Source organism: Corynebacterium sp. S5S1, assembly GCF_001913985.1.
Taxonomy (GTDB): Bacteria; Actinomycetota; Actinomycetes; order Mycobacteriales; family Mycobacteriaceae; genus Corynebacterium; species Corynebacterium marquesiae.
Genome location: NZ_MKXT01000007.1, coordinates 1 through 57,671, shown reverse-complemented (window position 1 = coordinate 57,671; position 57,671 = coordinate 1). Strand labels below are relative to the sequence as shown.

Below are 57,671 nucleotides of genomic sequence, written 5' to 3'. Positions count from 1 at the left end.
GGCTTCCTCGGTGGGAATGGATAAGGAATTTACCAAGAAGGTGCTGGCGGCCGCAGACCTACCAGTAGCGCCCGAGGTCATCCTCAAAGGCCGTACCGAGCTAAGCGAGGACGAAAAGCAACGATTAGGCCTGCCCGTCTTTGTAAAACCCGCACGCGGTGGATCCTCCATTGGCGTTTCCAAGGTCTCTACTTGGGAGGAGTTCCCCGCAGCCGTCGACCTGGCGTTAGAAGATGACGAAAAGATCCTGGTGGAGCCTGAAATCGTTGGCCAAGAGGTAGAAATCGGTGTACTCCACTATGCCGATGGCACCTTGCTGGCCTCCGTCCCAGCGCTGCTCGCCGGCATCGATGATTCCGACGAGGGCTTTTATGGCTTCGACACCAAGTACCTCGATAATGTGGTCACCGCCGAAATCCCTGCGCCTTTCGCACCTGAGCTGACTGAGAAACTACGAGGCATGGCAATCCGCGCCTTCGAGGCCCTCAACTGTGAGGGCCTGTCCCGAGTCGACTTCTTCGTCACCGAGGACTCCGTGTACATCAACGAGATCAATACCCTGCCGGGCTTTACCCCGATCTCCATGTACCCGCAGGTGCTCGCGGCTTCCGGGGTGGAATACCCGGCGCTACTTGAGGCGCTTATCGAGCAGGCCCTAGCCAAGTAGGCCTAAGCGCTGCCTACTTTTCGGTCGTGTGCTCTGCGAGCACGTCGCCGATTTCCACCAGTGCCGCCTGCGCGGCATCTTGTGGGGCGTGTAGCGCAAGGTAGTCCTCGCGGCCGAGGGCAAACCACGTGCCTGCGGTCGTGCCATGAGCCAAGGTAGTGTCCTCGAACCACGGAATATCGTTAACCTGCTGGAGCTTAACTCCGGCGCGATAGTTCTCCGGCTTGGCTACGCCGCATCGCGCAACGATGTCTTCGCGGCCATCGGCGCTCCACACATAGGTATTCTTTTCCTCTACCTTGCGGCGGTTGTATCCCTCAGCCACCGAATCAGGCAGGGCCTTGTCCACCTCGGCGCACATCTGGTCATTGCCCGCCTTGAGCGCCTTGAGTGGCGCGTCGTGCGCGGTGGCTGGCTTTTCTTCGAGGGAAGAGAGGGCGTCGTTAAGCTCGCCCGGCTCTGCATCAGTGGAGGCAGTGACCGCGACAATGGGGAAGCGTTGTGCCGCATACCAGGTGGTGAGGTTGGAGCCAGGGGTGGCATCACGCACCTGGAACCACTGTTCGCCCTCTACGTCCTGGGTCTGGGAGTACTCGGTGTACTGGAAAGGCATATCCACGCCACAGCGCACGGTGAGCTTATCGTCTGAGGTAGCGGCCCAAGCCGCGACACCAGAAGGCACGGGATCGGCAATGTCTGCCCGCGGTTTATCCATCACCTTGTCCGGCAGGGCGTCGATAAAGCTGCGGCAGGCTTGCGAGTCTGCCTCCTTAGACTCCACGGGGGAGACCGCCACGGGTGCTTTGGCGACGTTATTGAATACGTATTTTGCGCCGAAAAGGACCGCTAGAACCATCACTATGGACAACCCAAGTGAAATGAAGATCGCGGTGCGGTTAAATTGGGATGTCATAAGGGCTCATAGTATCGAAAGGAAGCTGGTGAACTTAACTCAGACTCTCGCAGATGTGGGAGAACGCGCCGCCATCCGGGAAATTACCTCCGTGGCCTCCAGTGGGCTCAATGGAGACGATGCCGCGGTTCTGCCCAGTGCGCCGCCGAATTCCCGCACTGTGACGGCCACTGATTTGATGGTGGAGGGGCGTCATTTCCTGCGCGAGTGGTCTACCCCGCGCGAGATTGGCAAGAAGGCCATCTTGCGCAATTTTGCCGATGTGGAAGCTATGGGTGCTCGCCCGGTGGCCGCCCTCCTTGCTATCGCCGCGCCAGGTGATACCCCGGTGCCCTTCGTGCGCGGCATTGCCGAGGGAATTGCGGAGCATAGCTCTTTCTATAACGCCGAGTTGGTAGGCGGTGACCTTACGAAGTCCGATCTTTTGGTCATTAATATCACGGCCGTAGGCTTCCTGGGCGGCAGCCTTCCCGCCTTGACTTTGGACGGGGCGCGGGCAGGTCAGCAGGTGGTAGCGCACGGCAAGATCGGCCACTCGGCCGCCGGCTTGGCCTTGTTGGAGCGCTTCGGCCGGAACCTGCCTGCAGGGCATGAGCACCTGCAGCCGCTTATCGACGCCCACTGTGCCCCCTGGCTCAACCCCGGCCGCGGCGTCATTGCCCGTGCCGCGGGGGTCACCGCGATGACCGATAACTCAGACGGGCTGATTCAAGACTGCACTACGATGGCCGAGCACTCCTGTGTGCACATGGACTTGGATCCGCAGGCCTTGCAACCGGAAGAATTGCTGTGCCAAGCCGCGGATTTACTCGACTGCGATCCGTGGGAATGGGTACTCAGCGGCGGCGAAGACCACACCCTCATCGGCACAACCGCAAAGGAAGCACCCTCGGGATTCCGAAAGATTGGAACCGTAACCCGCGGCTGCGGGGTTACGCTGGGAGGCACCACACCGAGCTATCAGAAAGGCTGGCTGAGCTTTTAACCATGCACCCCACCTACCACCCTTCCTGGGAACCGGTGCTGGCGCCGGTAGTAGAAGAGCAATGGCCACAGATCTCTCACGCTCTTGAGGGCCAAGACTATCTGCCCCCGGCCGAGGACGTCTGCCGCGCGTTGCGCATGCCGCTGGATAAGGTCCGCGTGCTCATCGTGGGCCAAGACCCTTATCCCACCCCAGGACACGCCATGGGTATGGCCTTTTCCACCCGCCCAGGTGTGAAACCGCCGCGTTCCTTGGTTAATATTTACCGCGAGCTGCACGATGATCTGGGCATCAACGGCCGAGCGGACGGCGACCTGAGCGCCTGGGCGGATCAAGGAGTGTTGTTGCTCAACAGAGTGCTTACGGTAGCGCCAGGCCAGGCTGGATCGCACCGCCGCATCGGCTGGGAAGAGATTACCGAGGCTGCCATTCGCGCGCTCAACCGCAGCCCCATGGTCGCGATCCTCTGGGGCCGGGATGCGCAAGCGTGTGAGCGCTTTCTTCCAGACGTCCCTTGTATCAAGTCCCCACATCCCTCGCCGCTATCTGCCAGCCGCGGTTTCTTTGGTTCTCAGCCCTTTTCCCGGGCAAACGCCCTTTTGCGGGACCAAGGCGCACAGGAAATAGACTGGCGCTTGTAAACTATTGCGCATGTCCTACCCCAGCACGCTGGATTCCCACGGAATGCGCAATTGGGCCACCCGCGCCGTGGGGGAATTAGCCCATCGCCGCGATGAGATCAACGCGCTCAATGTCTTTCCTGTACCGGATTCCGATACGGGCTCGAATATGGCGCACACCATGGAAGCAGCGGTTGCGGAGCTGGACAATGGCGGCGATGTCGCCGACTCCCTTGCGCTCGGGGCGGTGCGTGGTGCCCGCGGAAACTCGGGAATGGTGCTGTCCCAGGTTCTGCGCGGCGTTGCTGAGTCAACTGTGGACTCAGTTATCGACGGCGACGTTTTTGCCCGCTCCCTGCAGCAGGCCGTGGAGCTGGTGGACCGAGCCATTGCCCAGCCGGTGGAAGGCACAGTTATTACGGTTCTGAAGGCAGCCGCCGAGGCCGCCGAGGACGCTGAAGCGCAGTCAGGCGCAACCTTGCACAGTATTGTGAGCGCCGCAATCGCTGCCGCGGAAACGGCCCTCGAGCACACTCCTTCGCAATTGCCAGCCCTGCGCGAGGCAGGAGTGGTGGATGCCGGCGGCGCCGGCCTCGTTATCCTTTTAGAGTCTCTTCTCGCAGAAATTGAAGGCTCGACCGGGCACACAGGCCTGCCCGAACCGGAGCCGGAAACTGAACTGGAAGTGGTCTTTTTCTTCGAGGGAGATATAGACGCGCTGCAGGTAGCAATTGAACCGTTGGGAGACAGCCTGGTCATCGCTCGGGCCACCGAGGACAGCGCTAATGTACATATCCACTCCCGCCAGGCAGGCAAGGTCATTGAAACCGCCTTTGGTACCGGAGAGGTAACCAACCTGCACCTGGAGGTGTTGCCCCCTCACGCCGAACCTGCCTCCGAAGAGCCTATTGCTCGCCGAGTATTTGCTGCCGCACCATCCGGGCCTATCAGCGATCTTCTGGCATCTGCGGGGGTTAGCGTGGTGTCTCCGGATGATCCCATTGCGGCTAAGGACGAGGACATCGTTCTGGCCACCGGCGTGAGTTCGCAGACCGCTGCTGGGCGAGTAGTGCCCGCGCACTCGCTGGCTGCAGCCTTAGCCGCGATCTCCGTTTATGAACCGGATAACCCAGATACTGGTGCCGTCGTTGCTGCCATGCGTGATGCTGCCAAGTCCATGCGAGTGGCTTACCCGAGCCAGGAAACCCCGCAGTCAATCATTGCCACTTGCCGCGATCTCTTGGCAGAAGGCGGTGAGCAGGTCACAGTCCTAAGCGCCCTAGACCTAGACCAGGAGGAACTAGCTCAACAGCTTCGCGTGGATGTTATGGCACTGAAAGTACCGGAAATCGCAACCGAAATCGGAGTGGAATAGCAATGCTCGGCTGGCAGGACAACCGCCCTTTGACAGAGGTGCTTGCGGCGAAAGACGCCGCGAAGATTACCAAAGCGTTGGGGTATGAGACCTGCGGCGAGCTCTTAGCTCACTATCCGCGAGACTATATCCGCCACAACAAGGACGTCGGCCTAGGAGACGCTGCCGAGGGCGATATCGTCACGGTTACCGGAACTATTACCGGATTCACCCGCCATGACTCGGGCAAGACCACCATCATCAATGTGCAGCTCGATGGCAGCATCATTGCGACGTTTTTCAATGCCAATTACGTGATGCGGATGTTGCACCGCGGACAGCGTGTGATGATGAGTGGCAAGCTCAAGTTCTTCCGTAACCAGCCGCAGTTGCAGCAGCCGGACTTTGTAGAGATCGATGCCTTCGGTCGCCCCGACGGCGAACTGGATGATTACCGGCAGCCAGCGGCCGAATCCGGCAAGAAGCACCGTCCGAAGGCAACCGGTTCGCTGCGGAACCTGTCGCAGTTTGGCAGGCTCGACCAGCTTCTCTTGGAACGTGAATGGATACCGGTGTACCCAGCCACCTCCAAGGTGACCTCGTGGTACATCATGGGCGCCATCCACTACGTCCTATCTAAGACCCCGCCGATTGCGGAACCGCTGGATTATCAGATGATTATCAGCCTCGACAAGGCAGTGCGGGAAATCCATGAGCCAGGGGAAGCAGGCCCCTACCGTGCGATTCAGCGGCTGAAGTACAACGAGGCTCTGTCTATTGGTCTGGTGATGGCATTGCGCCAGCGAGATGCCGAAGCCCGGACCGCTTCTACCATGCCGGCAACCTTAGGCGGCTATCGCGAGGAACTGCTGAGCCATCTTCCCTTTGACCTGACCGAAGGGCAGCGTCGCGTCATAAGCGAGATCGAAGACGATCTGGCTCGTCCGCTGCCCATGATGCGCTTGTTGCAAGGCGAGGTTGGCTCGGGCAAAACCATGGTTGCTACCTGCGCTATGCTGCAGGCTGTCGACGCAGGAACGCAGGCGGCTCTATTGGCACCTACGGAAGTGCTTGCTTCCCAACACGCTGCCTCCATCGGAAACTCGGTTCCCGAAGGCGTCAAAGTGGTTCTCTTGACTGGGTCGATGCGTACGGCCGACAAGCGGCAGGCTTTATTGGATATTGTCTCCGGTGACGCGGACATCATCATTGGAACCCATGCGATTATCCAAGACACCGTGGAGTTCTTTAACCTGGGATTGGTCGTCGTAGATGAGCAACACCGGTTCGGTGTAGAGCAGCGCGATAGCCTGCGGTTAAAGGCACGTGAAGGCCTCAGCCCCCACGTGCTGGTGATGACAGCAACACCGATTCCGCGCACCATTGCGATGACCGTCTTTGGCGACCTCGCTGTATCAACGCTGACCGAGCTGCCCGGTGGTCGCAAACCTATTCAATCAGCGGTGGTGGCCGAGTGGCGGCCGACCTGGGTGCTGCGCGCACTCGAGCGGATACGCGAGGAGGTTGCCCACGGTCATCAGGCCTATATCGTTTGCCCGCGCATTGAAGGCAAAGGCGGAGTGCTAGAGCTTGCACAGCAGCTACAAAACGGACCGTTTAAGGGACTGCGCGTAGCCATCTTGCACGGAAAGATGCCCAATAAAGATGAGGTAATGACGTCATTTGCTAGGGGAGAGATCGATATCTTGGTCTCTACCACGGTCATCGAGGTAGGTGTGGATGTTCCCAATGCCACGGTGATGCTCATTCGCGAGTCCGAGCACTTCGGCGTTTCCCAGTTGCACCAGTTGCGCGGGCGCGTGGGACGAGGCGGCAATGCCTCCATTTGTCTTCTGCACACAACGGCAGCCGATAACACTCCATCCTTCCGCCGTATCACTCAGATCGCCCAAACTTCCTCGGGTTTTGAACTGGCCGAGCTCGATTTGCGCCAGCGCCAAGAGGGAGACATCTTGGGCACCATGCAGTCCGGAACGCACCGCACACTGCGGCTACTGAACTTGGCGGATGACCAAGACATTGTTGAGCGCACCCATGCGGAAGCGCGCGCCATGGTGTTGCGCAATCCCGAGTTGGCTGAGGAACTCACGCGCAATTTGAGCGAAAGCGAACAGGAATACTTGGAGAAGAACTAAGACGGGTTAACCTAGAAGCATGAAAATTTACGCCCCCTTCGCGGGCATCGTCCGCTGCCATGTGAATGTGGGAGACACTGTTGATACCGGAGTACCGCTTGCGACCGTTGAAGCCACGAAGCTTGAGGCTCCCGTAGAAAGCCCCGGCCCAGGAAAGGTCTACCGTATCGTGGTCTCTGATTTTAGTGACGTGCTGGGCGGAGACCTTTTGATGGAGATTGGAGAAGCATAAATGACGCGCATTATTGCCGGCGAAGCCCGCGGCCGCACCATTATAGTGCCTGCAGAAGGAACCCGGCCTACCGCAGACCGCGCCCGCGAAGGGCTGTTTTCATCCCTCACTGCACGGTGGGGCTTTGCTGGATCTTCGGTGCTCGATCTTTTTGCAGGCTCTGGTGCCCTAGGTCTTGAGGCAGCGAGCCGTGGGGCAGATGAAGCAGTACTGGTGGAATCTTCGCCCGATGCGGTAAAGATCATCCGGCACAACATGGGCGTCGTCAAGCATCCCGGCGTGCGCGTGCAAGAGATGAAGGTAAGCACTTACCTGGCTAGTGCCCCGCGCAAACACTTTGACCTGGTGCTGGCGGACCCGCCCTATGCTTTTGATGAAGTGGATGAACTCATTGCTGTCATCGAACCAGTGCTTACCGATCGCGCAATGGTAGTAATTGAGCGTCATGTTGATTCCGCGGTTACTGAGTGGCCTGCTGGTTTTGAGCCCACCGGCCAGAAGCTTAAGAAGCGCACCTTTGGCATCGCACGCATGGATATGGCCGTTTATACCCGCCCCGGCAGCGAGGACACCGAAGACTAAACCACTGAAAAGAAAGCGAAAGTAGCATGACTAAGGCCGTCTGCCCTGGATCCTTTGACCCTGTCACCTTAGGCCACGTCGATATCATCAACCGCGCTAACCAGATGTTTGATGAGGTCACCGTGTTAGTAACCGGTAACCCAGACAAGCCCTCCGGCCTCTTTAGCGTGGAGGAGCGCATGGAACTTATCCGTCAGAGCGTGGATTCTTCCATCCAGGTGGACTATTGCTCCGGGCTTTTGGTGGATTACACCACGGAGCATGGGGCGGACGTTTTGGTGAAGGGACTGCGAAGCTCTCTCGACTATGAGTATGAGCTGCCCATGGCGCAGATGAACCGGCGCCTTTCCGGTATCGATACCGTCTTCCTACTCACGGACGAGAAGTACGGATATATCAGTTCCTCGCTGTGTAAGCAGGTAGCAAAGTTTGGCGGCGACGTAACGGGTATGTTCCCCGAATCCGTAGGTCGTGCGGTAAAGGAGAAATACCGTCAGTGAGCCTCGCACTGGTTATTTTCCTCGTCGTTGTCGTTGGTTCGACACTGCAACGGGTATCCGGAATGGGGCTCGGTCTTATCGGCGGTCCCATCCTTATGCTGATAATGGGGCCGGTCGAAGGCATTCTAGTCATTAACGTTTTGGCTTGTGTTAATGCGATGTTGACCACCTATTCCGTGCGCGAGAATGTGAGCTGGAAGAAGTTCGGGCTAATAGCCCCAGTCATGGTGATTGGCTCCTTGGCCGCGGCGCTGCTCATTAGGCGTATGGACACGGCAGGGCTCATGATTGTGGTGGGTGCTGCGCTTCTGGCCGCACTGGCGGTGGTCACTTTTGGAAAGAAGTTTGTCCCGCCGATGGCGGGCAAAGGCCCCGCCATCTCCGCCGGTATTCTCGGCGGCTTTACCAATACCTTGGCGGGCGTTGCGGGCCCGGTTATTACCGTCTATGCGCAGGCGGCAAAGTGGCCCCAACATGTTTACGCCGCCACGCTGCAGCCGATTTTTGTCGTAGGCGGATTCTTTTCCGTGATGACCAAGACTCTCACAGGTGCGGCACACTTTGATGGCCTGCCTTGGATGATGTGGCCCGCGGGAGTATTAGGCATGTGTGTAGGAATTTGGGCCGGAACCCGGATTGCCCAGCGTGTTCCACGAGAAAAAGCCCGCGTGCTTTCGCTGAGCGTCGCCGGCTTGGGTGCGGCCAGCGCATTGATTCGGGGTCTTTTAACACTGGTGTAGAGGAATGAGTCGCGACAACGCCCGCCGGTCCTCTCTTTTAGCTGAAAGACGGCGGGCTGAAGGCACTCTGTTGAGTGCAGTGGGGGGCTACAGCAGCGAAGCCAAAAAGTCCTTAGTGCGTGCCTGTTGCGGGTTATCCAAAACCTCGGCAGGGCTGCCGGACTCGATGACAACGCCGCCGTCCATGAAGAAAACCTTATCGGCTACCTCGCGCGCAAAACCCATCTCGTGGGTGACTACGAGCATGGTCATGCCTTCGGCTGCGAGGTCCTTCATAACGCGCAGCACTTCGCCGACGAGCTCGGGGTCGAGGGCGGACGTAGGTTCGTCGAAAAGCATAAGCTTAGGATCCATGGCCACCGCACGAGCGATGGCAACGCGCTGTTGCTGGCCGCCAGAGAGCTGTACTGGGTAGTTATTGGCCTTGGACGCCAATCCAACGTCCTCCAACAGCTCCATAGCGCGGGCGCGGGCGGTTTCTTCCGGAATCTTTTTTACCTGCACCGGTGCCTCGATGATATTTTCAATCACCGTGCGGTGGGGGAAAAGGTTGAAAGACTGAAAGACCATGCCGATATCGGAGCGCTGCTCTGCGGCTTCCTTCTCGCTGATCTCATAAAGGGTGCCGTTCTTTTCGCGGTAGCCAATTAGCTCGCCGTCGACGTAGAGGCGGCCCGCCGTAGCCTTATCAAGGTGGTTGACGCAGCGCAGGAAGGTGGATTTGCCGGAGCCCGAGGGGCCCAGTAGACAGGCTACTTCGCCGGGCTGGACCTCAAGGTCAATGCCTTTGAGGACCTCGAGCTGTCCGAAGGACTTATGGACATTCTGGGCGGAAATCATGGGAGTAGCCATTAGTTTTTAGCCTCCGAAATCACGGATACGTTGCGGGGGATGGTGCCTTCAGCGTCTGCCAGCGCAGCAAGTTGGCGGCCGGTGAGTTCGCGGGTGGCACCGCGCTCAAAGCGGCGCTCCAGGAAGTACTGTCCCACCATCAGTAGGGAAGTAACCACGAGGTACCAGGACGCTGCGACCAGCAGCAACGGGATGGGCTGGAAGAGAGCGGCGGAAATATCAGTGGAGCGGCCGAAGATCTCCTCGGTATAAGGAATGGCCACCACGAGGGAAGAGGTCTTGAGCAAGGAAATGAATTCATTGCCTGTAGGCGGAATGATAATGCGCATGGCCTGCGGAAGGACGGTGCGGCGCATGGTCATCCACCAGGACATGCCGAGTGCCTTGGAAGCTTCCTTCTGCCCCTCGGGAACGGAGGTGATACCGGAGCGCACAATCTCGGCCATATAGGCGGCTTCATTGAGACCCAGGCCCATCACCGCAAGGAAGAAGGCGTTGGTGAGGATCGTCTGCAAGGATACCTCGGTAAAGCCCAGGTTGATGGATTGGTAGATAGCGGAGAGCAGGCCCCAAAACACCAGCTGCACATAGATAGGCGTTCCGCGGAAGACCCAGAGGAATACCCAGGAGACGCTGCGCAGCACCGGGTTCGGGGACATGCGCATAACCGCAAGTATTGCACCACCGACAACGCCGATGATCATGGACAAAATGGTGATGGCGATGGTGTGGAGGGAGGCAAGTGCAATGCGCTTATCAAAGAGGTACTGGAAGTAGGTGTCCCAGCCAAAAGCCTCGTTGCGGGCGGAGGCGATGATGAACCACACGCCGAGCACGATAAGCAGGCCGGCGAAGACCCAGCGCCACGGGTGGCGTAGAGGTCGCGCCTCGATCTTGGCGGGCTTTTCCTTTGGCTCTGCCGTAGCTGGCGTCGCCGTATTTTCATTAACCATTGATCGGCCTTTCATTAATCATTGCCTGGTCTATTAAGCCATCCTCGATGCCCCAACGGGACAAGATTTCTGCATACTCACCGGTTTCGATGAGGTGTTGCAGTGCCGCGGCAGAGGCCTTGCCCAAATCGGAATCCTTGGGAACGGCAAAGCCATAGGGCGATGCCTGGAACATATCGCCTACCTGCCGCATCTTTCCCTCGGAGCGATTGACAGCCCACGCCGTTACTGGGGAGTCTGCGGACAGGGCATCTGCGCGTCCCATGAGGACCGCCAACGCGGCGTTGTCACCCGTGTCATAAGACAAGACAGTGAGATCGCCGTTGCACGCATCCTTCTTGGGACGCACATCGTCGGTTTCAGATACCGTGGTGCGCTGCACCGCAACCGTCAAGCCGCAAGGATTATCCGGGTCAACCTTCTTAGGCCCATCTACTCGCTCGGCCCACTGGATGCCGGCGTAGAGGTGGTCTACAAAGTCGAACTCATTGCGGCGCTCGGGGTTATCCGTGAAGCCGGATGCACCCATATCAATCTGGCCCGATTGCACGGCGGGCAAGATCATCGAGAAGTCCTGTTCCATGGGCTGGAAATCGAGTCCCAAGACTCCGGCAACGGCGCGAGCAAGATCAAGTTCAACGCCCTGGAGCGCCCCGTGGGAATCCTTGAGCTGAAATGGGGCATAGGGTGGGTTAGTTCCGGCAGTGAGGACGCCATCGTTGTCGTCATACATGGCGGCAATTTCCGGCACCATTGCGGAATGGGGTTCTTCCCAGCCCTCCGGAGTGGAATCTTCCTCGTTGGTGACGCAGGCGCTGAGGCTCAGCGTGGGGACGAGGACCGCGGCGATAATCGCGCGGTGGGAAAACGAGCGCGGCATTACTTCTGCGCCGTCCTTTCATCTATAGCGCGGGCTTTCTTCATGTCTACGACGATGAACGCAGAGACGATGAGTGCACCGAGGATGAACATGCCGATGATGATGCCGCTAGAGGCATCTTGGTCAGCTCCCCAGGGCCACAGTGCACGCAGAGAACCGAGCATGAAACCAGCCATGGCCATCAGGGTCGGGGCGCGGTGGTGATCCAGTAGGAAGTTCAATACCTTGATAAATGCCGCAAGGCCGCACAGGGCACCCAGCGCGAAGACCGCGATAGTGCCTAGGTCACGATCTGAAACGGCGCCAATAATGGGCTGGTAGAGGCCCATGGTCAGCAGGATAAGCGAGCCGGAAATACCCGGCAGGATGAGTGCGCAGACGGCGATGGCGGCGGCGAGGAAGACCACAATGAGGCTGGGGTTCTCGTGCGGTTCGGAGGTGAAGCCGGTGATAAAGAAGATGGCAATCGCAGCGATTATAAATGCGATGATAGAGGAGGGGTGTAGTCTCTCTTGCTTAGAAAGCATGGATAGTGGCACAAAAATGGACACAGCCACCATGCCCAAAAATAGCGCTCCGGAAGCCGATACATGATTATCCACGAAGTTAGAAAGCACGGTGGACATTCCGAAAACGGCAATAAACATGCCGATAGCTACGGAGAGAAGAAAGCTCCATTCGACCTTTTTGAAGCGGCCGGAAATGAGATCGTTGGCGTTGTGGACTGCGCGTTCATAAATGCCCACGATGAGCGCCACGGTGCCACCGGAGATGCCCGGTACGAGCTCGGCCATGCCGATGAGGGCACCGCGGATAGCGTTCAAAATGTACTGCATAAAATAAAAATCTACCTGGGAGGGGACTGGTGCGGAGGGCGACTGGCCTAGCAAGGCGGCAGAAAAGTGCCGAAGGGAGACGCTAGGCGAACCGCTGTAAGGCGTAATGCATATCTTTCATTAGAGGGCGGTGATCTACCTCTCGCGGTAGGGGAGGATCTTCTCCCTAACCGTAAAGGTAAAACCGTATTCATGAATATTCTGTCAGTTTAATGCACCCCAATGCAACTATGCAGTTTGGGACAGGATATACGGAATCTCACACGGGAAAATACTTTCTTCGGTAGAAACCATAAGTTTCCCATTATTCAGTCTGATGTTTACGCGGGCTTCAACTAGCTGAAAGATTCACCCCCTAGAATCCCCCGCGTATTCCCGCCATTTCCCCTGTGCAAGCATTCCTTTCCAGTCATAAAGGACTCTCTATGAAAAATCGTTTCGTCCTGCCTGCGTTAACTGCAACCGCAGTGGTGGGAAACCTCATTGTTATACCGGCAGCAAGCGCTGCGGAGGTTGGGGCCGAGGGGGCATCGCCAAGCGAGGGCTCTCGCTTTAGCATCGGCGTCTTACCGGATACCCAGTTCTATTCGCGCTATTCCACCCCGGAGACCGGCAACTTGGCCCAAGCTCGTTACGGAAGCGAACCCTACTTGGCCCAAACCCAATGGTTGGTGGAGCACCAAGACGAGCTGAATATGGACTTTGTCACCCATCTGGGTGACGTTGTAGACCAGTGGAACGTGGAGGGCGAATGGCAGGTGGCTGATAAGGCCATGCAGGTCCTCGATGATTCGGATCTGAACTACTCCATCCTGCCCGGCAATCACGACATGGACGTGGAGGGTGCGTCGGCTCATCCTTATGACAAGTGGTTTAGTGCCGATCGTGCCAAGGCCGCTAATCTGGAGACCTTCCAAGAGCGCTACACGGCCGTCAATAATGACTCGGAGGCTCACATCTTTGAAGCCGAGGGCCAGAAGTACCTCAACCTTGCGCTGGGCTGGCGCGCCGACGATAAGGCCCTTGCGTGGGCGCAAGGCATCATCGATAAGCACCCCAACCTCCCCGTCATCGTCACGACGCACGAAGCCCTCAATATCGATGGCCAGGGTAACGTCTTCTACTCCGATGACTACGGCAAGGGCGTGTGGGATAAGTTTATCAAGCGCAACGACCAGATTTTCCTGGTGATGGGCGGCCACCACCATGGTGCGGGCTACCGCGTGGATAAAAACGATGCCGGCCATGACGTTGTCTCCATCTTGCAGGACTATCAGATGGCCTACCAGGGCGGCAACGGTCTGCTGGGAGTGCTCGAGTTCGACCTTTCCGGCAAGCAGCTGGAGATGACCGCACTCTCTCCATGGGTGGCGCAGAAGCCGCACGAGGAGCTGACGCAGTTCGACAAGCTCACCCTAGATGATAAGGGCGATAGCTACGCCATTCCGTTCGACTTTGAGCAGCGCTTTTCTTCCTTTTCCCCGGATTTCACCGTGGGCGAGGGCCACCAGCCGGACCTAGCGCAGCGTGCACGTGACATCGCCGCTGAAGGCTTTAGGCCCTATACCATTGCGGAGGATGAGCTGCCCAAGGGCGCGGATGACTTTGCCAAGAATGATCACACAGTATTCCACTGGCGCCCGGGCCAGGCCCAGGACAAGGACGGCCATGCGCTTGCCGACGGCGCCCCTGCCGACCGTGGCACCACCATCCCCGATATTGCCAGCGACTCCGGCAGCGACCTGCATCGCTCTGGCGCCATGCTAGGCGATCGAGTGACCTATAGCTCTGACCACCACCCGCTGTCCTCTGATTCCGGCTCCCTCTTCTGGTCCGACCCAGCGGGCAAGGTCGGCAATGCCGAGTTCCGCACCGACAAGGACGCGCCTGCAAATAAAGTGGATACCACCAAGGGTTATACCTTTGAATCCTTTGTAAAGATTCCAGAGGACTTCAATGGCGCACAACATGGCTGGGGAAGCGCGCTGAGCCGCGACTCTGCCATCAATAAGTTGGTCGACGGCTCTGAAGACACGGACCCCACCGTCATGTTTGGCATCTCCAACCTGCGCGAACTGCGTTGGTGGGCGGAGCCGAAGCAGGGAAGCGGTTCTACCGTATGGTCCCACGAGGTGCCCAAGGACGAGTGGATGCACATCGCCGTGGTCAACGATCCGCAGCGCGATAGCGTGGAGATGTTCATCAACGGCGCGCCTATCCTGCGCAACGCGGTAGGCGCCGAAGGCCTTCTCCCGCGCGACCTGCAGTGGGTCATGGGCGGTGGCTTTGATAATCAGCGCCCGCAGGACCCCTGGTACGGCTGGATTGGTGAAACCCGACTGACCCAAGGAGTTCTGGGCAAGGAGGAATGGCTTACCGCCCGTGCGCATGATTCCGGCAAGCCGGCCGATACCACGCAACCTGCCACGGGGAGCTCCGCATCGAGCAGCGGCGCGAGCTCCAAGCCCGCCATCTTCGGAGCAATCCTCGGCATCGCGGGCGTGGCCGGACTCATTGGTCTAGCATTACCGCAGCTGAAGGCCTCGATCCCGCAAATCAACGCAGTGCTGCGCAAGTACCATCTACCTACGTTGCCTGAACTGGGCTAAGCAAAGACCTCGGTTTCCTGACTTAGTGGAAACCGAGGTCTTTTCTAGTCGTGCCCCTGGTGAGACTCGAACTCACACTGGACGGGTTTTGAATCCGTTGCCTCTGCCAATTGGGCTACAGGGGCGCACAGTGTAAAGGCTGGCTGCCTTTGACTGTGAAAATAGTAGCGCAGGCACTAGGCGAATTCCTAATTGGGTAGTGTCAGCGGGGGAATGCCCACGTCATCCACAAAATCTGCACCGGGGTGTTCGAATGTTGGCGTGCTTCTCTAGGATGGGGCAGGTGACTACTAATCAGCCTCGACTTCTGCTCATTGACGGCCACTCTATGGCCTTTCGTGCCTTCTATGCCCTGCCGGTGGATAATTTCTCCACCTCGGGAGGTCAGCACACTAATGCCGTGTATGGCTTCTTATCGATGCTCTCTAATATCGTGGCGGAAGAGACCCCCGACGCCATTGCGGTGGCATTCGATGTGGGGCGCAAGACCTTCCGCACTGAGATGTTCCCGGACTATAAGGCCCAGCGCGAGGCCGCGCCGGAGGAATTCAAGGGTCAGGTAGACCTCATTCGCGAGGTGCTCGAGGTACTGGGCATTACCACCCTCTCTCGTGAGAACTTTGAGGCCGATGACATTCTGGCTACTCTCGCAACTGAGGCACAGGACTATGAGACTCTCATCGTTACCGGCGACCGTGACTACCTGCAGTTGGTTAATGAGTCCACGACGGTGCTCTATCCCATGAAGGGCGTATCCACGCTCCACCGCTTTACCCCTTCCGCGGTAGAAGAGAAGTACGGTCTCACCCCCGCGCAGTACCCAGACTTTGCCGCGTTGCGTGGCGATCCTTCCGATAATTTGCCAGGCATCCCAAAGGTAGGTGAGAAGACCGCCACCAAGTGGATAGTCAAGTATGGGGACTTGGCATCCTTGGTAGAGCATGCGGATGAAATTAAGGGTGTGGTAGGCAATAACTTCCGCGAGCGCATTGAACAGGTGCAGATGAATCGCAAGCTCACCCAGATGATTACGGACATGGATCTAGAGGTCGGTCCTGATGACTTGGCCTTTAAGGAAGCCAAGGTCGCCGATGTAGCGGCCAAGTTCGACGACCTGGAGTTTGGTACCAACCTGCGCGATCGCGTACTGGCTGCCATTCCCAATGATGGCGCTGAGGCGGCGGAGCAGTCCGAGGAAGTCCAAGAGCTAGAGACGGTCATCGATGACGAGCCTTTGTCCCAGTGGCTGCCCGGCCGAGAGCATGTCGCGGTGTATGTCCAAGGCGAGGGAACCCCTGGACAGGGCGATGCCTCGGCGATTGCTTTCGTGGACCAAGACCGTCACGGCCTGCAAGTGGAGCTGGGCGATCTTTCTGCCGAGGACGATAAGGCCCTAGCTCAGTGGTTGGCATCTGATGCGCCGAAGTATTTCCACGAGGCAAAGGCGGCCTTTCATATGCTTGCCGGTCGTGGGATAGAGCTGGCCGGCATTGCCCATGACACGGCCCTTGCTGCCTACCTGCTTCGCCCAGGTCAGCGCACTTACGCGCTTGCCGACGTCTACCAGCGCCACCTCCAAAAGACCCTCGGCGCCGCCAGGGAGCAGCTTTCGTTGCTGGACGATTCCTCCCTAGTGGACCAGGCCGCGGCAATTATGGAGCTGGCAGAAAGGCTCACTACGGAGCTGCAGGAGATTGACTCTTTCGAGCTCTATACCGACCTTGAGTTGCCGCTGGTAACCATCCTGGCGCGCATGGAGGTTACCGGAATTGCCGTTGACGTTGACATTCTCGAAACGCAAAAGGATGCCTTTGTAGAGCAAGTTGCCGAGCAAGAGCGTGCTGCCCGCGAGCTTGCCGGCGATGACAAACTCAACCTCAACTCACCCAAGCAGCTACAAACTGTACTCTTCGAGACCTTTGAGCTGCCCAAGACCAAGAAGACGAAGACGGGCTATTCCACCGCGGCCAAGGAGATTGAACAACTCGCGGCTAAGAATCCCCACCCGTTCTTAGACCACCTCTTGGCTCACCGTGAGTACCAGAAGATGAAGACCACCCTCGAAGGTCTAATCAAAACCGTGCAGCCGGATGGGCGCATCCACACCACGTTTAATCAGACGGTGACATCGACTGGCCGCCTGTCTTCTACCGAGCCAAATCTGCAGAATATCCCGGTGCGCACAGAAGCTGGACGACAGATTCGCTCCGCGTTTGTCGTAGGCGAGCGCTACGAAGAACTTATGACCGCGGACTACTCGCAGATTGAGATGCGTGTTATGGCGCACCTCTCCGCTGACCCGGGCCTCATCGAGGCCTACAAGGAAGGCGAAGACCTACACAACTATGTTGGCTCTCGAGTCTTTGACGTTCCCGTTGACCAAGTGACACCCGAACTGCGCCGCCGGGTTAAGGCCATGTCTTATGGGTTGGTATACGGACTTTCCGCTTTCGGTCTATCCCAGCAATTGGGCATTCCGGCGGGGGAGGCAAAGTCCATCATGGAAAGCTACTTTGAGCGCTTTGGCGGCGTGAAGAAGTACCTCGATGAAGTGGTGGTCCAAGCCCGCAAGGATGGCTACACGGCAACGCTCTTTGGCCGTCGCCGCTACTTGCCAGAGCTCAACTCTGATAACCGGCTAGCACGCGAGAACGCGGAGCGCGCAGCGCTTAATGCACCGATTCAGGGCACTGCCGCGGACATTATTAAGGTGGCGATGATTCGCGTGGACCGCGCACTGCAAGGAATGAAGTCTCGCGTGCTGCTTCAGGTGCACGATGAATTGGTAGTCGAAGTCGCCCCGGGTGAGGCCGACACGGTTCAAGAGATTCTCGAGCGAGAGATGGACTCTGCCATCGAGCTCAACGTGCCTCTAGAGGTCTCCGCCGGTGCCGGAAAGGATTGGGATGCCGCAGCCCACTAGCTCGGTTACTTTCTCCCGCCGAGAAAAGGCGCGCCTTAGGCTCGCCTCGCAAGGCCTAACCGTGCCGCGGTGGGAGAGTGCTGAGGAGGTGGTTCGCGCCTTCGGTGTAATACAAGGCCAGGACCTGCATTCTGTGCACCGGTCGCTGGCCTTGCGGGCGGAAGACCACTCAGATGCCGGAAATATTGTGCGTGGATATCCCATGCGCCATACGCTTTTTGCAGCTTCTATCAAGGACATAGGCTGGATAACAGAACTTTGTGCAAAGGGCCGCAAGGGTGATGTTGAACTACGACCGGAGGTGAACAAGCTAATTGATCGTCCACTTTCGCGCGCCGAGCTCAAAGAACGGGCTGCTACAACGTTGCCCGAGGTGCCTTTCTGGCATGTTGTGCGCGTAGCAATGGAAAGCGGTCACGCCGTCTACTGTGGAGCCGAGCAGCTCATCACACCCGTGGACCTGTCGGGGTTAGACGAAGCTTTCAATGGAGACAAGGTCGCAGCTACCGCTGACCTAATGGTCCGGTATTTCCGCACTCATGGCCCAGCGAGGCTGCGGGACTTTGCTTGGTGGACAAAGCTACCGCAAAGCCTAATAAGGCCAGCAGCTGAAAACCTTCCCCCTGATATCGTGCGGTGTGGGGAAGAATCCCAGGAACTTGCTTCGGCTGAGGTAGTGGAAATGGCCGAAGCACGAAACAAGCAATCGGTATTGCTGCTGGGGGCATTTGACGAGTACATCTTGGGTTATCAAGACCGTCTATTTGCGATGACGAAGGAAGTCCACGAGACACTCGTTCCTGGAAACCGCGGGGTATTTCGCCGCGCCATCGTTGTGGATGGACAGGTCCGCGGAACCTGGAATAAACAAGCTATTGAAGACCTGGGCATGCCCGACTATGCAGTGAGGAAGGTTCAGAAGTTATGGCGGGATGCGAACTAAGTTTTTAGGGAGCCTCTTCTGCGCAGAAAAAGTTATGAGTGTAAGCCGAAAAGCCAAGAAGGGAATTGCCGAGCAGTGACATTAGAAGACAAGACGAATAAGTGGACACTCCGCTTCTTTGAAACCCTCTGGGCCATTCAAGTAAACTTTCTTGCCATCGATATAGCTGACCTCGGCCTCGAACAGTTCCTTGCAGAGCATAAGGCCTATGCCATCGGGTACGGAATGATTGCGGTGGGGTATTTTGTGGGCGCCATGACTTTCGCCCGTGTGGCGCCTAACTCGAAAATCAGGAGACTTACGGCCGCTGCGGTGATGGTTGTAGCTACGGCACTAGCGTTCCTCTTTCCGTCCGCGTGGATGTTTGCTGCGTTGGTTATTTTCGCACTTGCTTATTACCTCTGGCCGCGAAAAGAAGGCGTGTCCATCTGAGGTCGGCGCTCCACTAGGCAATTGGCCAGCATATCGAAGGGAGTCTGGCCGAAGGCGAGGACACAGGCGCTCAAAACGCCTAGCAATAGCGGCATGATGAACGGCAATCCTGTCAGCGTGAGCAGGGAGAGTAGCAGCCAAGAATTGCGCAGGCAGGCTGCGCGCCATCCGGGGTGGGTAGCGATGATCTCCAACTTGAGCGACCACTTACCCAGCGACGTCGCCTTGGTGGCCTCCGCCCATACGCGGTAGGCATAAAAGACTAGGGCGAGGGCTATGGCATTGTAAACTTCGAGGGCTTGGCCGGTTAAGGGGGCTTCGGCAAGTGCATTGATTGCCCAGCGCGCCACAACGATAACGGCCGCTGCCAAGAAAGCGTCGATCCACCAGGCGAGGCCGCGACGCAGGAGTAGGCCAATTCGATCCAGAATCATGCCCATAGGTTAGCGGCAATTCCGGCAGACGAAAATGATCGTGCCCGGGAATATCTCGCCGCGCTCCGGCGACCATTGGCCCCACGTAGTGGTGAGATCCTTAGGCCATTCGGACTCGATGATGCGCTCGATGAGGTACGGACCTTCACCCTGTAAAGCCTGAAACCAGTCGGCGATGGTGCGATGGAACTCCGCATAGGTGAGGTTGCCATCGCGGTCTTGCTCCAGGTAAGCACGATCGAAATAACTGATATCGGCTGTCAGATCGGTGGGGTCATCAGGGAATATCCAGCGCATCGGGTGGTTGGCCGAAAGGACAAAGCGACCGGATGGTTTAAGAACGCGGGAGACTTCACTTAAGGCTAAGTCAAGGTTGGCAAGGAAGGGAAAGGCTCCGAACGCTGAAAATGCGGCGTCGAAAGAGTCCGTGGCGTAGGGGAGCGACAGTGCATCGGCCTGCGTTAAGGGGAGTCCGGGTGCAGCATGGTTGAGCATGCCGCGGGAAATATCGAAACCGGTGGCGAAGTGCGCGCGTGTCTGGAGCCAGTGGGTACATGGGGCGGAGCCGCAGCCAATTTCGAGGACGGAGGAAGCCGAGACGTCGCCTAGCAAGTGGGCTTGCTCTTCGTGGAGCATTTCTGGGCACCAGTAAAAGGAAGATAGGTAGTCGGGGTGCTCGGCGTGGTAGTTGGCGGCGTCGCTATCCCAGTAGGCCTGGTTTGCGTGCGAGGGGGAAGTCACGGTGGAAGAAATTCCTTTGCGAAGTAGTTGGTCCGTGTATTTGCCCTTTTAGCTGGACAGATGTAGTGTTAAACGGGCGTGTCTATGCCGCGGGTTGTTCTAAGCCCCTGTAGGAAGGCTTTAAGCAATCACGAGGCGGGATCGATTATTTCTCTTTTTAGCTGCATTTGCGCAGCTTAGCAAGCTTTTTTCGAGAGACGCGCAGTTGTCCAATTTCGATTTCCTACATTTATTCGGAGCATTTTTAAATATGCCATCTTCTAACACCCCGCAGGTTGCGATTAACGATATCGGAACCGCAGAGGACTTCCTCGCAGCTGTAGACGCCACCATCAAGTACTTCAACGATGGTGACATTGTCGAGGGTACTGTCGTCAAGGTTGACCACGACGAGGTACTGCTGGACATCGGATACAAGACCGAAGGTGTTATCCCTTCCCGCGAGCTGTCCATCAAGCACGACGTCAACCCGGACGAGGTTGTTGAGGTCGGCGATGAGGTTGACGCACTTGTTCTCACCAAGGAGGACAAGGAAGGTCGTCTGATCCTGTCCAAGAAGCGTGCGCAGTACGAGCGTGCATGGGGCGCCATCGAGGAGCTGCAGGCCAAGGAAGAGCCTGTTACCGGTACCGTTATCGAGGTTGTCAAGGGCGGCCTCATCCTGGATATCGGCCTGCGTGGCTTCCTGCCTGCATCCCTCGTTGAGATGCGTCGCGTCCGTGACCTGGAGCCGTACATCGGCCAGGAGCTGGAAGCTAAGATCATCGAGCTGGACAAGCAGCGCAACAACGTTGTCCTCTCCCGCCGTGCATACCTCGAGCAGACCCAGTCCGAGGTTCGCTCCGAGTTCCTGCACCAGCTGCAGAAGGGCCAGGTCCGCAAGGGCGTTGTTTCCTCCATCGTCAACTTCGGCGCCTTCGTCGATCTCGGCGGTGTCGACGGCCTGGTTCACGTTTCCGAGCTGTCTTGGAAGCACATTGACCACCCATCTGAGGTTGTCACTGTTGGTGACGAGGTAACCGTTGAGGTTCTGGACGTCGATCTGGACCGCGAGCGCGTTTCCCTGTCCCTGAAGGCTACCCAGGAAGATCCGTGGCGCGTATTCGCCCGCACCCACGCTGTGGGCCAGATCGTTCCGGGCAAGGTGACCAAGCTCGTTCCGTTCGGCGCCTTCGTTCGCGTCGAGGAGGGCATCGAGGGCCTCGTTCACATCTCCGAGCTGGCTCAGCGCCACGTCGAGGTTCCGGACCAGGTTGTCACCGTTGGCCAGGAAGTTATGGTCAAGGTCATCGACATCGATCTCGAGCGTCGTCGTATCTCCCTGTCCGTTAAGCAGGCAGACGAGGACTACACCGAAGAGTTCGATCCGTCCAAGTACGGCATGGCTGACTCCTACGACGAGCAGGGCAACTACGTCTTCCCTGAGGGCTTCGACCCTGAGACCAACGAGTGGAAGGAAGGCTTCGACGAGCAGCGTCAGGCTTGGGAGGCACGCTACGCAGAGTCCGAGCGTCGCTTCAACCTGCACACCGCTCAGATCGAGCGCAACCGCGCCGCAGCCGCTGAGGCTGCTGAGTCTGCAGAGTCCTCCAACTACTCCTCTGATTCCTCCGATGCAGCTCCGGCATCCGAGACTCAGGCAGAGGTTGGCGGCTCCCTGGCTTCCGACGAGCAGCTCGCTGCACTGCGCGACAAGCTGGCTGGCAACTAAAGCTTTCGCTTAGTTTCCGCTAAGCCTTAGGGCTTTGCTCACCGCCGCGCCCACTTCATCACCTAGATGGGGTGGGCGCGGCTTTTGTGATCTTATAGACAATTTGTGCAAACGTTTGCCAGATTGTTTACTGCCTCTAGGTGGTTGACCAGCGACGAAGTAAAAGCAAATAGAAAAACTCCCCGGCAAGTCCACAAAACGGGCTTTTGTTCATGTGGGAATCCTCTTATACTCAAGTGTGACGTTATAGCCAGTGCAGTACTGGTTATAAGTGGTATCGAATTGAGGAGTAAGAAGTGGCATCTATCAAGGACACTTCCGCCCACATCGTTGAAAGTATTGGCGGCGCCGACAACATCACGTCGCTGACGCACTGTGCGACGCGCTTGCGCTTTCAACTTGCTGATGCGGGGAGAGTTGATCAAGAAAAGCTCGATAGCGATCCAGCGGTGCTTGGCACCGTGCCGCAGGGCGCTCACGGCTACCAGGTAGTCATGGGCGGCGGCGTTGCTGACTACTACAACGAGATCATCAAACAGCCCGGTGTGCATGCCTCCAGCGACAAAGAGGCGTCCTCCAAGAAGGAATATGACGGGGTTCGCGGTAAGTACGACTGGGTGGATTACTGCTTCGAGTTCCTTTCTGATACCTTCCGCCCTGTTCTGTGGGCGTTGCTTGGTGCCTCACTCATCATCATGTTGCTGATCCTGGCAGACACCGCGCACATTCAGGATTTCCGCGCTCCGCTGGAGGAACAGCCGGAAGGCTTCCGCTTGGCTCACGCCATGTACCAGTCGGTCTTCTACTTCTTGCCGGTGATGGTCGGTGCGACCGCGGCCCAAAAGTTGGGTGCGAATATGTGGGTCTCCGCGGCTATTCCCGCAGCTCTGCTGACTCCTGAATTTATGTCGCTGGGTGAGCAAGGCGATACGGTCAACGTATTTGGCCTGCCGCTGGTTATTAACTCTTATGGCTCCCAGGTTTTCCCGCCCATTTTGGCCGCAATCGGCCTGTACTGGGTGGAAAAGGGGCTAAAGAAGATTATTCCTAGCGCGGTTCATATGGTCTTCGTGCCGTTCTTCTCTCTGCTCATTATGATTCCGGCAACGGCCTTCTTACTCGGCCCGTTCGGCATTGGCGTGGGCAACGGCATTTCCTGGATCCTGTACCAGATCAATGATTTCTCGCCGTTCATCTTGGCTATCGTTATTCCGCTGCTGTACCCGTTCCTCGTTCCGATGGGCTTGCACTGGCCGCTGAACGTCATCATGATTCAGAACATCGCAACCTACGGCTACGACTTCATTCAGGGCCCGATGGGCGCATGGAACTTCGCTTGCTTCGGCGTCGTAGGCGCGGTCATGGTTATCTCCTTCAGGGAGAAGAACAATGCCATGCGCCAGGTTTCTATCGGTGCCTTCGCTGCGGGCATGCTCGGTGGCGTGTCGGAGCCTTCCCTCTACGGTATCTTGTTGCGATTCCGCCGCAGCTACTACCGGTTGCTGCCAGGTTGTGCGATAGGCGGCGCCATCATCGGTCTCTTCGATGTCCGCGCTGAGGCCTTCGTCTTTACCTCTGCGTTGACCACTGGCGCTATGACCCCGCAGCTGGGTTACGTACTTGGTATCGCGGCTGCGTTCCTTACCTCTTTCTTCCTGACCTTGTTCTTCGGCTACCGCACTGCAGAGGAAAAGCAGGAAGACTTGGAGCGCATCGCTCGCGAACAGGGCGAATCTGTGGAGGACGTAGCTGCTCGTTCGGAGTTTAAGCCCACCAATGCTGGGAAGGAAGAGTCCTCGAATGCGGGTGGCGCAGTTGCTGCCAGCGCTGCGGGCGCTGCTGCTACTGGTGTTGCCGCCAAGCAGGCTGGCAAGGACGACATCGTGCTGGATTCCCCTCTGGAAGGCGAGGCAGTAGATCTTTCGGAGGTTCCGGATCCTATCTTCGCAGGCGCAAAGCTGGGGCCTGGCATGGCTGTCCAGCCAACTGGCAATACCGTCTATGCGCCTGCCGACGGCAAGGTGCTCACCGTTCAAAAGTCCGGCCATGCGGTAGGCCTAAGCCTCGACAATGGCGTGCAGCTGCTCATTCACGTAGGTCTCGATACCGTTGAGCTGGGAGGCGAGGGCTTCGATGTGCACGTGGAAAAGAAGCAACGCATATCCGCAGGTGACAAGTTGATTAGCTTTGACCCGGAATTCATTCGTTCCAAGGGCTATAACTTGATTACTCCAGTTGTGGTCACTAACGCCACTAAGTTCGGCGCGGTCTCCGGCGAAGCCGGCCAGGTTACCCTGAATGATGATTTGCTCCGCATTCCACCGAAGCCAGAGGAAGCAGCGGAATAAGGGATCGCTGACACCTATAGCGACAGAGGAATCCCACATCATCGCGTATGGTGGGGTTCCTTTTCGCGTAGGGTGGCTGCCATGAAACTCATTGGGCTTACAGGTGGTATTGGCAGTGGCAAGTCAACAGTCGCGAGGATCTGCCGCGAACGCGGATGGGAAGTGGTCGATGCCGATGGCATTGCGCGCGACGTCGTCAAGCCCGGGCGGCCTGCGTTAGCGGAGCTGGTGTCAGCATTTGGAGAAGATATTTTGCTGGCAGATGGCAGCCTTAACCGCAAGGAATTGGCTCGGCGAGCCTTTGCGGACAAGGAACACACCGAGTTGTTGAATTCCATTACCCATCCACGCATCCAAGCGGAAACGCAGCGCCAATTCGCGGCGGCACGTGAAGATGGCTATGATTTTGCGGTTTACGATATGCCGCTTTTGGTTGATAACGGCTTAGACAAAGACATGGACTACGTCATCGTGGTGGACGTGGCGGTAGAAGAGCGCGTCCGTCGCCTCGTAGCTTCACGCGGGTTGGAAGAGGAAGACGCGCGCCGTCGCATTGCAGCGCAGGTACCTGATGAGGTGCGATTGGCCGCGGCTACGCACGTCATTGACAACAATGGCACGTTGGAGCAGTTGCGCGCGCGAGCGGCCGAGGTCATGGACCGCATAGAAGCGGACTCTTAGATGCGGAGTCACCCAAACTTTAACCGTTGGGCGGTTAGAGTTTACGCAGTTTAGAAGTTGTGTTAACTTCCGCGTCTTAAGCTACTCGCCGTGGGAACGTGGGATACTGGACCTTTTGATAATCACGCTGCGCGAGAACTGCTCGCTAGCCTGCGTGATGGTTCTTTCGATCTCACAGCCTTTCAGAAGTCATGTGCCGAGGAGCCCTTAGACTCCGATGACGCGGAAACCATGATCGCGCTGGGCGCTCTGTTAAAGCTGAAGGCTGATGCACTGCCGGAAGGCATTCACCGCGAGGATCTTGCACCCCTGTATACACCGCAGTCTAAAGCATGGTTGCGTCGCCGCATTAATAGTGCAATGCGCCCAGAGACGTCTTCTGTCTATGCGCTGTGGGAGACCACCGGCGAGCTGGAAGAGTGGCTGCGCACCGCGCAGGACTCCTTGCCGTGAACATAGCTAGCCGCGCCATATAAGCAGTAGAGTAGTGGGCATGGCTTTTGCTGCTGAACATCCTCTTATTCCAAATTCCGAGCACCGCGTCGTCAGCGAGGTCGAGCGCACCCCAGGTGAGTTTCAGGTTGTCTCTGAATACGAACCGGCCGGCGACCAGCCCGCTGCTATTGCAGAGCTCAATGAGCGCCTCAACCGCGATGAGCGCGATGTAGTACTCATGGGTGCTACCGGTACAGGTAAGTCCGCCACAGCTGCATGGTTGATCGAAAAACAGCAGCGACCCACGCTGGTGATGGCACCAAATAAGACCCTGGCAGCGCAGCTAGCGAACGAGCTGCGCCAACTTTTGCCGCATAACGCGGTGGAGTACTTCGTTTCTTATTATGACTATTACCAGCCAGAGGCTTATATTGCGCAGACGGATACCTATATTGAGAAGGATTCGTCTATCAACGAGGATGTAGAGCGCCTGCGCCACTCGGCCACCTCGGCGCTGCTGTCCCGCCGGGACGTGGTGGTTGTGTCCTCGGTGTCCTGCATCTATGGCTTGGGTACACCGCAGTCCTATTTGGATCGCTCGGTCATTATTTCCGTGGACGAGGAGCTAGACCGGGACCGCTTCCTCCGTTTGTTGGTGGATATCCAATACGAACGCAACGACGTAGGATTTACCCGCGGCACCTTCCGCGCCAAGGGCGACACGGTCGATATCATTCCGGCGTATGAGGAACGTGCGGTGCGCATTGAATTCTTCGGCGATGATATTGATTCTCTCTACTACATTCATCCCGTCACTGGCGATGTCATCGAGGAAGTAGATGAGGTGCGCATCTTTCCCGCGACCCACTACGTGGCCGGACCTGAACGCATGGAAAAGGCCGTAGCTGCCATCAAAGAGGAATTGGCCGAGCGCCTGGACGATCTAGAAAACCGCGGCAAACTGCTGGAGGCACAACGACTTCGCATGCGCACCGAATACGATCTAGAAATGATCGAGCAGGTAGGTTTTTGCTCCGGCATCGAGAACTACTCCCGCCACGTCGATGGCCGTCCAGCCGGTTCCGCGCCGGCTACGCTGCTGGATTACTTTCCCGAGGATTTTCTCACCATTATTGACGAGTCTCACGTCACGGTCCCACAGATTGGCGGCATGTTCGAGGGCGATATGTCCCGCAAGCGCAATCTGGTGGAATTCGGTTTCCGTCTGCCCTCCGCGGTGGATAACCGCCCGCTGACCTTCGATGAGTTTGAACAACGCGTGGGACAAACCGTCTACATGTCCGCCACCCCTGGCGACTTTGAACTTACGTCCTCGGACGGTGAGTACGTGGAGCAGGTGATTCGCCCAACTGGTCTGGTGGATCCGAAGGTTACCGTCAAACCTACGAAGGGCCAGATTGATGATCTCATCGATGAGGTACGCACCCGCATTTCGCAGCAAGAGCGAGTCCTGGTGACCACGCTGACTAAACGCATGGCAGAAGACCTCACCGATTACTTGTTGGAGCAAGGCATTAAGGTGCGCTACTTGCACTCGGATATCGATACCTTGCAGCGCGTCGAGCTTTTGCGGCAATTGCGCCTCGGCGAGTTTGATGTGCTGGTGGGCATTAACCTCCTGCGTGAGGGCCTTGACCTCCCCGAGGTATCGCTCGTTGCCATCTTGGATGCAGACAAGGAAGGCTTCTTGCGCTCTACCACCTCGCTCATCCAGACCATTGGCCGTGCTGCCCGTAACGTCTCTGGCGAGGTGATTATGTATGCCGATAAAATCACCGATTCGATGCACGAGGCAATCGAGGAGACGGAGCGGCGCCGCGAAAAGCAAATAGCCTATAACAAGGAACACGGCATTGACCCGCAGCCTTTGCGGAAGAAGATTGCCGATATCCTTGACCAAGTCTATGAAGACGGCGGGGACGAAGAGTCTAACTCTGATCCCTCTACAGTGGTGGAGAAGCGGGATATTTCCAGCATGGCTACCGATGAGGTGCAGGCGCTTATCGATGACCTCTCGGCCCAAATGGGTGCCGCCGCGCGCGAGCTTAAATTTGAACTGGCTGGTCGTCTGCGCGATGAGATTGCTGATCTAAAGAAGGAATTGCGTGGATTGAAGGAAGCGGGAATTTAGTTTTCTCCCCCTGAAAGTGATGATTGGCTCCGAGGGTACTTTTCTAAAAGGCTGCGCTAGTTATACTGGATAAGTGCCAGAAGCGCCGTTTAGTTGTCACTGCGAAATAGTTCAACTGCAAGGAGAATAATGCTTACTTATAAAAACATTGCCGTCGGCACCGATGGCTCTGAAACCTCCCTGCGCGCAGTCCGCGCTGCGGCGTCCATGGCACGGGCGTACGACGCTAAGCTGATTATTATCTCAGCTTTTTATAACCACGCTGGATCCATGCTTGGTGCTCCGAGGGGCGACGAAGCCGGTCTGCCCGTTGTAAGTGAGGACATGGCCGGTACCTACCTGACCAATGCCACCCGTATCGCCGAGTCGGAGGGTGCGGAACACATTGAGATCGTAGGGAAATCTGGAGACCCAGTAAAAGCCTTGTTGGAAGTAGGCCAGGACTATGACGTGGACCTGTTCGTGGTGGGAAACCGCGGCGTGAATTCCGTTCGTGGTCGAGTCTTCGGTTCTGTCCCAACGGAACTAACCCACAAGTCAAAGGTGGACGTCGTCGTAGTTAATACCAGCGAGAAACGTTAATCCTTTTTCGTTGTTACACTGGCAGTAATGCCTCTGTAGGCTAAATAAACACTCTGGGTACACACCCACAAAGAAAGGTCATCATGAGCGACTACAACTCGATCGTTGTCGGTACTGACGGTTCTAAGTCTTCTCTCCTCGCTGTAGAGCGAGCAGCTAAGATCGCCGCTGCTTTCGATTCCAATCTGATTATCGGTTGTGCTTACTACGAAAACCAGGAGCAGGCTTCCAAGACCCTGCGTCAGGATTCCGTAACCATTTTGGGCGATGAGAAGGCGGGGGAAAACCTCAAGGAGGCTAAGGCACACGCTGAGAAGTTCGGCGCTTCCAAGGTCGAAACCGCTGTTCGCCCGGGCACCCCAGTGCAGGCCCTGATGTCCATCGTCAACGACAACCATGCTGACCTGCTTATCGTGGGCAACCGCGGCATCAACTCCCTGACCGGTCGTCTGCTGGGCTCCGTGCCAGCAGACGTTGCTCGCCAGTCTGACTGCGATGTAATGATCGTTCACACCGTCAGCTAAAAGCGGTGATTAAAACCCGCCTTGGTCTTGTTCTGGAAAGACCAAGGCGGGTTTCGTCGTTAAGCGCAGCTTAGTCCTTAGGGTGTGCGGCGTTGAATGCGGCGGCGATGGCGTTACCGTTCGCGCCCTGAATCAAGGGGATAGAGAAGTCGCCCTCCTCATTGGCAGCGGCCAAAGGGCTCAGCGAGCCGTGGGAGAGCAACTGCTCCTGCGGGCTCAGATTGCGGATGAGCACAGAGTGAATCCGGTCCGGATGCTCATTAGCCACATCGCCGTAGGTCAATGGATCATGTTGTCCGTCATCGCCAATGAGAATCCATTGCATATCCGGGTAGGCAATGAGCAGATTGCGCAGCTGAACACGCTTGTGCTCCTGACCGCTGCGGAAAAGTCCCGTCTCCGTTGGGCCCCAGTCCGTCAGCAGCATGGGACCCGCGGGGAAACCATGGTGAGACAGGAATTTCTTGAGCGAGCCAAAAGTATTCCACGCGCCCGTAGATAGATAAAATACTGGGGCTTGGGGGAAGCGCTGTTGTAGTTGAGCATAGAATTCGGCCATTCCGGGAACGGCCTGTCGCTTGCTAGGGCGCTTGGCCCAGGAATTCCACGCCGCGGTGAGCGCACGCGGCAGCCACGTGACAAGCACCGTGTCATCGATATCGCTAACAATGCCGATCTTGGCCGCCGGATCAACGATAAGTAGTTGGGCCTCCACGGCATTCGCGTTTGCGGCCTCGATTGTTGCCGTATGCCACCCGGGCTCTAATCCGTGGTCATGGACTAGTAAGTCAATGTATCCGTTTCGATCGGTGGTGCCGGTGACAGTCTTTTCCCCAATAGTTACCGAAACGTCGTGGTGTTCTACTTGAATGGTGAGAAACTGCTGGTAGCCGCGCTTGCCCCATGTATCCCTTTTGCCTTCATCAGGATCGTGCATGAGTACGCGGCCGAAGACTCTCACCTGTTCGGTGGTGCCATAACCTGTATATCCCACAATCAGGGGCTGCCACCCACCCCGTTGGGAGCGTTTCAAGGTAAAGGAATTTAGCGAGCTTTCAGCTTTGCGCATGATGTCAGATAAGGCCATAGCATGAAGCTTACGGGAGCCTAAAGAACTTCGCCGCAGTCACCGACGAGCGTGAGCGATTGAGTGGCACGAGTGATGCAGACATAGAGGTTCTGCAATCCCTGTGGGGAGGCGTCCACGATGCGCTGCGGATCGAGCACGACCACGTGGTCAAACTCGAGGCCCTTGTAGTGCTCCGCCGTAGCGGCGTCAATAACCGCGGTGAGCCTGCCGTCCTCTTCGCTGTGTACTCCAGGGGTGCAGGTGCCGTGCTCAAGCCGGCGGACCTGCACTCCATCACGGATGGCTGTCGCCGGAATGGCGTCAGGGTTAATCATTTCCAATAGTCCATTGGCCAAATCCGTGATGGGCTGCGGGGTGCGATAGTTGACGGTAAGAAAATGGTGACGAAAGCGTTGAGCCACAAAAGGCTCGAGAGTCTCGCCCCAGTCATCAACACCTGCTGGGGAACCAGTCTGGGAGGTATCACCCACCAAAGTCATCCACCGGGAAGGGCAGCGGCGGAAGAGCATTCGCCACTCCATAGGTGTTAATTCCTGGGCCTCGTCCACGATGATGTGACCATAAGCCCACGTATGGTCTTCGCGGGCGCGTTGGGCAGTGGTGCGTTTATCGCGTACTTCCTGGCGGTGCGCCAGGGTCTCGGCGTCGATGACATCGTGGGCAGAGAGGATTTCTGCTTCAAACATGTCATCATCATTATCTGTGGACTCGGAGGAGGACAAGATATCCAATGCGTCTTCCGCATCAGCCACTTGCTCACGCCACGCGGCATCATCGGCTGCCTTCTTTTCTTCAGGGTTGGGCAGGCCGATGAGGACGGCAAGCTCGTCTAACAAGGCCGCATCCGAATCCGTCCATGCTCGTCCATCTGCCCGGTAGAGCGCTTCTTGGGTTTCTTCGTCATATCCGTGCGCGGCATAAGCGATGCGCTCGCGCGAGGAGACTAGTGCAGCAAGTACATCTGTGGGGTGTAGTTCGGGCCAAAACTCATCGATCAAGGCAGTGACGGCCGCGTCCTCAGCAAGGTCATCGTGGAATTGATCGATATCGGCGCGCGAAAGAAGATTCTTTCCGCCAAGCGGATCGGCACCTACCGTGTCTGCCATCTGCTGGGCTAGGTCTTCTACGAGGTGCTCAATGAAGGCACCACGCGCCTCATTGTGTGGCTTTCGCGAGCGCCGGGCACGTGTGCGGGCGCTTTTCACCATGTTTGGCGTGACGCTTAGGGTAAGGCCGTCGACTGCTAGCTCACGGGGGGCGTCGGGAAGCAGCTGGTAGTCCTTGACCGCGGTGGAGAGGATTTCCACCATAGCGTCGCTACCCTTGATTTCCCGAGCTACGAGGTCTTCCTCGTGGCTTGGTTCAATTCCAGGGAAGAGCCCACCAATGGTTGAGAGCACCACGCCGGTCTCACCCAGTTCGGGGAGCACGCGCGAAATATAGTCCAAGAAGCTGCTATTGGGACCAACGATGAGTACGCCCGTGGCAGAAAGTAGCTCGCGGTGGGTATAGAGCAGATAAGCAACGCGATGCAGCGCAACTGCGGTTTTACCGGTACCGGGGCCGCCTTCTACCACCATCACGCCGCGGGTGTTATCGCGGATAATCTCGTCCTGCTCCCGCTGAATGGTCTCCACAATGGAGGCCATGTGGCCCGTGCGGGCTCGCTGCATAGCGTGATAGAGAGCGGATTCGCTCGCTACGCCGGTCTCTTCTTCACGCACGCCAGGGCCAGACAGAACCTCATCATGAATTCCGGTGACGGTGCGCCCTTTGGTCCGGATTTGGCGGCGGGTGTGTACGCCTTCTGGTTGGGCGGTGGTAGCGAGATAGAAGGGCCGTGCCATGGGGGCACGCCAATCTAGAAGGAGCGTGCGATAGTCATCTTCACGCGCATCGAGTCCCATGCGGCCGATGTAGCGGCGATCTAGGCCTTCCGAGGTGGGATTGTCACCTGGGGCATCGATGTCGATGCGGCCAAAGACCAAACCCATTTGGGCCACATTGAGACGATCCAGCTTGGCTTGGAGCCCGTGGTATTCCGTTTCGCGGCGCACCAAGGCATCCGCGTCCGGGGTGGAAGGATCTACGTCCGCCTGCACCTCATTAAGCCGTTCATTTGCCGCGGCCACCTCATCGTCGAGGCGGGAGAATAGGCCGTCCACATAATCTTGCTCCGTAGCGATGGCTTCGCGCTCCGAGGAACCTTCGGCCGCCGCGTGCTTATTGGATGCTGAGTTCACGTGACTCCTTGGTGATTGGACGTTGATGGGGTGGAAGGTGCCGGGCACGCTGTCCGGCGAGGGGGAGAGATGAGTTTAGACTCTGCTGTGACAAAGAACAACGGCCCAGCATAAGGCTGGGCCGTTGAGTCATCGCCGAGATAGTCGGCCGAGGAAGATGTGGCTACTTAGAGCGCTTTTCCAGCTTCTTGATAGCTGCCTCAATCTTCTTATTTGCCTCCTGCTGTAGCTTGTCAGCGTGCTTGGAGGCCTTCTTGTTTGCGCGCTTGGACTTTGCGCCATCCAGCTTGGCGACGGCCTTATCGGCACGTGCCTGAGCCTTGGTAGCTGCCTTCACCGCACGGGTACGGGCGATGTCGCGATTAGCTTGCGCGGCCTCGAGCCAGTCACCCTTATTGTCATCAACATAAGTCTTGGCGTTGTCGACCGAGTCCTCAATGAAGGACTTGGCGTTGCCCAGCAAGTCGCGGCCAGACTCCTGCCAATCGTCCTTGTTGTCCTCTACGTAGGTCTTGGCATCGTCAACATAGGACTTTGCGGTATCTAGCAGACCACGGCCGGTGGACTGCCAGTCATCCTTGTTGTCGTCTACGTAAGCCTGTGCCTTGGCAGAGGTCTCGTTGATCCAGTCGCCGGCCTTGGAAGACAGCTCGTTAGCACGGGCAGAGAGCTCTTCGCGCTTCTGCTCGGATTCAGACTTAGTAGGCAGCGCCTGCTGAATCTTTTTGTTCGTGCGCTTGCCGGCCTTCTGCGCGCGCCAACGCAGGGAAGGCTTGCCCTCGGTGTCCTGGGTAGCGATAAACAGGGCGCCGAGCAAAGCGGTGTTGGTAACGAATCCGTTGCGGCGGGATTCCTTGTCTTCCTTGTTGTCTGCAGCCCAGAAGTTGTTCTTGCCAATCAGGTTGGGCAGGGTAGCGGCCGCCAGTACCGCAGCGGAAGTGCGCGGTGCCTTGCCCAGAGCCAAGGTGGAGCCCGCGCCTACCTTAGCGCCGCCAATGGCGCGGGTAACTAGTTCTGGGTCATTGGGGATGTAGCCCTGGTACTCAGAAGGAACGGCCTTGCGCACGGTCTTGAGGAAACCCTCGGTTTCCTTCACGTGCTCGGACGCGTTGCGCAGGTTGTCTACGCCTTCCCATACAAATACGGATGCCAGCATGGGGCGGGCAAGCTTGCGAATCATAGTCCTTAAAGCTCCTTAGCTCGTTGTTCTAGACCTATCGTGTGCTAGACCATTGTACGCGGAAATTAGCCACTGGATCACCAGCGGCGTTCCCACCAGTCACCAAGCTTGGGGCGCTCCTCGCCCAAGGTCGTGGACTTGCCGTGTCCTGGGCGCACGATCGTATTGTCGGGGAACTCATCAAAGATGCGCGCCGTAACGTCCTTATAAAGGCGTACGAAGTCACCCTCAGAGGTGGTCTTGCCCAGGCCGCCGGGGAAGAGGGAATCGCCTACAAAGAGGTTGGTGACGCCATCGATGCTTGCAACCAGAGCTGCCCCGCCGGGGGTGTGGCCGCGCAAGATGATGACTGGCAGCTGAAGACCCGCGAACTCGATGGAATCGCCCTCGCGCAGCTCCACGTCTACCTCAGCCGGGATGGCGGGGGAATCCAGGAAGGAGGCGTAGTGAGTGGAACCCGTTTCGGACAAAATCTCCTCGAGTGCGCGCACGTGATCCCAGTGGCGGTGCGTCGTGAGAACCGCGGTAATTTTCACTCCGGCTTTGCGGGCCATGTCGAGGATTGCGGGGGCGTCATCGGCGGCGTCGACAAGCAAGCCCTCTTCGCCCGCCTGTAGGAGGTAGCAGTTATTGTCCATCTCGGACACGGAAATCTGATGTAGCTGAAGCTCGTTAGTCATGTTTCCTAGCCTACGGGTACATTCGAGGGGAGATTGCAATCCCTAGTACTGGAGGTCTGAGCACAGTGGCTGATCGTTTGGTGGTGCGCGGTGCCCGCGAGCACAACCTCAAGGGCGTGGATATCGATATCCCCCGCGATAAAATGGTTGTTTTTACCGGTCTATCCGGCTCCGGTAAATCTTCGCTGGCCTTTGACACCATCTTTGCTGAAGGTCAGCGACGCTACGTGGAATCCTTGAGTTCTTATGCCCGCATGTTCTTAGGGCAGATGGACAAGCCGAACGTGGAATTTATTGATGGCCTGTCACCCGCGGTGTCCATTGATCAAAAATCCACCAACCATAATCCACGTTCTACGGTGGGCACGATCACGGAGATCTACGACTATCTGCGCTTGCTATTTTCCCGTGCTGGTACCCCGCACTGCCCAAAATGCGATGCGGTGATTGAGCGCCAAACACCGCAGCAGATTGTGGATGCGGTGCTGGATCTGGAAGAAAAGCTGAAATTCCAGGTGCTTGCACCGGTAGTGCGCAAGCGCAAGGGCGAGTTTGTGGATCTTTTCCAAGACCTGTCGGCTCAGGGTTATTCCCGCGTGCGAGTGGATGGAGAGACCCATCAGCTCAGCGATCCTCCCAAGCTAAAGAAGCAGATCAAGCACAATATTGAAGTAGTGGTTGATCGCTTGCAGGTAAAGGCCTCGCAGAAGCAACGTTTAACGGATTCGGTGGAAACGGCCCTGCGCTTGGCGGATGGCCTAGTCACCATCGAGTTCGTGGATAGGGAGGAGCTCACCCACACGTACTCGGAGAAGGCCGCCTGCCCGAATGGCCATACGCTGACCATCGAAGAGTATGAGCCCCGTGCTTTTTCTTTCAATGCCCCGTTTGGTTCTTGCCCGGTGTGTGACGGTTTAGGTACCAAGCTGGAAGTCGATGTTGACCTGCTTATTCCGGATCCAGAGGCCCCGGCGGTTGATGCGATTCAGCCGTGGCACTCCTCTCCCAACTCCCGCTACTTTGTCAAGCTAGTGGAGGGACTGGGTAAGACAATGGGGTTTGACCCTAAGACGCCAGTGAACGAATTGACCAAGGAGCAGCGCCACGCGCTCATCTATGGCACGGACGAGGAGGTGCAGGTTCGGTACAAGAACCGCTACGGGCGCCAGCGCAATTGGACCGCGCCGTTTGAGGGCGCGACCGGTTTCATTCACCGCAAGCTGGAAACGACCGATTCTCAGTCCCAAAAAGACCGCCTGCTGCAGTACACCCGCCGCGTGCCGTGCAGCACCTGTAAAGGCACGCGCTTGAAGCCGGAGATCTTGGCTGTCCGCTTGGCTTCTACTACTCATGGTGAGCAGTCCATTGCGGGACTGTGTGCGCTTTCGATTGAGGATGCCTCTGAATTCCTGGACTCTTTGGTGCTGGGACACCGCGAGGAAATCATTGCCGGTGCGGTACTCAAGGAAACCCAGGCTCGGTTGCGCTTCCTTCTGGACGTCGGTCTGAATTACCTGACCCTGGATCGCGGCGCATCCACGCTTTCGGGCGGCGAGGCACAACGCATCCGTTTGGCTACGCAGATTGGTTCCGGTTTGGCCGGTGTACTTTATGTGCTCGATGAACCTTCCATTGGTTTGCACCAACGCGATAACCACCGGCTTATTAAGACGCTGCAGCGTTTGCGCGATATTGGCAATACCCTCATTGTGGTCGAGCATGATGAAGACACCATTCGGGAGTCCGATTGGCTCGTAGATGTGGGCCCGCGTGCCGGTGAATATGGTGGCGAGGTGGTCTACCAAGGCGAACCGGTGGGAATTGAAAAGGTAGAGGAGTCCCTTACTGGCCAGTATTTATCTGGCAAGAAGGTGCTCGCAGTCCCGGATCACCGCCGCGAGATCGACAAGGACCGCACCCTGAAAGTCGTGGGTGCGCGCGAGAATAACCTCAAGGGCATAAACGTCGAAATCCCGCTGGGAGTGCTGGCGTGCATTACCGGCGTTTCCGGCTCGGGTAAATCCACCGTGGTCAATGAGATTTTGGCCAAGACCTTGGCCAATAAGCTCAACCGTGCCCGCCAGGTCCCCGGCCGTGCCAAGCGCGTCGAGGGCGTGGAGCACCTAGATAAGCTGGTCCAGGTAGACCAGAGCCCGATTGGCCGTACCCCGCGTTCCAACCCGGCGACCTATACGGGCGTCTTTGACAAGATCCGAAACCTTTTTGCCGAAACCCAAGAGGCCAAGGTCCGCGGCTACAAGGCCGGCCGCTTCTCCTTCAATGTCAAGGGTGGGCGCTGCGAGGCATGCCAAGGCGATGGCACCATCAAGATCGAGATGAACTTCCTGCCGGACGTGTATGTTCCGTGTGAGGTGTGTGAGGGCGCTCGCTATAACCGCGAGACCTTGGAGGTGCACTACAAGGGCAAGAACATCGCCGAGGTACTCGACATGCCAATATCTGAGGCAGCGGACTTCTTCGAGCCCATCAACTCGATTCACCGCTACCTTGCCACGCTTGTCGACGTCGGTTTGGGCTACGTTCGCCTCGGCCAAGCCGCTACTACGCTTTCGGGCGGTGAGGCGCAACGCGTTAAGCTCGCCTCGGAGCTGCAAAAGCGCACCAACGGTAGGACCATCTACATCTTGGACGAGCCGACCACTGGTCTGCACTTTGAGGACATTCGCAAGTTGATGTTGGTTATCCAAGGCCTCGTAGACAAGGGCAATTCGGTGCTTGTCATCGAGCACAACCTCGATGTCATCAAGGCTGCGGACTGGATCGTGGATATGGGGCCGGAAGGCGGCGCCGGCGGTGGCACCGTAGTCGCCCAAGGCACCCCGGAAGATGTTGCGCAGGTGGAAGGCTCCTATACCGGAAGGTACCTAAAGGAAATGTTGAAGTAGGGACACAGTGAATAGTTACAGTCTCGGCGTCAGCCTGCTGGCAGCGCTCACTCTGTTTACGGTGAGTGCCTGCTCTAGCGATCCTGAGACTGAGAAGGCCTCAGCACCCGCGACGGCCTCTCCGGCACCCAACCCGGACTCAGTGCGCACACAGCTTGACCGTGCAGTGGACAAGACCGCAAGGAAGTACCACGCCAAGGTTGGGGTCGCTATTTCAGCCGGCGATGACGCCATTGCTGTGGGCGATAAGGGCAAGGGTCCTGTCTGGTCCACCATTAAGGTGCCAATCGCTATCGCGGCGCTGAAAGACGGCGCGGATAAAAGCCTGGTTGACTTGGCAATCAAGGAATCCGATAACGATGCCGCCTACTCCTTGTGGTCCCAGGTGCAATGGCACGAAGGCTCCGCCGATAAGGCCGTAGAGGAATTGCTCGAAGACTATGGATCGCACGCGGATATCCATAACACCGCCTTCGGCTACTCCACGTGGTCATTGAAAGACCAAGCAGTCTTCGGTGCTGAATTGCCTTGCATCGAGGAGGCGGACTACGTCCACAAGGTACTCAAAGACATTGTGTCCTGGCAGAAAATTGGCCTGTCGAAAGAGAAGCGAACCCGCGCCAAAAGTGGCTGGGGCTTGGACGAGGACGAAAATGAGTACACCTACCGCCAATTTGGTGTTCATGAGGTTACCGGAAAGCGCGTCGGTGTCGCGTTATCTGTGGTTACCGATGGCGAGGATTATGCCAAAGCTGAGCCAGCGGTAAAGTACCTCGCCCATGAAATGGTGGGCATCGTTGATAGAGGGGTAAAGAAGGGCATTATTAAACCAGCTGCCCATTGCAAGGACAGCTAAGCGAGTTGCAATTTGGTGGAAAGAGTAGAAGCTGCTATCCTCAAAGCCACTACCGCCCATGACGCCTTTTCAAGGTTTGTGGGTCACAAGCGGAGTATCTCCCACCCGATGCCGCGAATACCGTTCGTAGGATAAAGGTAAAGGTAACCAAGCAAACGTGCTTGGCACTGTGAGAACTCCCGGCTGTCTTTGGCAGACCGGGTTTGATTCGTTTGTGGTCCCGGTAGGTGAACTACTTACTCATACACCCCCTAATCGAGGAGAACCACAATCAGCGCTGAAGCTCGCATCAATGAGCGTATCCGAGTACCCGAGGTCCGTTTGGTAGGCCCCGGTGGTGAACAGGTGGGCATCGTCCGTACTGATGATGCTCGCAAGCTTGCATACGAGGCTGACCTTGACTTGGTTGAGGTCGCCCCAAAGGCAAAGCCCCCAGTGGCCAAGATCATGGACTACGGCAAGTTCAAGTACGAGCAGGCTCAGAAGGCTCGCGAAGCCCGTAAGAACCAGCAGCAGACCGTGGTTAAGGAACAGAAGTTCCGCCCGAAGATCGATGATCACGATTATGAGACCAAGAAGGGTAACGTAGTTCGCTTCCTCGAGAAGGGATCCAAGGTCAAGGTGACCATTATGTTCCGTGGCCGTGAGCAATCGCGTCCGGAGCTGGGTTTCCGCCTCTTGGAGCGTTTGGCCGATGACGTCGCTGAAGTTGGCGTTGTTGAGTCCCGCCCCAAGCAGGATGGTCGCAATATGACCATGGTTTTGGGTCCGGTTCGCAAGGGCAAGAAGTAGACCAGATTCCACGTAGGATTTAAGGACTTAATACTCATGAAGCAGAAGACCCACAAGGGCACCGCAAAGCGTATCAAGGTGACCGGTTCCGGCAAGCTGCGCCGTGAGCAGGCTGGCCGCCGCCACCTGCTGGAGGGCAAGCCGTCCAAGCGTACCCGTCGTCTGAAGGGCACCGAGGCAGTCGCACAGCCTGACACCAAGCGCGTCAAGCGCCTGCTCGGCCGCGCATAATAGCGCCGAATCAACCCACATCCGCCATCACAATTCGAATTAAGGAAGTATCACTGTGGCACGAGTAAAGCGCTCAGTTAACGCAAAGAAGAAGCGTCGCGCGATTCTGAAGTCCGCTAAGGGCTACCGCGGCCAGCGTTCCCGCCTGTACCGTAAGGCGAAGGAGCAGTGGCTGCACTCCATGACTTACGCTTACCGCGATCGTCGCGCTCGTAAGTCTGAGTTCCGTAAGCTGTGGATCCAGCGCATCAACGCTGCTGCCCGCATGAATGACATCACCTACAACCGTCTCATCCACGGCCTGCGCCTGGCTGAGATCGAGGTTGACCGCAAGATCCTGGCTGAGCTTGCTGTCAATGACTTCGAGGCATTCTCCGCACTGTGTGAGGCTGCCAAGGCTGCCCTGCCTGAGGATGTTAACGCTCCTAAGGCTGCCTAGTTACTAGGAATACAACGCCCGTTTCTCCGGCTTATGTGCCAGGCGAAGCGGGCTTTGTTGGTTTTACGCTCTATCTGTCCAGTGAGCTCGGCCTCGCATGCTACATTGGGTCGAGACCCCGAGTAACCCCGAGACCGAGGAGCAGATTTCCCTGTGACAAACCCAAATGGTGGCTACCAACCAGAAAACGGCGAGTATTCTGGCCATTCCTATGACAACAACCTTGGCCCGCAGTACAACCCCTATAGCCAGCAGGCCGGTTACCAGCCGCAGTACCACCAAGGCTATGCACCACAACCGAATATGGGTTCCTATCCGGTGCAGCAGCAGTATGTGGCGCAGGGAGCGCAAAAGTCTTGGATCGCGACTTTGCTGCTGTGCTTTTTCTTGGGCTCCTTCGGCGCGCATAACTTTTATACCGGCCGCACGAGCTTTGGCGTAGCGCAGCTGGTGCTTAATATCTTGGGCTGGGCTACTTTCTGGTTCTTGCTCGGATTCGCGTTTTGGGCCATCGTCGGAATCTGGGTCTTTATTGAGTTCATTATGATCATCGCCGGCGCCGGTGATTACGATAAGGACGCCCGCGGCGTGCCACTAGCTAAGTAGCATCCAACGTTGTGATCCTGTTCCCAAATCGGCAACAGGACTTTTTATTTTGCTTACGCAGCAGGGGCTGAGCCTGGGGCTAGGCAACTAGTAGGTAGGGTAGGAGCCATGAATTTGGATTTTGACTCTGCCTTTACTGAACGCACTCCGCGCATTGTTAACGCAGCCAAGCTGCACCGTGCGGCTAACCGGAAGAAGGCGAAGCAATTCCTGATTGAAGGAGAAAACGCTGTAGATGCCGCAGTGTCTACAGGCGCGGCTGTCGATGTTTTCGTCACTGAAAAGGCCGCAGAACGCTTCGGTGACATTATTACCGCCTGTGGATACATGGGGGTGTACGTACATCCCATTACCGATAAAGCGGCTAAGCATCTATCTGATACCGCCACCACCACGGGGCTTTTCGCGCTATGCAAGCCAGTGCTATGGTCCGCGGGCAAAATCCTTAACGGCAAGCCAAGTTTGGTCTCTGTTCCCGTGCTCACTTCGGAGCCGGGCAATGCAGGCACATTGATTAGGACTTCCGACGCCATGGGCGCAGATGGAGTAATTTTTGCGGGCGAGACGGTCGATCCCCTCAGCTGCAAGGTAGCGCGCGCTTCAGCCGGTTCGCTATTTCATGTCCCAGTAGCGCGGGATCCCAATATCAAAGACGTTTTGGGGCAGCTGCGTAAATCAGGCATGCAGATTGCGGCGACAGCCGCCGATGGGGAAGTAGACCTCGCAGAGGCAGATCTATCACAGCCAACGGCGTGGCTATTTGGCAACGAGGCCCACGGATTGGGTGAGCTACTGGAAGAAGCCGATATGCGGGTGCGTATTCCGCTACGTGGGCGCGCAGAGTCACTCAACCTAGCGACCGCGGCGAGTATCTGTCTTTATGAGTCAGCAAAAGCCCAAGAGCACAGCTAAGCAGATCCCCGAATGAAAAGGGGGGTCCCTGGGGCGGTCGGACTAGCCGGGACAGAGTAAGATTGCACGCGTTAGTTTTCGCGCGAGAAGAAGGTACGAAGTACGTGTCCGATACACCGCAGATCGAATTGACCGAAGAGGCTCTTGGGGCCGCGGCCGAAAAGGCTATCGCAGCCTTCGACGCAGCCGAAACGCTCGATGAGTTGGTTGCAGCCCGCCGCGAGCACCTAGGAGATGGCGGCTATATTCCGCAGGCTCGCCAGTCATTGGGGCAGCTGCCCAAGGACCAGCGCAAGAGCGCTGGCAAGGCTGTCAACATGGCCCGCGGCAAGATGGAAAAGCGCTTCGCCCAGGTTAAGGACGTCTTGGAGCAGAAGGCCCGCGAGGAGCAGTTGCGAGCAGAGACCGTAGATGTGACGATTCCTACCACTCGCACCCAGACTGGTGCGCTTCACCCGATTACCGCATTGTCAGAACGCATTGCGGATATTTTCGTCGGTATGGGCTGGGAAATCGCGGATGGCCCCGAGGTTGAGGCGGAGTACTTTAACTTCGACGCTTTGAACTTTAAGCCGGATCACCCAGCGCGTACCCTGCAGGATACGTTCCACGTCTCCGGCGAGGGCTCTAAGCAGGTGCTACGCACGCACACCTCTCCGGTACAGGTACGCACGATGCTGGAGCGCGATGTGCCGTTGTATATCGCTTGCCCAGGTCGCGTATTCCGCACCGATGAGCTAGATGCCACCCACACCCCGGTTTTCCACCAGGTAGAAGGTTTGGCCGTGGATAAGGGCCTGACCATGGCTCACCTGCGCGGCACCCTTGAGCACTTGGCCAAGGTGTTGTTCGGTCCGGAGACTACGACGCGCATGCGCGTGAATTACTTCCCGTTCACCGAGCCTTCTGCCGAGGTTGATGTGTGGTTCCCGAATAAGAAGGGCGGCGCCGGTTGGATCGAGTGGGGCGGCTGCGGCATGGTGAATCCCAATGTGCTGCGCGCCGTTGGTGTTGACCCAGAGGAATACACGGGCTTTGCCTTTGGCATGGGCCTCGAGCGCACGCTGCAGTTCCGCAATGGCTTGACCGATATGCGCGACATGGTCGAAGGCGATGTCCGCTTCACCCTGCCGTTTGGCGTGCAGGCTTAAAACCCAGAAAGGATAGACACACTAATGCTTATTTCCCAAGACTGGGTCACCCGCATCCTGAGCGCTAAGAACCCTGGTTGGAACGTTTCCGCTGCTGATATGGACTCCGGATTCGTGCGCGTCGGTTTTGAAACCGAAGGTTATGCTGCTGTTCCGGAGAGCACCGGTCCGCTGGTCATCGGCCAGGTGGTAGAGATCGAGGAACTTACTCAGTTCAAAAAGCCCATCCGCTACTGCCAGGTGAATGTTGGCCAGGCTAATGGGACCGGCGAGCTGCAGGGCATCATTTGTGGTGCTCGTAATTTCCGTTTGAATGACTATGTCGTTGTGGCGCTTCCGGGCTCGGAACTGCCAGGTGGCTTTAAAATTGCGGCTCGCGAGACCTATGATCACATCTCCAATGGCATGCTGTGCTCCGGCGCTGAGCTCGGTTTGGGCGCGCAGGCCAACGGCATCATCGTCTTGGGCGATGACGTCGCCGATAAAGTAGGTGAGGATGCTCGTCCGATTATTGGGCTGCACGATACCGATTTTGATGTCAACATCACCCCGGATCGCGGCTACGCCCTATCCGCGCGCGGTTTGAGCCGTGAGATTGCCTCCGCTTTCGATCTAGAATTTGCCGATATTGCCGAGGATCCGTCGGTAGCTGGAATTGATACATCTGCTGTTCCGGCGGCGCAGGGCTCGCTTATCGACGTCACTCTAGACCCCGCGACCAAGGCGCAGCGTTTCGGCCTCCGCAAAGTCAGCGGTATAGACCCGCACGCGCGTACCCCGTTCTGGCTGGAGCGCGAGCTCATGCTCTGCGGCCAGCGCAGCGTGAACCTGCCTACGGACATTACTAACTATGTGATGTTGCTGTTGGGCACCCCGATGCATGCCTTTGACGCTAACGTGATCCAAGGAAACCTTGTCGTCCGTAACGCGGAGGAGGGTGAGAAGTTCGAGACTCTGGATCACGTAAAGCGTGAGCTTTCTGCAGAAGACGTGGTCATCTGCGATGACAATGGCATCCAGTCCCTGGCCGGTGTCATGGGCGGTACTACCTCCGAAATCTCGGCGGAGACCACTGATGTTGTCTTCGAATCCGCTATCTGGGATCCGATCACCGTGGCGCGCACCTCCCGCCGCCATAAGTTGTCGTCCGAGTCCTCCCGCCGCTTCGAGCGTGGCGTGGATCCAGCGGTCGTCGAGGTCGCTCTAGACACCGCATGTGCGCTTTTGCAGCAGCTGGCGGGCGGCACCATTGAGGAAGGCCGGACGCTTATCGGGGACGTCGCCAAGCGCGAGCCTATTGCCCTGCGCACCGCAAAGGCTAGCGAGTATGCAGGAGTTGACTATTCCCGTGAGACCGTTATTTCCCGCCTTGAGGAAGTCGGCTGCACGGTTACCGATGAGGGGGAACTGCTGCAGGTAACGCCCGCCACGTGGCGCACCGATATCTCTATGGATGTTGACCTCATTGAGGAGGTCCTACGTCTGGAGGGCTTGGAGGACATTCCCACCGTCTTGCCTACTCCGGCCGGCGGCCGCGGTCTGACCCCAGCGCAGAAACGTCGCCGCGCTATTGGTCACGGCTTGGCCTATGCCGGTTATGCAGAGGTATTGCCGGCCCCGTTCGTGGCGAACGACACCTTTGATGTGTGGGGCTTGGACAAGGATGATGCTCGCCGCCGCACCGTAGAGGTGCAGAACCCGCTTGAGGCAGATAAAGCCATCTTGTCCACGACTCTGCTTCCGAACATGCTGGAGGCCATCGGCCGCAATGTTGCGCGTGGCCGCAGCGACCTCGCCCTGTATGGTCTGCAGCAAGTGACATTCAAGCGCGCCGCGGTATCGCCCATGCCTTCTGTCGAGCAGCGACCTTCTGAGCAGGTTGTTTCCGAACTTCTGGGTACCCTTCCTGAGCAGCCGCTGCACGTTGCAACGGTGGCCACCGGCAATATTGAGCATGAGGGACCGTGGGGCGAGGGTCGCGCATATAGCTACGCCGACGCTATCGAATCCGCCCGCCAGGTCGCTCGCGCCGCCCGCGTGGATATCGAGCTGGAGGCAGCGCACGTTCTTCCCTGGCACCCAGGTCGTTGTGCTGCCGTGAAGGTTGCTGGCACTGATGTGGTTCTGGGCCATGCCGGTGAGCTTCACCCGCAGGTTCTGGAAGCGCTGAACCTGCCGGCGCGTACCTGCGCTATGGAGCTGGACGTTACCGCTATGCCATTGGAAGAGAAGCTCCCTGCGCCGGTACTGTCCTCCTTCCCTGCATTGCACCAGGACATTGCGCTCGTGGTGGATGAAGACGTCCCAGCAGAGCGCGTGCGCGCCACCGTGGAAGAGGGGGCGGGCGAACTCATCGAGTCCGTCGAGCTCTTCGACATTTTCCGTGGTGAGCAGTTGGGTGAGGGCAAGAAGTCCTTGGCCTTCCAGCTTCTGTTCCGTGCAGCGGATCGCACGTTGACCGATGAGGAAGTCAACGAGCACCGCACGGCGGCAGCAGAGCTGGCTAAGCAGCGCTTGGGCGCAGAGATGCGCGCATAGCTTTCCCCAAAGGGGCGGTGAGATATAGCTCACCGCCCCTTTTTTCATACATTTTTTCGCTCCTAGCAAAGCTTTAACCAGGTATTTCTCCCAATTTGTATGAATAGCATACGGGCGAGTGTATTTTTTGCTATAGTCATCCCTATGACGATTTCAGTAGCAATAGCAGGCGCCACAGGATACGCAGGAAGCGAGATCCTTCGCCTGCTGCTATCTCATCCGGCCTATCTTTGCGGCCGCCTGCGCATTGGCGCACTCACGGCACATTCCACTGCAGGGAAGACGGTAGCTGAGCTTATGCCGCACCTGCCTCAGTTGGCGGACAGAGTCATTGAGGAGACGTCCGTTGATAAGCTCCGTGGACACGACATTGTTTTCCTAGGCCTACCGCATGGGCACTCTGCTGACATCGCCCAGCAACTGGGCCAGCAGACCACCGTGATCGATTGTGCAGCCGATTGTCGCCTTCGTAGCAAGTCTGACTGGAGTTCCTTCTACGGCGGCCACTATGCCGGAAGTTGGCCCTATGGAATTCCGGAGGTGCCCGGCAATCGGGAAGCGCTGCGGGGTGCTCACCGAATAGCAATACCGGGATGTTTCCCGACAGCGGTCACCCTTGGGGTTCTGCCGGCCGTGGCGCACGAGCTCGTTGAGCCGACCCTTTCGGTCATCGCTATAACCGGCGTCTCTGGTGCCGGGAAGAAAGCTTCTGTAGCACACCTTGGCGCGGAGACCATGGGAAACCTCAAAGCATATAAACCTGGCGGGACGCACCGACACACCCCAGAGATCCTGCAGAACCTGCAGCCTTTTGCTAAGCAGAAGCTCTCTGTTAGCTTTACACCGGTTCTTGCGCCCTTACCCCGTGGGATTTTGGCGACGACTACGGCGGGGCTTAGAGGGGGCGTCGGCAAGCGTGACGTGGAGACAGCATTCCGCGACTTTTATGCCCAAGAGACTTTTTGCCACGTCCTTCCAGCCGGGCAGCAACCCGAAACCCAAAACGTCGTGGGCACCAACATGGTCCATATCCAAGCTCACGTGGACGAACGTGCCCGACGGCTCGTTGTCACTTCAGCGCTAGACAACCTGTGCAAGGGAACAGCTGGCGCCGCGTTGCAATGCATGAACCTGGCACTTGGCTGGGATGAAACCTCGGGCCTGCCGCAAGCGGCCGTGGCCCCATAACACTAGGAGAATACAATGAGTACAGCTGGGATTACCGGCCCCGCCGGCTTTAGCGCCGGCGCAACTACAGCGGGGATTAAGCCCTCCGGCACACCCGATATGGCCTTGGTGGTAAATAATGGTCCGTGCTTCGATGCGGCGGCGGTTTTTACCCGCAACCGCGTGGTGGCCTCGCCGGTGAAACTGTCCCGCAAGGCGCTAAGCGATGGCCAGCTTGCTGCTGTCATCTTCAATTCTGGCAACGCCAATGCGTGCAATGGTACGCAGGGGGACAAGGACGCCTCTGCGCTGGTAGCTGAGGTTGCTCACTCCCTGCATCTTTCCGAGGGAGACATTGCCGCCTGCTCGACGGGGATTATCGGTGAGCCCATGCCAATGCACAAGGTGCTGGCTGGTGCGGCCGACGTAGTGAAGGGCCTTGGCACGGGTGCGGAACACGCCCACGCGGCAGCCGCAGCCATTATGACCACCGATACCGTGACCAAAGAAGCCACCTATGCTGCGGACGGCTGGTCAGTGGGGGCCATGGGCAAGGGAGTAGGCATGATGGCTCCCTCTCTCGCAACAATGTTGGTATGCCTTACTACCGACGCCGCCGCGAGTGCTCCCGCACTCCACAGCGCCCTAGACAAGGCCGTGGCCAAGACTTTTAACACCCTCGACGTGGATGGGTCTACCTCCACCAATGACACGGTAATCCTCATGGCCTCTGGGGCATCGGGTATTGCAGCCAGCCAAGAAGACCTGGATGCGGCGGTGCTTGCGGTGTGCGCGGACATTGCGGACCAATTGCAAGCGGATGCGGAAGGCGTGACTAAGCGCGTCAAAATCACGGTAGAGGGCACGGCCACCGATAACCAGGCCCTCAACGCCGCGCGCACCTTGGGCCGCGACAACCTGTTTAAGTGCGCCATGTTTGGTTCCGATCCTAATTGGGGACGTGTCCTCGCCGCTGTGGGAATGGCAGATGCAGAAATGGAGCCGGATAATATCTCCGTCTATTTCAATGACCAACCGGTCTGTCGGGCATCGACGGGCACGCCGGGGGCGCGTGAGGTGGACCTCAGCGGCGCCGATATCGATGTTCGCGTGGATCTGGGCACGGGAGGCGCGGGGTCGGCATTCGTGCGCACGACGGATCTCTCCCATGCCTACGTGGAAATTAATTCGGCGTATAGCTCCTAGGGAGGAGATGAGAATGTTTAACGGACTTAGTGACCACGAGCGCGCCACTGTCTTGGCTGATGCGCTCCCGTGGCTCCAGCACTATCGGGGCACCATAGTGGTGGTGAAATATGGCGGAAATGCCATGGTGGATGACGAGCTCAAGGCGGCCTTTGCGGCGGATATGGTCTTTTTGCGCACCGTCGGTGTCCATCCCGTGGTGGTCCACGGTGGCGGGCCACAGATCAACTCCATGTTGCAAAAGCTCGGCATTGAAGGGGAGTTTCGAGGCGGCTTCCGCGTGACCTCGCCGGAAGTCATGGACGTCGTGCGCATGGTGCTGTTTGGGCAGGTGGGCCGCGGATTAGTCAACCTCATCAATTCCCATGGTCCTTATGCAGTGGGGACCTCGGGAGAAGATGCAGGACTATTTCGGGCTACGAAACGGCTGGTGGAGATCGATGGCGAACCTACCGATATTGGCATGGTCGGCGACATCGTAAAGCTTAATCCTGCTGCCGTTATGGACATTGTCCAGGCCGGACGCATCCCTGTGGTCTCGACCATTGCACCGGGAGAAGATGGCGCGATTTATAACATCAACGCCGATAGTGCGGCGGGCGCTTTGGCCAGCGCGATTGGAGCAGAGCGATTAGTCATTTTGACCAATGTGGAAGGACTATACACGGACTGGCCGCACCGGGAGTCCTTGGTGTCAAAGATCGAGTGTGGCCGGTTATCGCACCTATTGCCGCACTTGGACTCCGGCATGATTCCCAAAATGGAGTCCTGCCTTAAGGCGGTAAAAGCTGGGGTATCGGCCGCCCATGTTATTGATGGCCGGATTGGTCACTCGGTGCTTTTAGAACTTCTAACCCCAGGCGGCGTCGGAACCATGGTGCTGCCAGATGACTATGACAAACACGACTATCCCGAAGGGACCATCTTCAGGAAGGACGATGCAGCATGAACAAGCCACCGAGCTTGACCACACGGTGGCCGGAGACGATTGTAGATACCTACGGCACGCCACCAATAGGCTTCGTCTCCGGCCAAGGAGCAACGCTGACCGATGAGGAGGGGAAGAGCTATATCGACCTTCTCGCTGGGATTGCTGTCAATTCTTTGGGCTATGGCAATGAGCAGGTGGCGCAGGCGGTTTCGCACCAGGTCCGCACCTTGGTGCATACTTCGAACCTCTTTGCCACGCAGCCGGTGCTCGACGCCGGGGAGAAGTTGATTAGGCGAGTAGGGGATAGCGATGCCCGCGTCTTCTTTTGCAACTCTGGCGCCGAAGCGAACGAGGCCGCATTTAAGCTTGCCCGCTTGACTGGCAGGCGCCGCATCCTCGCGGCAGAGCACGGCTTCCATGGCCGCACCATGGGTGCGCTTGCCCTGACCGGCCAGCCTGATAAGCAGCGCGCCTTCCACCCACTACCGGGCGGGGTGGAGTTCTACCCGTTCGGGGACGCGGATTACCTGCGTCAGTTGGTAGAGCAAGATCCCACCGATACCGCGGCGATCATCTTTGAGCCAATTCAGGGAGAGACCGGCGTCATTCCGGCCCCTGCGGGATTCATGCAGAAGGTAAGCGAGCTGTGCGATGAATACGGCATCTTGCTCATCGTGGATGAAGTGCAGACGGGCGCGGGACGTAGCGGCACCTTTTTCGCCCACGAGGTAGAAGGCATTCAACCGGACGTCATCACCATGGCGAAGGGCTTAGGTGCCGGAGTACCCATCGGCGCGACCATTACCCGCGGTCGCGCGAGGGATTTGTTTAAACCTGGCTCTCATGGCACCACCTTTGGCGGAAACCCCGTGGCCTGCGCTGCGGCGAACGTAGTACTTGACACCGTGGATGGGGAATTTCTTGCGGAAGTTACCCATAAGGGTGCCTATCTGCGGCAAGAGATTGAAAAATTGCCGCTTGTAGAACGCGTACGCGGCCGCGGCCTGATGCTCGGCATTGTTTTAGCAAAACCGGTGGCTAAGCAGGCCGTGCGCGACGGGCTTGCCCAGGGGCTCATCCTCAACGCACCCAGTGAGAATGTACTCCGCCTCACCCCGCCCTTGGTTATTTCCCACGATGAACTAGACACAGCACTGACAACACTCCGGACGATAGTGGAGGAACTGGTATGAGCCTGCGACACTTTCTGGCTGACGACGATCTCAGCCCACAAGAACAAGTAACCGTTTTGGACCTAGCTGAAAGGCTCAAAAAGGATCCCTTTGCGGAGCGCCCACTAGAGGGGCCTAAGACCGTGGCGGTGCTTTTTGATAAAACGTCTACGCGGACCCGCTTTTCCTTTGAAACCGCAGTAGCGAATATGGGCGGCAAGGGCATTACCGTCGATACTTCTGCCACTCAGATGGGCAAAGGGGAGTCCTACCAAGATACGGCCGCGGTGCTTTCGCGGTACGTGGAGGCAATCGTGTGGCGCACCTTTGAGCATGACAACCTCCTCCAGATGGCGGAGACTGCGACCGTTCCTCTGGTCAATGCGCTTTCCGACGACCTGCATCCCTGCCAGATTTTGGCTGACCTGCTGACCTGTCGCGAGAATTTGGGTGACCTCAAAGGCAAAAAGGCCGTCTACCTGGGCGATGGTGATAATAATATGGCTAACTCCTACATGATTGGTTTCGCCACGGCCGGCATGGACGTCTCTATTATCGCGCCCGAAGGATTCCAGCCGCGCCAGGAATTCGTCGACCGCGCGCGCAAGCGGGGCAACATCACCATTACTGATGACGTGGATGAAGTTGAAGGTGCAGACGTAGTCATCACCGATACGTGGATCTCTATGGGGCAGGAAAATGATGGCCGCGATAGGCGTACGCCGTTCCTGCCATATCAGGTTGATTCGACCATAATGAGCAAAGCGCATAAGGATGCAATATTCTTACATTGTTTGCCGGCGTACCGTGGAAATGAGGTCACGGCTGAGGTAATTGATGGACCACAGTCGCGGGTCTTTGATGAAGCGGAGAACCGCCTGCATGCGCAGAAAGCGCTTCTTGTCTGGTTGCTCGAAATAAATAAGGAGATCAACTAAGTAATGAACACCCCGACCACCCGCAATGCTCGGCAGGCCAAGATCTTGGAGATTTTGGATCGCAATCGCGTCACCAGCCAGGTGCAACTATCCGAGCTTCTTCTCGCAGACGGCATCGACATCACCCAAGCCACTTTGTCCCGTGACTTGGATGAGCTGGGGGCGAAGAAGGTAAAGCGCGATGGTGGCCGTTCCTACTACGTGGTCGGCGGTGAGCTGGAGCAATTTGAAGACCAGGTGGGCGGCCCCCGTGAAAAGCTGCGCCGCATGCTCGATGAGCTGGTGGTATCCCATGATTCTTCCGGCAATATAGCTATGCTGCGCACCCCAGCCGGCGCGGCCCAGTATCTTGCCAGCTTTATTGACAGGGTGGGGCTGCGCGACGTCATCGGTTGCATCGCCGGAGATGACACCATCTTCGTCTTGGCGCGCGAGGGCGTCTCGGGCGCAGATCTGGCAGTGACACTTACCACGCGGAATATTTAGACGGCGGTGGTGGCAATTCACACCACCATCGTATATTATGTACTTAGATGAATTGTTTCCAATAGAACAAGGAGCTTAACCATGTCCGCACGCGTAGTCTTGGCTTACTCTGGTGGCCTTGATACTTCCGTTGCCATCCCATACCTAGCAAAAATGACCGGTGGTGACGTTGTCGCCGTTTCCTTGGACTTGGGCCAGGGTGGCGAAGATATGGAATCGGTTCGCCAGCGTGCACTTGACTGCGGTGCCGTAGAATCCATCGTTATCGATGCCAAGGATGAGTTTGCAGAGGAATACTGCGTTCCCACCATCAAGGCAAACGGCATGTACATGAAGCAGTACCCGCTGGTATCGGCTATTTCCCGCCCCCTCATTACCAAGCATTTGGTGAAAGCGGCGCAGGAATTCGGCGGCACCCACGTCTCCCACGGCTGCACCGGCAAGGGTAATGACCAGGTACGCTTCGAGGTTTCCTTCCGTGCGCAGGATCCTTCCCTCGAAATCATTGCCCCTGCACGCGATTATGCCTGGACCCGCGATAAGGCTATCGCCTTCGCGGAAGAGATCAACCTGCCGATTGAGCAGTCCGCTTCCTCGCCATTTTCCATCGATCAGAACCTGTGGGGTCGCGCGGTAGAGACCGGTTTCCTTGAGGATCTGTGGAACCCGCCAACGAAGGATCTCTATGCCTATACCGAAGACCCGAGCCTGGGTAATGCCCCGGATGAAATCATCATCTCCTTTGAGAAGGGCATCCCGGTGGCAGTTGATGGCCAGAAGATGTCCCCGCTGCAGATTATTGAAGAGGTCAACCGCCGCGCCGGTGCGCAGGGCATTGGCCGTCTGGATATGGTGGAGGACCGCTTGGTAGGCATTAAGTCCCGTGAGGTCTATGAGGCTCCGGGCGCCATGATCCTCATCCAGGCCCACGAGGCGCTGGAGGATGTCACCGTGGAGCGCGAGTTGGCCCGCTACAAGCGCTTGACCGATGCCCGCTGGTCCGAAGAGGTCTATGACGGTCTCTGGCACTCGCCGCTGAAGCGTTCTCTGGATGCCTTCGTTGAGGAGTCCCAGGAAAACGTCACCGGCGATATCCGCCTGAGCATGCATGCCGGTACCGCCACGGTCACTGGGCGCCGTTCCGGTCAGTCGTTGTACTCCTTTGACCTGGCTACTTATGACACTGGCGATACCTTCGACCAGACCGCAGCTAAGGGCTTTGTGCAGCTGCACGGCCTGTCCACCCAGATCTCCAACCAGCGTGACCGCGACGGCGGTTTCCCCACCAGCGCGCAGAAGTAGGAGCACATGGAACCGCATAAGACTAATGAGGGTGCCCTATGGGGTGGCCGCTTCTCCGGCGGTCCATCTGAGGCGATGTTTGCCCTCTCTGTATCCACCCACTTTGACTGGGTGCTGGCACCATATGACGTACTAGCCTCCAAGGCGCATGCCAAGGTGTTGCATAAGGCTGGCTTGCTTTCCGACGACGATTTGGACACCATGCTCTCCGGCCTCACCGAACTAGGCGAGAAGGTGGCCTCTGGTGAGTTCCGCCCAGCGCCCACGGATGAGGACGTCCACGGTGCAATGGAGCGCGGGCTTATCGAGATTGTAGGCCCACAGGTGGGCGGTCGCCTGCGCGCCGGTCGTTCCCGTAATGACCAGGTCGCGACGCTGTTTCGCATGTGGGTACGTGATGCCATTCGCGATACCGCGGCTCAGGTAAGCGACTTGGTGGATGCCTTGGCCGATCAGGCAGCAGCACATCCGGACGCCATAATGCCGGGCAAAACTCACTCGCAGGCGGCACAGCCAGTTCTTTTGGCGCATGAGCTTTTGGGCCATGCGCAGCCGCTTCTGCGCGATATTGAGCGTCTGCAGGATCTGGATAAGCGCTTGGCGGTATCGCCCTACGGTTCTGGCGCTCTAGCCGGTTCCTCCTTGCAGCTAGATCCGGAAGCCATTGCGGAGGAACTCGGCTTTGATGCCGCCGCGGAGAACTCCTTGGATGGCACTGCGGCTCGTGACTTCGCCTCCGAGACGGCTTTCGTCTTGGCGCAGATTGCCGTCGACATGTCCCGACTTTCGGAAGAAATTATCTACTGGTGCACGCCGGAATACGGCTACGTCACCCTGGATGATGCATGGTCGACCGGCTCGTCCATCATGCCGCAAAAGAAGAATCCGGACGTTCCGGAGCTCACCCGCGGCAAAACTGGCCGCCTTATCGGTAACCTCACTGGCCTGTTGTCTACGCTCAAGGCACAGCCGCTGGCCTACAACCGCGACCTGCAGGAAGATAAGGAGCCCATCGTTGATTCGGTGGCGCAGCTTAACCTGCTGCTGCCGGCAATGACCGGGCTGGTGTCCACACTGACTTTCCACGAGGATCGCATGCGCGAACTTGCCCCGCGAGGGTTCACGCTGGCTACCGACTTGGCCGAATGGATGGTTCGCCAAGGCGTTCCTTTCCGCGAGGCGCACGAAGCGTCCGGCGCATGTGTGCGCATCGCTGAGGAGCGGGGAGTTGACCTAGTGGAGCTCACCGATGAGGATTTGGCGGGCGTCGACAAGCGGCTGAAGCCTAGCGTCCGTGACGTGCTCACTATCGACGGGGCAGTGGCCTCTCGTGCCACCAAGGGCGGCACCGCTGGTGTCCGCGTGGCGGAGCAGCGCGAGACTGTCCGCGAGCGTGCCGCGGCTGCTCGCACGTGGGCGCAGAAGCCGCTGCGCTAATTCTCGGGGCTCTTTAAAACCGCATGGTCGCTGGCCATGCGGTTCTTTTATATCTCGCTGCGGGGGTGGGAGATTGACCCCTATCCCCAACCTGGCAGCTGCGTTGTTGAACACAATGGGGGTAGTGGTGACATGGGTAACAATGTGGTGCGTTAGTATTCTTGCAGAGAATGTGACCTAACAGACTCATTCATCGTAATGAAAGGACGATCTCTCCTATGACAGTAAATTCGCCCCCGCCCACAGCGGGGCCGCACGAGAACGAGAAAGCGGTCTACGCCTCAGAAGACCACGGTCTGCAAAAGGGAATGGGCAATCGCCAGCTGCAGATGATCGCCATCGGTTCTGCCATCGGTACCGGTCTTCTTCTGGGCACCGGAAGTCGTTTGCAAGACGCCGGACCGTTTCTCGCGGTGCTCTATCTTATTTGTGGCTTCTTCGGCTATATCATCCTGCGTTCTCTTGGCGAGCTCATCGTCTACCGCCCCAGCTCCGGCTCCTTCGTTTCCTATGCCCGCGAGTTTTACGGCGAGAAGACCGCCTTTGTTACCGGCTGGTTGTACTGGGGAAATTGGGCCATGACCCTGGTGGCGGATGGCACAGCCGTCGCCATCTACATCAAGTGGTTTAGTCAGTACACGTCGTGGCTCGATGCCGTCCCGCAGTGGTTACTTGCACTCGTCGTCATCTGCGGCATCCTCGTGTTCAATATGCTCTCGGTGAAGATCTTCGGCGAGCTGGAGTACTGGTTCTCCTTGATAAAGATCGTCGCGCTGATCATCTTCATGTTGGTGGCCATCGGCGTCCTCATCTTCGGCCACCCGAGTGGCGACCCGACCGGCTTTAGCCTCATTTCTGATTCCGGCGGCTGGCTACCTAATGGCTTGATGCCTGCCGTGATCGTCGTCCAGGGTGTCGTCTTCGCCTACGCCGGTATTGAGCTTGTCGGCACCACCTCCGGCGAGACCAAAAACGTAGAAAAGCACATTCCGCGTGCGGTCAACAACGTGTTGCTGCGCATCCTGATTTTCTACTTCGGCTCCGTGCTGCTGCTCACGCTCGTGCTGCCGTACACCACTTACGTCGCTGACGTGTCGCCATTTGTGACCTTCTTTGAGTCCCTCGGTGTAGGTGTGGCGGCCCCGATTTTCCAGCTTGTCGTTATCACCGCTGCGATTTCCTCGCTCAACGCCGGCTTGTATTCCACCGGCCGCATTATGTACAACATGTCCACCTCCGGCTCCGGCCCGAAGTTTGGCGCTCGCATGTCCAATTCTGGTGTTCCCTACGGCGGCATCGTCATGGCGGCTTTGGTGGGCTTGGTAGGCGTCTTCCTCAACTATGTGGTGCCGGAGATGGCGTTTGAAATCGTGCTCAACCTGGCAGCCTTGGGCACATTGGCGTCCTGGGCGGCAGTTGCGCTCTCGCACCTCAAGTTTGTGCGCCTGGCCAAGAGCGGAAGCTACACCCGGCCGGGATACCGCTCGCCGTTTGGCGAAGGCGGAGACTGGGCCGTACTCATCTTCATTGGCCTGGTCATTGTCCTGATGGCCTTTGATTATCCAATCGGTACCTATGCGCTGGCATCCACTCTGCTCCTCGTTCCGGTCTTTATGGCAATGTGGTACGCATGGCGCGACCGCATCCGTACTATCGCGGAAGAGAGGAAGGCGAAGCACCTACCTACCTCCAGCTTCCCGGCCGCACCGCAAACAGACCTTCACCCGAAGAACTAAATCTAAGAAAGGACTTCTTATGAACCACGCTGTTAAGTTCGTAGACGTAGAAAATATGGCGCGCTGGATTCAGCGCGAGGGCGTTGAAAACATCATTACCGGAATGGTGGATTACCTCGAGGCTGACTACCGCGAGTGGGAGCGCTTTGACAAGATTCCGCGCGTTGCTTCCCACACCCCGTTCGGAGTCATTGAGCTTATGCCTACGTCCAACGGTAAGGAGTACTCCTTCAAGTACGTCAACGGTCACCCGTCCAATCCGGCCCGTGGTTTCCAGACCGTTACTGCCTTTGGCGTGCTTGCCGACGTCGACAATGGTTACCCCACCTTCGAAGCCGAGATGACGCTGCTTACCGCACTGCGTACCGCCGCGACCTCCGCCATGGTGGCAAAGCACTTGGCACGCAAGGATTCCAAGCGCATGGCCATGGTCGGTGCCGGCTCCCAGTCCGAGTTCCAGGCGCTTGGCTTCCGCGGCGTTATGGGAATTGAGGACATTACCATCTATGACATCGACCCTGAGGCGGTAGAAAAGTTCAAGCGCAACTTGGAGCCACTGGGCTTTAATATCACTGCTTGTTCCAGCGTCGACGAGGCGGTTTTGGGTGCAGACATCATCACCACCTGTACCGCAGACAAGGCTCAGAACCAGATTCTGGCTGAGCGCCACGTCGCCCCAGGCGTCCACCTCAATGCCGTTGGCGGTGACTGCCCGGGCAAGACCGAGCTGGAGAGCTCCATCTTGGACAAGTCCAAGGTCTTCGTAGAGTTCCCAGAGCAGACCCGCATCGAAGGTGAAATCCAGCAGAAGCCGGAAGACTTCCCGGTTGTCGAGTTCTACCAGGTACTCACCGGTCAGGCCACTGGCCGCGATGACGACGAGCAGATTACCCTCTTCGACGATGTCGGATTCGCTATCAACGACTTCTCCGCGCTGCGTTACCTGCGCGATTCCGTCAAGGGCACCGACTTGGAGTCCGAGATCGACATCATCGCCAACCCGGATGACCCGAAGGATCTCTTCTCCCTGGTTGCTAACGTTCCGTCCCTGCTCTAAGCCGCAGGTGGGGTAGAGGGATCCAACTTCTTCCTCGACCCGCTAAGATAAGACGCATGAGTCTTGACCCGAAGTTGCTAGAGGTCCTTGTCTGTCCGCAAGACAAGGGCCCTTTGACATATCTGGAAGATAAACAGGTCCTCGTCAACGAGCGGCTGGGCATTGCCTATCCCATTGAGGATGACATCCCAGTAATGCTTGTAGACCACGCCCAGAAATGGCCAGCTTAACTTCGACTTTTAGAAAGATCCCCATGAATATCATCGATGAACTGCAATGGCGTGGACTGATCAACCAGTCCACCGATCTTGAGTCCCTGCGCGAGGCATGCGAGAACCCCATCGCGCTGTACTGTGGGTTCGACCCCACGGGTGACTCCCTCCATGCAGGCCACTTGGTCCCACTCATCATGCTGCGCCGCTTCCAAAACGCGGGCCACCACCCAATTGCACTGGCGGGTGGCGCAACTGGCTTCATCGGCGATCCGCGCGACGTCGGCGAGCGTTCCATGCTGAGCGAGGAAGACCTGGCCCATAACCTCGAGGCCATCAAGGGGCAGCTACGACGGTTCATCGACTTCGACGGTGAACAGGCTGCCACCATGGTCAACAACGCCGACTGGACCATGAACATGTCCGTCATCGACTTCTTGCGTGACGTGGGAAAGAACTTCTCCCTTAACACGATGCTGGATCGCGATACTGTCAAGCGGCGCCTCGAGGGCGACGGCATTTCTTATACCGAGTTCTCCTACATGCTCCTGCAGTCCAATGACTTCGTGCAGCTTCGCCGCGAGCGCGATTGCGTATTGCAGATCGGCGGCGGTGACCAGTGGGGCAATATCGTCTCTGGCGTTGACCTAAACCGTCGTATTGATGGCGCCAAGGTACATGGTCTTACGGTGCCGCTCGTCACCGACGCCTCGGGCCAGAAGTTCGGTAAGTCAACCGGCGGCGGAAAGCTATGGCTTGATCCGGAAAAGACGTCCGCATACTCCTGGTACCAGTACTTCCTCAATGCCGGTGACTCTGTGGTCATCGACTACTTGCGCTGGTTTACCTTCTTGACGCAGGAGGAAATTGCCGAATACGAGCGCGCAGTGGAAGAAGAGCCTTATAAGCGCGCGGCTCAGCGTCGCCTGGCTCAAGAGATGACCGATCTGGTTCACGGTAAAGAGGCAACCAAGGCTGTCGAGCTTGCCGCTCAGGCGCTATTCGGTAAGGCGGAACTTTCCGAGCTAGACGAGAAGACCCTTGCCGGCGCACTTTCTGAAACGACAGTCGCGGACATTGCCGCCGGCGAACCGCGCACCATTGTTGACCTTTTGGTGGCTAGCGGTTTGGCCGATTCCAAGGGCGCTGCTCGCCGCACCATCAAGGAAGGCGGCGCCTACGTCAATAACCAGCGCATCGAATCGGCAGAGTGGGAGCCGTCTGCGGAAGACCTTCTGCACGGCAGCTGGCTCGTTCTGCGCCGAGGCAAGAAGAACTTCGCTGGTGCCAAGTTGAGCTAAAGAGCAGTAGATGACGTCCGTTCCACGTGTTGGAAGGACGTCATTTATCATTTTTGTGCTCTGTCCTGCGGGTTTGTGTTGTTTGGTTGTGGTGGGCTAGATTAATCCAAGTCGCCGCGAGGTAGCCGGTTGGTTACTTTTAAGCGAATTTTGTACGGACTTGGTTCGATGATTTGACTTGGTTCATTTGGTTGAGTAAGTTTGTACGAGCCGCCAATGAGAGGTTAACGGGAAGTTAATTTTCTTGTGGTGTGTGGATGATGTTTGAGAACTCAATAGTGTGCCAATGTACTTTTTATTTTTTGTGTGCATGGTTG

The 57,671-nt window shown here is 57.5% G+C and carries 52 protein-coding genes and 1 tRNA gene (1 of these 53 running past the window's edge); 41 read left to right on the top strand and 12 right to left on the bottom strand.

What is annotated here, in order from left to right:
• On the top strand, window positions 1-667 hold the 3' portion of the coding sequence (locus BKN05_RS04385; protein ID WP_286688037.1) for a D-alanine--D-alanine ligase family protein. 395 nt of this gene lie to the left of the window's left edge; the window shows 667 of its 1,062 coding nt (coding positions 396-1,062); the start codon falls outside the window, past its left edge; its stop codon occupies window positions 665-667.
• Between the two features lie 13 nt (window positions 668-680).
• Here BKN05_RS04385 and BKN05_RS04380 read toward each other — a convergent pair whose 3' ends face one another.
• The gene (locus BKN05_RS04380) at window positions 681-1,580 is read right to left on the bottom strand and encodes a DUF3515 domain-containing protein (RefSeq protein WP_286688036.1); all 900 of its coding nucleotides are present in this window, start codon (window positions 1,578-1,580) and stop codon (window positions 681-683) included.
• Here BKN05_RS04380 and BKN05_RS04375 point away from each other — a divergent pair.
• The 8 genes from BKN05_RS04375 to BKN05_RS04340 are packed head-to-tail and all read left to right on the top strand — an operon-like array spanning window position 1,528 to window position 8,749.
• On the top strand, window positions 1,528-2,565 hold the full coding sequence (locus tag BKN05_RS04375) for a thiamine-phosphate kinase (RefSeq protein ID WP_225747026.1): 1,038 nt from the start codon (window positions 1,528-1,530) through the stop codon (window positions 2,563-2,565). The two genes, BKN05_RS04380 and BKN05_RS04375, sit on opposite strands and share 53 nt — an antisense overlap.
• A gap of 2 nt (window positions 2,566-2,567) precedes the next feature.
• A complete protein-coding gene (locus BKN05_RS04370; protein WP_198492957.1) occupies window positions 2,568-3,206 on the top strand; it encodes a uracil-DNA glycosylase in 639 nt (212 codons plus the stop codon).
• A 10-nt stretch (window positions 3,207-3,216) separates the two neighbouring features.
• Window positions 3,217-4,560 carry a DAK2 domain-containing protein gene (locus tag BKN05_RS04365; RefSeq protein ID WP_286688035.1) on the top strand — a complete coding sequence of 448 codons (1,344 nt, stop codon included), beginning with the start codon at window positions 3,217-3,219 and terminating at the stop codon, window positions 4,558-4,560.
• A gap of 2 nt (window positions 4,561-4,562) precedes the next feature.
• Window positions 4,563-6,695, top strand: a complete 2,133-nt coding sequence (locus BKN05_RS04360) for an ATP-dependent DNA helicase RecG (RefSeq protein WP_286688034.1) — start codon at window positions 4,563-4,565, stop codon at window positions 6,693-6,695.
• 19 nt (window positions 6,696-6,714) lie between these two features.
• Window positions 6,715-6,927: a biotin/lipoyl-containing protein gene (locus BKN05_RS04355; protein ID WP_049377113.1), complete on the top strand. Its 213-nt coding sequence runs from the start codon at window positions 6,715-6,717 to the stop codon at window positions 6,925-6,927.
• Complete coding sequence (gene rsmD, locus BKN05_RS04350) at window positions 6,928-7,509, top strand: 16S rRNA (guanine(966)-N(2))-methyltransferase RsmD (protein WP_286688033.1); 582 nt, start codon at window positions 6,928-6,930, stop codon at window positions 7,507-7,509.
• 26 nt (window positions 7,510-7,535) lie between these two features.
• Window positions 7,536-8,009 carry a pantetheine-phosphate adenylyltransferase gene (gene coaD / locus BKN05_RS04345; protein ID WP_049377111.1) on the top strand — a complete coding sequence of 158 codons (474 nt, stop codon included), beginning with the start codon at window positions 7,536-7,538 and terminating at the stop codon, window positions 8,007-8,009.
• Entirely contained in the window at window positions 8,006-8,749 is a 744-nt protein-coding gene (locus tag BKN05_RS04340; protein ID WP_286688032.1) for a sulfite exporter TauE/SafE family protein, read from the top strand. The genes coaD and BKN05_RS04340 overlap by 4 nt, the downstream gene beginning before the upstream one ends.
• 87 nt (window positions 8,750-8,836) lie before the next feature.
• On the opposite strand, the gene BKN05_RS04335 is transcribed toward BKN05_RS04340, so the two are convergent.
• The 4 genes from BKN05_RS04335 to BKN05_RS04320 are packed head-to-tail and all read right to left on the bottom strand — an operon-like array spanning window position 8,837 to window position 12,270.
• Window positions 8,837-9,601 (bottom strand): amino acid ABC transporter ATP-binding protein, encoded by a 765-nt coding sequence (locus BKN05_RS04335; RefSeq protein WP_049377109.1) that lies wholly within the window; start codon window positions 9,599-9,601, stop codon window positions 8,837-8,839.
• The gene (locus tag BKN05_RS04330) at window positions 9,601-10,554 is read right to left on the bottom strand and encodes an amino acid ABC transporter permease (protein WP_225747022.1); all 954 of its coding nucleotides are present in this window, start codon (window positions 10,552-10,554) and stop codon (window positions 9,601-9,603) included. Before BKN05_RS04330 ends, BKN05_RS04335 begins: the two co-directional genes overlap by 1 nt.
• Window positions 10,547-11,434 (bottom strand): ABC transporter substrate-binding protein, encoded by an 888-nt coding sequence (locus BKN05_RS04325; RefSeq protein ID WP_225747021.1) that lies wholly within the window; start codon window positions 11,432-11,434, stop codon window positions 10,547-10,549. Before BKN05_RS04325 ends, BKN05_RS04330 begins: the two co-directional genes overlap by 8 nt.
• The gene (locus tag BKN05_RS04320; protein WP_286688031.1) at window positions 11,434-12,270 is read right to left on the bottom strand and encodes a DUF368 domain-containing protein; all 837 of its coding nucleotides are present in this window, start codon (window positions 12,268-12,270) and stop codon (window positions 11,434-11,436) included. Before BKN05_RS04320 ends, BKN05_RS04325 begins: the two co-directional genes overlap by 1 nt.
• 425 nt (window positions 12,271-12,695) lie before the next feature.
• Here BKN05_RS04320 and BKN05_RS04315 point away from each other — a divergent pair, with 425 nt between their 5' ends.
• Entirely contained in the window at window positions 12,696-14,879 is a 2,184-nt protein-coding gene (locus BKN05_RS04315) for a LamG-like jellyroll fold domain-containing protein (protein WP_286688030.1), read from the top strand.
• Between the two features lie 51 nt (window positions 14,880-14,930).
• On the opposite strand, the gene BKN05_RS04310 is transcribed toward BKN05_RS04315, so the two are convergent.
• A tRNA-Leu gene (locus tag BKN05_RS04310) sits at window positions 14,931-15,004 on the bottom strand.
• A gap of 128 nt (window positions 15,005-15,132) precedes the next feature.
• On the opposite strand from BKN05_RS04310, the gene polA reads away from it, so the two are divergent.
• From polA to BKN05_RS04295, 3 genes are all read left to right on the top strand, one after another.
• Window positions 15,133-17,802 (top strand): DNA polymerase I, encoded by a 2,670-nt coding sequence (polA, locus tag BKN05_RS04305; RefSeq protein WP_396334658.1) that lies wholly within the window; start codon window positions 15,133-15,135, stop codon window positions 17,800-17,802.
• Window positions 17,786-18,745 (top strand): DNA glycosylase AlkZ-like family protein, encoded by a 960-nt coding sequence (locus tag BKN05_RS04300; RefSeq protein WP_198492967.1) that lies wholly within the window; start codon window positions 17,786-17,788, stop codon window positions 18,743-18,745. Before polA ends, BKN05_RS04300 begins: the two co-directional genes overlap by 17 nt.
• 75 nt (window positions 18,746-18,820) lie before the next feature.
• Window positions 18,821-19,177: a hypothetical protein gene (locus BKN05_RS04295; protein WP_225747016.1), complete on the top strand. Its 357-nt coding sequence runs from the start codon at window positions 18,821-18,823 to the stop codon at window positions 19,175-19,177.
• On the opposite strand, the gene BKN05_RS04290 is transcribed toward BKN05_RS04295, so the two are convergent.
• Together BKN05_RS04290 and BKN05_RS04285 are read right to left on the bottom strand one after the other, a co-directional pair.
• Window positions 19,141-19,611, bottom strand: a complete 471-nt coding sequence (locus BKN05_RS04290; RefSeq protein ID WP_225747015.1) for an RDD family protein — start codon at window positions 19,609-19,611, stop codon at window positions 19,141-19,143. The genes BKN05_RS04295 and BKN05_RS04290 overlap by 37 nt on opposite strands.
• 9 nt (window positions 19,612-19,620) lie before the next feature.
• Window positions 19,621-20,352: a class I SAM-dependent methyltransferase gene (locus BKN05_RS04285; protein ID WP_286688028.1), complete on the bottom strand. Its 732-nt coding sequence runs from the start codon at window positions 20,350-20,352 to the stop codon at window positions 19,621-19,623.
• 250 nt (window positions 20,353-20,602) lie between these two features.
• On the opposite strand from BKN05_RS04285, the gene rpsA reads away from it, so the two are divergent.
• The 7 genes from rpsA to BKN05_RS04250 all read left to right on the top strand — a co-directional run bounded on the left by rpsA (window position 20,603) and on the right by BKN05_RS04250 (window position 28,785).
• The gene (gene rpsA, locus BKN05_RS04280) at window positions 20,603-22,063 is read left to right on the top strand and encodes a 30S ribosomal protein S1 (RefSeq protein ID WP_023021654.1); all 1,461 of its coding nucleotides are present in this window, start codon (window positions 20,603-20,605) and stop codon (window positions 22,061-22,063) included.
• 296 nt (window positions 22,064-22,359) lie between these two features.
• Window positions 22,360-24,411 (top strand): glucose PTS transporter subunit IIA, encoded by a 2,052-nt coding sequence (locus BKN05_RS04275; RefSeq protein WP_286688027.1) that lies wholly within the window; start codon window positions 22,360-22,362, stop codon window positions 24,409-24,411.
• An 81-nt stretch (window positions 24,412-24,492) separates the two neighbouring features.
• Complete coding sequence (gene coaE / locus BKN05_RS04270; protein WP_286688026.1) at window positions 24,493-25,092, top strand: dephospho-CoA kinase; 600 nt, start codon at window positions 24,493-24,495, stop codon at window positions 25,090-25,092.
• A 90-nt stretch (window positions 25,093-25,182) separates the two neighbouring features.
• A complete protein-coding gene (locus tag BKN05_RS04265; protein WP_198492973.1) occupies window positions 25,183-25,545 on the top strand; it encodes a DUF4259 domain-containing protein in 363 nt (120 codons plus the stop codon).
• Between the two features lie 40 nt (window positions 25,546-25,585).
• Entirely contained in the window at window positions 25,586-27,679 is a 2,094-nt protein-coding gene (uvrB, locus tag BKN05_RS04260; RefSeq protein WP_286688025.1) for an excinuclease ABC subunit UvrB, read from the top strand.
• Between the two features lie 129 nt (window positions 27,680-27,808).
• Window positions 27,809-28,261, top strand: coding sequence for a universal stress protein (locus BKN05_RS04255; RefSeq protein ID WP_005323274.1), 453 nt, complete (start codon window positions 27,809-27,811; stop codon window positions 28,259-28,261).
• An 83-nt stretch (window positions 28,262-28,344) separates the two neighbouring features.
• Complete coding sequence (locus tag BKN05_RS04250) at window positions 28,345-28,785, top strand: universal stress protein (protein ID WP_198492976.1); 441 nt, start codon at window positions 28,345-28,347, stop codon at window positions 28,783-28,785.
• Between the two features lie 70 nt (window positions 28,786-28,855).
• Here the strand turns inward: BKN05_RS04250 and BKN05_RS04245 are convergent, their stop codons facing one another.
• The 4 genes from BKN05_RS04245 to BKN05_RS04230 form a co-directional block, all read right to left on the bottom strand.
• A complete protein-coding gene (locus BKN05_RS04245) occupies window positions 28,856-29,872 on the bottom strand; it encodes an App1 family protein phosphatidate phosphatase (protein WP_198492977.1) in 1,017 nt (338 codons plus the stop codon).
• Window positions 29,873-29,892: 20 nt separating this feature from the next.
• Entirely contained in the window at window positions 29,893-32,118 is a 2,226-nt protein-coding gene (locus tag BKN05_RS04240; RefSeq protein ID WP_286688024.1) for a HelD family protein, read from the bottom strand.
• A gap of 163 nt (window positions 32,119-32,281) precedes the next feature.
• Complete coding sequence (locus BKN05_RS04235; RefSeq protein WP_198492979.1) at window positions 32,282-33,298, bottom strand: DoxX family protein; 1,017 nt, start codon at window positions 33,296-33,298, stop codon at window positions 32,282-32,284.
• A gap of 77 nt (window positions 33,299-33,375) precedes the next feature.
• Complete coding sequence (locus BKN05_RS04230) at window positions 33,376-33,978, bottom strand: MBL fold metallo-hydrolase (RefSeq protein ID WP_198492980.1); 603 nt, start codon at window positions 33,976-33,978, stop codon at window positions 33,376-33,378.
• Between the two features lie 65 nt (window positions 33,979-34,043).
• On the opposite strand from BKN05_RS04230, the gene uvrA reads away from it, so the two are divergent.
• From uvrA to tyrS, 21 genes are all read left to right on the top strand, one after another.
• Window positions 34,044-36,884, top strand: a complete 2,841-nt coding sequence (uvrA, locus tag BKN05_RS04225; RefSeq protein WP_286688023.1) for an excinuclease ABC subunit UvrA — start codon at window positions 34,044-34,046, stop codon at window positions 36,882-36,884.
• Between the two features lie 7 nt (window positions 36,885-36,891).
• Entirely contained in the window at window positions 36,892-37,740 is an 849-nt protein-coding gene (locus BKN05_RS04220) for a serine hydrolase (protein ID WP_225747008.1), read from the top strand.
• Between the two features lie 270 nt (window positions 37,741-38,010).
• The gene (gene infC / locus BKN05_RS04215) at window positions 38,011-38,532 is read left to right on the top strand and encodes a translation initiation factor IF-3 (RefSeq protein WP_080970442.1); all 522 of its coding nucleotides are present in this window, start codon (window positions 38,011-38,013) and stop codon (window positions 38,530-38,532) included.
• A 36-nt stretch (window positions 38,533-38,568) separates the two neighbouring features.
• Entirely contained in the window at window positions 38,569-38,763 is a 195-nt protein-coding gene (rpmI, locus tag BKN05_RS04210) for a 50S ribosomal protein L35 (RefSeq protein WP_005323265.1), read from the top strand.
• Window positions 38,764-38,818: 55 nt separating this feature from the next.
• A complete protein-coding gene (gene rplT, locus BKN05_RS04205; protein WP_005323264.1) occupies window positions 38,819-39,202 on the top strand; it encodes a 50S ribosomal protein L20 in 384 nt (127 codons plus the stop codon).
• Between the two features lie 153 nt (window positions 39,203-39,355).
• A complete protein-coding gene (locus tag BKN05_RS04200) occupies window positions 39,356-39,808 on the top strand; it encodes an NINE protein (RefSeq protein ID WP_286688022.1) in 453 nt (150 codons plus the stop codon).
• Window positions 39,809-39,916: 108 nt separating this feature from the next.
• The gene (locus tag BKN05_RS04195) at window positions 39,917-40,720 is read left to right on the top strand and encodes a TrmH family RNA methyltransferase (protein WP_286688021.1); all 804 of its coding nucleotides are present in this window, start codon (window positions 39,917-39,919) and stop codon (window positions 40,718-40,720) included.
• 104 nt (window positions 40,721-40,824) lie between these two features.
• Window positions 40,825-41,871 carry a phenylalanine--tRNA ligase subunit alpha gene (pheS, locus tag BKN05_RS04190; RefSeq protein WP_225747005.1) on the top strand — a complete coding sequence of 349 codons (1,047 nt, stop codon included), beginning with the start codon at window positions 40,825-40,827 and terminating at the stop codon, window positions 41,869-41,871.
• A 24-nt stretch (window positions 41,872-41,895) separates the two neighbouring features.
• Entirely contained in the window at window positions 41,896-44,409 is a 2,514-nt protein-coding gene (gene pheT / locus BKN05_RS04185; protein ID WP_286688020.1) for a phenylalanine--tRNA ligase subunit beta, read from the top strand.
• 144 nt (window positions 44,410-44,553) lie between these two features.
• A complete protein-coding gene (gene argC / locus BKN05_RS04180; RefSeq protein ID WP_286688019.1) occupies window positions 44,554-45,597 on the top strand; it encodes an N-acetyl-gamma-glutamyl-phosphate reductase in 1,044 nt (347 codons plus the stop codon).
• 15 nt (window positions 45,598-45,612) lie between these two features.
• Complete coding sequence (argJ, locus tag BKN05_RS04175) at window positions 45,613-46,782, top strand: bifunctional glutamate N-acetyltransferase/amino-acid acetyltransferase ArgJ (protein WP_225747002.1); 1,170 nt, start codon at window positions 45,613-45,615, stop codon at window positions 46,780-46,782.
• Window positions 46,783-46,795: 13 nt separating this feature from the next.
• Window positions 46,796-47,731 (top strand): acetylglutamate kinase, encoded by a 936-nt coding sequence (gene argB, locus BKN05_RS04170; protein ID WP_286688018.1) that lies wholly within the window; start codon window positions 46,796-46,798, stop codon window positions 47,729-47,731.
• On the top strand, window positions 47,728-48,906 hold the full coding sequence (locus tag BKN05_RS04165; RefSeq protein WP_286688017.1) for an acetylornithine transaminase: 1,179 nt from the start codon (window positions 47,728-47,730) through the stop codon (window positions 48,904-48,906). The genes argB and BKN05_RS04165 overlap by 4 nt, the downstream gene beginning before the upstream one ends.
• Window positions 48,903-49,823 carry an ornithine carbamoyltransferase gene (gene argF / locus BKN05_RS04160; RefSeq protein ID WP_286688016.1) on the top strand — a complete coding sequence of 307 codons (921 nt, stop codon included), beginning with the start codon at window positions 48,903-48,905 and terminating at the stop codon, window positions 49,821-49,823. Before BKN05_RS04165 ends, argF begins: the two co-directional genes overlap by 4 nt.
• A gap of 3 nt (window positions 49,824-49,826) precedes the next feature.
• The gene (locus BKN05_RS04155; RefSeq protein ID WP_198492992.1) at window positions 49,827-50,309 is read left to right on the top strand and encodes an arginine repressor; all 483 of its coding nucleotides are present in this window, start codon (window positions 49,827-49,829) and stop codon (window positions 50,307-50,309) included.
• Between the two features lie 81 nt (window positions 50,310-50,390).
• Window positions 50,391-51,611 carry an argininosuccinate synthase gene (locus tag BKN05_RS04150; RefSeq protein WP_286688015.1) on the top strand — a complete coding sequence of 407 codons (1,221 nt, stop codon included), beginning with the start codon at window positions 50,391-50,393 and terminating at the stop codon, window positions 51,609-51,611.
• Window positions 51,612-51,617: 6 nt separating this feature from the next.
• Window positions 51,618-53,048, top strand: a complete 1,431-nt coding sequence (argH, locus tag BKN05_RS04145; RefSeq protein WP_225746998.1) for an argininosuccinate lyase — start codon at window positions 51,618-51,620, stop codon at window positions 53,046-53,048.
• Window positions 53,049-53,266: 218 nt separating this feature from the next.
• Entirely contained in the window at window positions 53,267-54,784 is a 1,518-nt protein-coding gene (locus BKN05_RS04140) for an amino acid permease (RefSeq protein ID WP_286688014.1), read from the top strand.
• Between the two features lie 19 nt (window positions 54,785-54,803).
• Window positions 54,804-55,841 carry an ornithine cyclodeaminase gene (gene ocd, locus BKN05_RS04135; protein ID WP_005323253.1) on the top strand — a complete coding sequence of 346 codons (1,038 nt, stop codon included), beginning with the start codon at window positions 54,804-54,806 and terminating at the stop codon, window positions 55,839-55,841.
• Window positions 55,842-55,897: 56 nt separating this feature from the next.
• Window positions 55,898-56,071, top strand: a complete 174-nt coding sequence (locus BKN05_RS04130) for a Trm112 family protein (RefSeq protein ID WP_005323252.1) — start codon at window positions 55,898-55,900, stop codon at window positions 56,069-56,071.
• 23 nt (window positions 56,072-56,094) lie between these two features.
• A complete protein-coding gene (gene tyrS / locus BKN05_RS04125; RefSeq protein ID WP_049378725.1) occupies window positions 56,095-57,354 on the top strand; it encodes a tyrosine--tRNA ligase in 1,260 nt (419 codons plus the stop codon).
• Window positions 57,355-57,671: the final 317 nt, after the last annotated feature.

What these genes read in the sequence shown, in the direction of transcription:
- BKN05_RS04195 (WP_286688021.1), top strand. Translation starts at nt 39,917, where the DNA reads ATGAATTTGGATTTTGACTCTGCCTTTACTGAACGCACTCCGCGCATT.
- BKN05_RS04235 (WP_198492979.1), bottom strand. Translation starts at nt 33,298, where the DNA reads ATGATTCGCAAGCTTGCCCGCCCCATGCTGGCATCCGTATTTGTATGG.
- BKN05_RS04150 (WP_286688015.1), top strand. Translation starts at nt 50,391, where the DNA reads ATGTCCGCACGCGTAGTCTTGGCTTACTCTGGTGGCCTTGATACTTCC.
- BKN05_RS04255 (WP_005323274.1), top strand. Translation starts at nt 27,809, where the DNA reads ATGCTTACTTATAAAAACATTGCCGTCGGCACCGATGGCTCTGAAACC.
- BKN05_RS04365 (WP_286688035.1), top strand. Translation starts at nt 3,217, where the DNA reads ATGTCCTACCCCAGCACGCTGGATTCCCACGGAATGCGCAATTGGGCC.
- ocd (WP_005323253.1), top strand. Translation starts at nt 54,804, where the DNA reads ATGAACCACGCTGTTAAGTTCGTAGACGTAGAAAATATGGCGCGCTGG.
- rsmD (WP_286688033.1), top strand. Translation starts at nt 6,928, where the DNA reads ATGACGCGCATTATTGCCGGCGAAGCCCGCGGCCGCACCATTATAGTG.
- argJ (WP_225747002.1), top strand. Translation starts at nt 45,613, where the DNA reads ATGAGTACAGCTGGGATTACCGGCCCCGCCGGCTTTAGCGCCGGCGCA.
- BKN05_RS04315 (WP_286688030.1), top strand. Translation starts at nt 12,696, where the DNA reads ATGAAAAATCGTTTCGTCCTGCCTGCGTTAACTGCAACCGCAGTGGTG.
- BKN05_RS04155 (WP_198492992.1), top strand. Translation starts at nt 49,827, where the DNA reads ATGAACACCCCGACCACCCGCAATGCTCGGCAGGCCAAGATCTTGGAG.
- BKN05_RS04380 (WP_286688036.1), bottom strand. Translation starts at nt 1,580, where the DNA reads ATGACATCCCAATTTAACCGCACCGCGATCTTCATTTCACTTGGGTTG.
- coaE (WP_286688026.1), top strand. Translation starts at nt 24,493, where the DNA reads ATGAAACTCATTGGGCTTACAGGTGGTATTGGCAGTGGCAAGTCAACA.
- coaD (WP_049377111.1), top strand. Translation starts at nt 7,536, where the DNA reads ATGACTAAGGCCGTCTGCCCTGGATCCTTTGACCCTGTCACCTTAGGC.
- BKN05_RS04140 (WP_286688014.1), top strand. Translation starts at nt 53,267, where the DNA reads ATGACAGTAAATTCGCCCCCGCCCACAGCGGGGCCGCACGAGAACGAG.
- argH (WP_225746998.1), top strand. Translation starts at nt 51,618, where the DNA reads ATGGAACCGCATAAGACTAATGAGGGTGCCCTATGGGGTGGCCGCTTC.
- uvrB (WP_286688025.1), top strand. Translation starts at nt 25,586, where the DNA reads ATGGCTTTTGCTGCTGAACATCCTCTTATTCCAAATTCCGAGCACCGC.
- BKN05_RS04330 (WP_225747022.1), bottom strand. Translation starts at nt 10,554, where the DNA reads ATGGTTAATGAAAATACGGCGACGCCAGCTACGGCAGAGCCAAAGGAA.
- BKN05_RS04355 (WP_049377113.1), top strand. Translation starts at nt 6,715, where the DNA reads ATGAAAATTTACGCCCCCTTCGCGGGCATCGTCCGCTGCCATGTGAAT.
- BKN05_RS04300 (WP_198492967.1), top strand. Translation starts at nt 17,786, where the DNA reads ATGCCGCAGCCCACTAGCTCGGTTACTTTCTCCCGCCGAGAAAAGGCG.
- BKN05_RS04335 (WP_049377109.1), bottom strand. Translation starts at nt 9,601, where the DNA reads ATGGCTACTCCCATGATTTCCGCCCAGAATGTCCATAAGTCCTTCGGA.
- pheT (WP_286688020.1), top strand. Translation starts at nt 41,896, where the DNA reads ATGCTTATTTCCCAAGACTGGGTCACCCGCATCCTGAGCGCTAAGAAC.
- BKN05_RS04290 (WP_225747015.1), bottom strand. Translation starts at nt 19,611, where the DNA reads ATGATTCTGGATCGAATTGGCCTACTCCTGCGTCGCGGCCTCGCCTGG.
- tyrS (WP_049378725.1), top strand. Translation starts at nt 56,095, where the DNA reads ATGAATATCATCGATGAACTGCAATGGCGTGGACTGATCAACCAGTCC.
- BKN05_RS04370 (WP_198492957.1), top strand. Translation starts at nt 2,568, where the DNA reads ATGCACCCCACCTACCACCCTTCCTGGGAACCGGTGCTGGCGCCGGTA.
- BKN05_RS04360 (WP_286688034.1), top strand. Translation starts at nt 4,563, where the DNA reads ATGCTCGGCTGGCAGGACAACCGCCCTTTGACAGAGGTGCTTGCGGCG.
- BKN05_RS04375 (WP_225747026.1), top strand. Translation starts at nt 1,528, where the DNA reads ATGGACAACCCAAGTGAAATGAAGATCGCGGTGCGGTTAAATTGGGAT.
- rpmI (WP_005323265.1), top strand. Translation starts at nt 38,569, where the DNA reads ATGAAGCAGAAGACCCACAAGGGCACCGCAAAGCGTATCAAGGTGACC.
- argF (WP_286688016.1), top strand. Translation starts at nt 48,903, where the DNA reads ATGAGCCTGCGACACTTTCTGGCTGACGACGATCTCAGCCCACAAGAA.
- BKN05_RS04325 (WP_225747021.1), bottom strand. Translation starts at nt 11,434, where the DNA reads ATGCCGCGCTCGTTTTCCCACCGCGCGATTATCGCCGCGGTCCTCGTC.
- BKN05_RS04165 (WP_286688017.1), top strand. Translation starts at nt 47,728, where the DNA reads ATGAACAAGCCACCGAGCTTGACCACACGGTGGCCGGAGACGATTGTA.
- BKN05_RS04320 (WP_286688031.1), bottom strand. Translation starts at nt 12,270, where the DNA reads ATGCAGTACATTTTGAACGCTATCCGCGGTGCCCTCATCGGCATGGCC.
- argB (WP_286688018.1), top strand. Translation starts at nt 46,796, where the DNA reads ATGTTTAACGGACTTAGTGACCACGAGCGCGCCACTGTCTTGGCTGAT.
- BKN05_RS04130 (WP_005323252.1), top strand. Translation starts at nt 55,898, where the DNA reads ATGAGTCTTGACCCGAAGTTGCTAGAGGTCCTTGTCTGTCCGCAAGAC.
- polA (WP_396334658.1), top strand. Translation starts at nt 15,133, where the DNA reads ATGTTGGCGTGCTTCTCTAGGATGGGGCAGGTGACTACTAATCAGCCT.
- BKN05_RS04230 (WP_198492980.1), bottom strand. Translation starts at nt 33,978, where the DNA reads ATGACTAACGAGCTTCAGCTACATCAGATTTCCGTGTCCGAGATGGAC.
- BKN05_RS04250 (WP_198492976.1), top strand. Translation starts at nt 28,345, where the DNA reads ATGAGCGACTACAACTCGATCGTTGTCGGTACTGACGGTTCTAAGTCT.
- rpsA (WP_023021654.1), top strand. Translation starts at nt 20,603, where the DNA reads ATGCCATCTTCTAACACCCCGCAGGTTGCGATTAACGATATCGGAACC.
- BKN05_RS04245 (WP_198492977.1), bottom strand. Translation starts at nt 29,872, where the DNA reads ATGGCCTTATCTGACATCATGCGCAAAGCTGAAAGCTCGCTAAATTCC.
- argC (WP_286688019.1), top strand. Translation starts at nt 44,554, where the DNA reads ATGACGATTTCAGTAGCAATAGCAGGCGCCACAGGATACGCAGGAAGC.